General features: G+C 36.2%; 50 protein-coding genes and 3 tRNA genes (1 of these 53 running past the window's edge). 21 read left to right on the top strand and 32 right to left on the bottom strand.

From position 1 onward, the window contains the following. On the bottom strand, positions 1 to 2072 hold the 5' portion of the coding sequence (gene recQ, locus U9K52_RS17305) for a DNA helicase RecQ (RefSeq protein WP_263602928.1). 133 nt of this gene lie to the left of the window's left edge; only the first 2072 of its 2205 coding nucleotides appear in the window; its start codon is at positions 2070 to 2072; its stop codon lies off the left edge, out of view. A 154-nt stretch (positions 2073 to 2226) separates the two neighbouring features. Here recQ and U9K52_RS17300 point away from each other — a divergent pair, with 154 nt between their 5' ends. The 4 genes from U9K52_RS17300 to U9K52_RS17285 all read left to right on the top strand — a co-directional run bounded on the left by U9K52_RS17300 (position 2227) and on the right by U9K52_RS17285 (position 8065). Next, positions 2227 to 3186 carry a KpsF/GutQ family sugar-phosphate isomerase gene (locus U9K52_RS17300; RefSeq protein WP_248393699.1) on the top strand — a complete coding sequence of 320 codons (960 nt, stop codon included), beginning with the start codon at positions 2227 to 2229 and terminating at the stop codon, positions 3184 to 3186. A gap of 70 nt (positions 3187 to 3256) precedes the next feature. Further along, a complete protein-coding gene (tatC, locus tag U9K52_RS17295) occupies positions 3257 to 4081 on the top strand; it encodes a twin-arginine translocase subunit TatC (RefSeq protein ID WP_248393700.1) in 825 nt (274 codons plus the stop codon). A gap of 373 nt (positions 4082 to 4454) precedes the next feature. Then, complete coding sequence (locus U9K52_RS17290) at positions 4455 to 6086, top strand: M1 family metallopeptidase (protein WP_322927526.1); 1632 nt, start codon at positions 4455 to 4457, stop codon at positions 6084 to 6086. 122 nt (positions 6087 to 6208) lie between these two features. Then, the gene (locus U9K52_RS17285; RefSeq protein WP_322927525.1) at positions 6209 to 8065 is read left to right on the top strand and encodes a PDZ domain-containing protein; all 1857 of its coding nucleotides are present in this window, start codon (positions 6209 to 6211) and stop codon (positions 8063 to 8065) included. Between the two features lie 79 nt (positions 8066 to 8144). On the opposite strand, the gene U9K52_RS17280 is transcribed toward U9K52_RS17285, so the two are convergent. From U9K52_RS17280 to pepE, 3 genes are all read right to left on the bottom strand, one after another. Then, positions 8145 to 9299, bottom strand: coding sequence for a HAMP domain-containing sensor histidine kinase (locus tag U9K52_RS17280; RefSeq protein WP_322927524.1), 1155 nt, complete (start codon positions 9297 to 9299; stop codon positions 8145 to 8147). 6 nt (positions 9300 to 9305) lie between these two features. Then, positions 9306 to 10676, bottom strand: a complete 1371-nt coding sequence (gene dacB / locus U9K52_RS17275; protein ID WP_322927523.1) for a D-alanyl-D-alanine carboxypeptidase/D-alanyl-D-alanine-endopeptidase — start codon at positions 10674 to 10676, stop codon at positions 9306 to 9308. Between the two features lie 174 nt (positions 10677 to 10850). Next, a complete protein-coding gene (gene pepE / locus U9K52_RS17270; protein ID WP_322927522.1) occupies positions 10851 to 11543 on the bottom strand; it encodes a dipeptidase PepE in 693 nt (230 codons plus the stop codon). A 200-nt stretch (positions 11544 to 11743) separates the two neighbouring features. On the opposite strand from pepE, the gene U9K52_RS17265 reads away from it, so the two are divergent. Continuing rightward, a complete protein-coding gene (locus U9K52_RS17265; protein ID WP_322927520.1) occupies positions 11744 to 12304 on the top strand; it encodes a hypothetical protein in 561 nt (186 codons plus the stop codon). A gap of 39 nt (positions 12305 to 12343) precedes the next feature. Here the strand turns inward: U9K52_RS17265 and U9K52_RS17260 are convergent, their stop codons facing one another. Continuing rightward, positions 12344 to 12835 carry a YdeI/OmpD-associated family protein gene (locus U9K52_RS17260; RefSeq protein ID WP_322927519.1) on the bottom strand — a complete coding sequence of 164 codons (492 nt, stop codon included), beginning with the start codon at positions 12833 to 12835 and terminating at the stop codon, positions 12344 to 12346. A 378-nt stretch (positions 12836 to 13213) separates the two neighbouring features. On the opposite strand from U9K52_RS17260, the gene fsa reads away from it, so the two are divergent. Beyond that, on the top strand, positions 13214 to 13867 hold the full coding sequence (fsa, locus tag U9K52_RS17255; RefSeq protein WP_248393708.1) for a fructose-6-phosphate aldolase: 654 nt from the start codon (positions 13214 to 13216) through the stop codon (positions 13865 to 13867). A gap of 54 nt (positions 13868 to 13921) precedes the next feature. Here fsa and U9K52_RS17250 read toward each other — a convergent pair whose 3' ends face one another. The 5 genes from U9K52_RS17250 to U9K52_RS17230 form a co-directional block, all read right to left on the bottom strand. Next, complete coding sequence (locus U9K52_RS17250; RefSeq protein WP_322927518.1) at positions 13922 to 14482, bottom strand: sugar O-acetyltransferase; 561 nt, start codon at positions 14480 to 14482, stop codon at positions 13922 to 13924. A gap of 91 nt (positions 14483 to 14573) precedes the next feature. Further along, complete coding sequence (locus tag U9K52_RS17245; protein ID WP_322927517.1) at positions 14574 to 15527, bottom strand: GLPGLI family protein; 954 nt, start codon at positions 15525 to 15527, stop codon at positions 14574 to 14576. A 143-nt stretch (positions 15528 to 15670) separates the two neighbouring features. Further along, positions 15671 to 16576 carry a GLPGLI family protein gene (locus U9K52_RS17240; RefSeq protein WP_312173673.1) on the bottom strand — a complete coding sequence of 302 codons (906 nt, stop codon included), beginning with the start codon at positions 16574 to 16576 and terminating at the stop codon, positions 15671 to 15673. Positions 16577 to 16645: 69 nt separating this feature from the next. Further along, on the bottom strand, positions 16646 to 18496 hold the full coding sequence (locus U9K52_RS17235) for a M56 family metallopeptidase (protein WP_263602917.1): 1851 nt from the start codon (positions 18494 to 18496) through the stop codon (positions 16646 to 16648). Between the two features lie 6 nt (positions 18497 to 18502). Further along, entirely contained in the window at positions 18503 to 18868 is a 366-nt protein-coding gene (locus tag U9K52_RS17230) for a BlaI/MecI/CopY family transcriptional regulator (RefSeq protein ID WP_072885664.1), read from the bottom strand. A gap of 330 nt (positions 18869 to 19198) precedes the next feature. On the opposite strand from U9K52_RS17230, the gene U9K52_RS17225 reads away from it, so the two are divergent. Then, the gene (locus U9K52_RS17225; RefSeq protein WP_263602916.1) at positions 19199 to 19783 is read left to right on the top strand and encodes a hypothetical protein; all 585 of its coding nucleotides are present in this window, start codon (positions 19199 to 19201) and stop codon (positions 19781 to 19783) included. A 114-nt stretch (positions 19784 to 19897) separates the two neighbouring features. Next, entirely contained in the window at positions 19898 to 20104 is a 207-nt protein-coding gene (locus U9K52_RS17220; RefSeq protein WP_263602915.1) for a DUF2945 domain-containing protein, read from the top strand. 34 nt (positions 20105 to 20138) lie between these two features. Here U9K52_RS17220 and U9K52_RS17215 read toward each other — a convergent pair whose 3' ends face one another. The 4 genes from U9K52_RS17215 to U9K52_RS17200 form a co-directional block, all read right to left on the bottom strand. Beyond that, a complete protein-coding gene (locus U9K52_RS17215) occupies positions 20139 to 20549 on the bottom strand; it encodes a hypothetical protein (protein WP_066437456.1) in 411 nt (136 codons plus the stop codon). 115 nt (positions 20550 to 20664) lie between these two features. Further along, a tRNA-Met gene (locus U9K52_RS17210) sits at positions 20665 to 20737 on the bottom strand. A gap of 35 nt (positions 20738 to 20772) precedes the next feature. Then, positions 20773 to 20845, bottom strand: a tRNA-Met gene (locus tag U9K52_RS17205). Positions 20846 to 20884: 39 nt separating this feature from the next. Then, positions 20885 to 20957, bottom strand: a tRNA-Met gene (locus U9K52_RS17200). A gap of 101 nt (positions 20958 to 21058) precedes the next feature. On the opposite strand from U9K52_RS17200, the gene U9K52_RS17195 reads away from it, so the two are divergent. From U9K52_RS17195 to gwsS, 6 genes are all read left to right on the top strand, one after another. Next, positions 21059 to 21670 carry an L-threonylcarbamoyladenylate synthase gene (locus tag U9K52_RS17195; RefSeq protein WP_248393716.1) on the top strand — a complete coding sequence of 204 codons (612 nt, stop codon included), beginning with the start codon at positions 21059 to 21061 and terminating at the stop codon, positions 21668 to 21670. A 69-nt stretch (positions 21671 to 21739) separates the two neighbouring features. Then, positions 21740 to 22498, top strand: coding sequence for a peroxide stress protein YaaA (gene yaaA, locus U9K52_RS17190; RefSeq protein WP_263602914.1), 759 nt, complete (start codon positions 21740 to 21742; stop codon positions 22496 to 22498). Beyond that, positions 22499 to 23350: a peptide chain release factor N(5)-glutamine methyltransferase gene (gene prmC / locus U9K52_RS17185; RefSeq protein ID WP_322927514.1), complete on the top strand. Its 852-nt coding sequence runs from the start codon at positions 22499 to 22501 to the stop codon at positions 23348 to 23350. It abuts the gene before it with no gap. A 695-nt stretch (positions 23351 to 24045) separates the two neighbouring features. Then, on the top strand, positions 24046 to 24930 hold the full coding sequence (locus U9K52_RS17180; RefSeq protein WP_322927513.1) for a hypothetical protein: 885 nt from the start codon (positions 24046 to 24048) through the stop codon (positions 24928 to 24930). Continuing rightward, positions 24927 to 25823 (top strand): grasp-with-spasm system ATP-grasp peptide maturase, encoded by an 897-nt coding sequence (gwsG, locus tag U9K52_RS17175; RefSeq protein WP_322927512.1) that lies wholly within the window; start codon positions 24927 to 24929, stop codon positions 25821 to 25823. The genes U9K52_RS17180 and gwsG overlap by 4 nt, the downstream gene beginning before the upstream one ends. Before the next feature lie 175 nt (positions 25824 to 25998). Next, positions 25999 to 27066, top strand: coding sequence for a grasp-with-spasm system SPASM domain peptide maturase (gene gwsS / locus U9K52_RS17170; protein ID WP_322927510.1), 1068 nt, complete (start codon positions 25999 to 26001; stop codon positions 27064 to 27066). 57 nt (positions 27067 to 27123) lie between these two features. Here the strand turns inward: gwsS and U9K52_RS17165 are convergent, their stop codons facing one another. From U9K52_RS17165 to U9K52_RS17150, 4 genes are read right to left on the bottom strand one after another with little or no spacing between them, the layout of a single operon-like run. Continuing rightward, a complete protein-coding gene (locus tag U9K52_RS17165; RefSeq protein WP_248393720.1) occupies positions 27124 to 27777 on the bottom strand; it encodes a rhomboid family intramembrane serine protease in 654 nt (217 codons plus the stop codon). Between the two features lie 12 nt (positions 27778 to 27789). Continuing rightward, the gene (locus U9K52_RS17160) at positions 27790 to 30372 is read right to left on the bottom strand and encodes a DNA gyrase/topoisomerase IV subunit A (RefSeq protein WP_322927508.1); all 2583 of its coding nucleotides are present in this window, start codon (positions 30370 to 30372) and stop codon (positions 27790 to 27792) included. 3 nt (positions 30373 to 30375) lie between these two features. Continuing rightward, positions 30376 to 30858: a hypothetical protein gene (locus U9K52_RS17155; protein ID WP_248393722.1), complete on the bottom strand. Its 483-nt coding sequence runs from the start codon at positions 30856 to 30858 to the stop codon at positions 30376 to 30378. A gap of 56 nt (positions 30859 to 30914) precedes the next feature. Continuing rightward, entirely contained in the window at positions 30915 to 32780 is a 1866-nt protein-coding gene (locus U9K52_RS17150; protein ID WP_248393723.1) for a DNA topoisomerase IV subunit B, read from the bottom strand. A 480-nt stretch (positions 32781 to 33260) separates the two neighbouring features. Between U9K52_RS17150 and U9K52_RS17145 the strand changes: the two genes are divergently transcribed. From U9K52_RS17145 to U9K52_RS17125, 5 genes are all read left to right on the top strand, one after another. Then, positions 33261 to 34010, top strand: coding sequence for a DUF6261 family protein (locus U9K52_RS17145; protein ID WP_322927506.1), 750 nt, complete (start codon positions 33261 to 33263; stop codon positions 34008 to 34010). A gap of 483 nt (positions 34011 to 34493) precedes the next feature. Continuing rightward, entirely contained in the window at positions 34494 to 34682 is a 189-nt protein-coding gene (locus tag U9K52_RS17140) for a hypothetical protein (RefSeq protein WP_263602905.1), read from the top strand. Positions 34683 to 34804: 122 nt separating this feature from the next. Then, on the top strand, positions 34805 to 35488 hold the full coding sequence (locus tag U9K52_RS17135) for a hypothetical protein (protein WP_263602904.1): 684 nt from the start codon (positions 34805 to 34807) through the stop codon (positions 35486 to 35488). Continuing rightward, on the top strand, positions 35481 to 35900 hold the full coding sequence (locus U9K52_RS17130) for a DUF1573 domain-containing protein (protein WP_263602903.1): 420 nt from the start codon (positions 35481 to 35483) through the stop codon (positions 35898 to 35900). Before U9K52_RS17135 ends, U9K52_RS17130 begins: the two co-directional genes overlap by 8 nt. Positions 35901 to 35990: 90 nt before the next feature. Beyond that, positions 35991 to 37139, top strand: a complete 1149-nt coding sequence (locus U9K52_RS17125; protein ID WP_312173694.1) for a methionine aminotransferase — start codon at positions 35991 to 35993, stop codon at positions 37137 to 37139. A 462-nt stretch (positions 37140 to 37601) separates the two neighbouring features. On the opposite strand, the gene U9K52_RS17120 is transcribed toward U9K52_RS17125, so the two are convergent. The 7 genes from U9K52_RS17120 to U9K52_RS17090 all read right to left on the bottom strand — a co-directional run bounded on the left by U9K52_RS17120 (position 37602) and on the right by U9K52_RS17090 (position 43709). Continuing rightward, positions 37602 to 38366, bottom strand: coding sequence for an SDR family NAD(P)-dependent oxidoreductase (locus tag U9K52_RS17120; RefSeq protein ID WP_263602901.1), 765 nt, complete (start codon positions 38364 to 38366; stop codon positions 37602 to 37604). An 88-nt stretch (positions 38367 to 38454) separates the two neighbouring features. Continuing rightward, complete coding sequence (locus U9K52_RS17115) at positions 38455 to 39402, bottom strand: helix-turn-helix transcriptional regulator (protein WP_322927505.1); 948 nt, start codon at positions 39400 to 39402, stop codon at positions 38455 to 38457. A gap of 45 nt (positions 39403 to 39447) precedes the next feature. Further along, positions 39448 to 40533, bottom strand: coding sequence for a hypothetical protein (locus U9K52_RS17110; protein ID WP_322927503.1), 1086 nt, complete (start codon positions 40531 to 40533; stop codon positions 39448 to 39450). A gap of 83 nt (positions 40534 to 40616) precedes the next feature. Continuing rightward, the gene (ychF, locus tag U9K52_RS17105; RefSeq protein WP_263602898.1) at positions 40617 to 41708 is read right to left on the bottom strand and encodes a redox-regulated ATPase YchF; all 1092 of its coding nucleotides are present in this window, start codon (positions 41706 to 41708) and stop codon (positions 40617 to 40619) included. 205 nt (positions 41709 to 41913) lie between these two features. Further along, positions 41914 to 42465: a ferritin gene (locus U9K52_RS17100; protein WP_248393729.1), complete on the bottom strand. Its 552-nt coding sequence runs from the start codon at positions 42463 to 42465 to the stop codon at positions 41914 to 41916. Between the two features lie 159 nt (positions 42466 to 42624). Beyond that, complete coding sequence (locus tag U9K52_RS17095) at positions 42625 to 42813, bottom strand: hypothetical protein (protein ID WP_248393730.1); 189 nt, start codon at positions 42811 to 42813, stop codon at positions 42625 to 42627. A 122-nt stretch (positions 42814 to 42935) separates the two neighbouring features. Continuing rightward, a complete protein-coding gene (locus U9K52_RS17090; RefSeq protein WP_322927501.1) occupies positions 42936 to 43709 on the bottom strand; it encodes an SDR family oxidoreductase in 774 nt (257 codons plus the stop codon). Positions 43710 to 43823: 114 nt separating this feature from the next. Here U9K52_RS17090 and U9K52_RS17085 point away from each other — a divergent pair, with 114 nt between their 5' ends. Further along, on the top strand, positions 43824 to 44150 hold the full coding sequence (locus tag U9K52_RS17085) for a winged helix-turn-helix transcriptional regulator (RefSeq protein WP_248393732.1): 327 nt from the start codon (positions 43824 to 43826) through the stop codon (positions 44148 to 44150). A gap of 226 nt (positions 44151 to 44376) precedes the next feature. Here the strand turns inward: U9K52_RS17085 and U9K52_RS17080 are convergent, their stop codons facing one another. From U9K52_RS17080 to U9K52_RS17070, 3 genes are all read right to left on the bottom strand, one after another. Further along, positions 44377 to 45969: a glycoside hydrolase family 10 protein gene (locus U9K52_RS17080; RefSeq protein ID WP_322927500.1), complete on the bottom strand. Its 1593-nt coding sequence runs from the start codon at positions 45967 to 45969 to the stop codon at positions 44377 to 44379. Between the two features lie 796 nt (positions 45970 to 46765). Next, positions 46766 to 48571 (bottom strand): translational GTPase TypA, encoded by a 1806-nt coding sequence (typA, locus tag U9K52_RS17075; protein WP_322927499.1) that lies wholly within the window; start codon positions 48569 to 48571, stop codon positions 46766 to 46768. Positions 48572 to 48939: 368 nt separating this feature from the next. After that, positions 48940 to 49197 (bottom strand): DUF1294 domain-containing protein, encoded by a 258-nt coding sequence (locus U9K52_RS17070; protein WP_322927498.1) that lies wholly within the window; start codon positions 49195 to 49197, stop codon positions 48940 to 48942. Positions 49198 to 49259: 62 nt separating this feature from the next. Between U9K52_RS17070 and U9K52_RS17065 the strand changes: the two genes are divergently transcribed. Next, the gene (locus U9K52_RS17065) at positions 49260 to 49616 is read left to right on the top strand and encodes a hypothetical protein (RefSeq protein ID WP_322927497.1); all 357 of its coding nucleotides are present in this window, start codon (positions 49260 to 49262) and stop codon (positions 49614 to 49616) included. Between the two features lie 37 nt (positions 49617 to 49653). Here the strand turns inward: U9K52_RS17065 and U9K52_RS17060 are convergent, their stop codons facing one another. The 4 genes from U9K52_RS17060 to U9K52_RS17045 all read right to left on the bottom strand — a co-directional run bounded on the left by U9K52_RS17060 (position 49654) and on the right by U9K52_RS17045 (position 57511). Then, entirely contained in the window at positions 49654 to 51105 is a 1452-nt protein-coding gene (locus U9K52_RS17060) for a 5-methylcytosine restriction system specificity protein McrC (protein WP_322927496.1), read from the bottom strand. Continuing rightward, complete coding sequence (locus U9K52_RS17055; RefSeq protein ID WP_322927495.1) at positions 51105 to 53546, bottom strand: AAA family ATPase; 2442 nt, start codon at positions 53544 to 53546, stop codon at positions 51105 to 51107. The genes U9K52_RS17060 and U9K52_RS17055 overlap by 1 nt, the downstream gene beginning before the upstream one ends. 78 nt (positions 53547 to 53624) lie before the next feature. After that, on the bottom strand, positions 53625 to 56483 hold the full coding sequence (locus tag U9K52_RS17050) for a type I restriction endonuclease subunit R (RefSeq protein ID WP_322927494.1): 2859 nt from the start codon (positions 56481 to 56483) through the stop codon (positions 53625 to 53627). A 101-nt stretch (positions 56484 to 56584) separates the two neighbouring features. After that, positions 56585 to 57511: a tyrosine-type recombinase/integrase gene (locus tag U9K52_RS17045; protein WP_089757283.1), complete on the bottom strand. Its 927-nt coding sequence runs from the start codon at positions 57509 to 57511 to the stop codon at positions 56585 to 56587. Positions 57512 to 57671: the final 160 nt, after the last annotated feature.

Here is a 57671-nt window from a genome sequence, read left to right as displayed (position 1 = left end):
TCTACAATATCTTCATCAAAATTATCTTCAATATAATAATCAATGTTCAGTTTGGTTCCCTGATAAACGATGCGTTCCATTTCCTTCAGCAATTCGTCCATAGAAAGATTTTTGGCTCTTGCAATGTCTTCAAGATCAATCTTTTTATCAGTACTCTGAATGATAAAAACTTTATGGCTGGATTTATTAGCCACCTGTTTGAGCACCATATCCTGAGTACGTTCGATGTTATTATCCTCTACATATTTACTGATAAAATCCGCAAATTCTTTACCGTATTTTTTAGCTTTTCCTTCACCAACACCGTAGATTTTGGCAATCTCTTCAACTGTTATAGGATATTGCACCGTCATATCTTCCAGACTCGGGTCCATAAAAACTGTGTACGGCGGAATTCCGTGCTTTTTGGCAACTTTTTTCCTTAATTCTTTTAACTGATTGAATAAATTCTGGTCCAATCCTCCGGCAGACTGCATCTGAACCTGATCACTTTCGGCTTTTGTTTGCGTAAGGTCAAACTCCCTGTCTTCGGCGATAAGGAAAGAATGTTCCAGCTTTCCGTCTAAAACCAGTTTACCCTTTTCAGCAATCTTTAAAACACCGTAAGTTTCAATATCTTTCTGTAAAAAATTCTGAACCGTTGCCTGTCTTAAAATTGTTTTCCAGTGATTATCTTTTTCCTCTTTTCCAAAACCGAAATAAGAGCTTTGTTCCAGCTTATAGGATTTTGTAACAGCCGTTTCCTTGCCGGCAATAATGGAAATCAGATCTTTTGCTTTAAACTTCTCACCCGTATCTTTTATCAGCTGCAGGACTCTTTTAAGATCATCTGTAGCATCTTTCAATTTTGGAGGGTTTGAGGAATTATCACACATTTTCGCGCCATCTCCATTTACCGGATCAAAATTTTCGCCGAAATAGTATAAAATATATTGTCTCCTGCTCATGGACGTTTCGGCATAGCCTACTACTTCATTAAGAAGCTGTAACCCGATTTCTCTTTCCGACACCGGTTTCTGAGCCAGGAATTTTTCAAGTTTTTCAATGTCTTTCGGATCGTAAAATGCAAGACAGTAGCCTTCTCCACCGTCACGTCCTGCCCTTCCCGTTTCCTGATAATAGCTTTCCAGCGATTTCGGGAAATCATAATGAATGACAAAACGTACATCCGGTTTATCAATTCCCATCCCGAATGCAATGGTAGCGACAATCACATCAACCTCTTCCATCAGAAACTTGTCCTGATTGGCTACCCGCACTTTCTGATCAAGACCTGCGTGATACGGTAAGGCATTGATACCGTTTACCTGAAGAAGCTGAGCAAACTCTTCCACTTTTCTTCTGCTAAGGCAATAAACGATTCCCGACTTTCCTTTATTCTGATTGATAAATTTTACAATTTCCTTATCTACATTTACTTTCGGACGTACTTCATAATAGAGGTTCGGTCTGTTGAAACTCTCTTTAAAGACCAGAGCATTCGTCATTCCCAGTGTTTTCTGAATGTCATCCTGAACTTTTGGGGTGGCAGTTGCCGTAAGGGCTATTACCGGGACATCGGCAATTTTATCGATAATGGATTTGAGATTTCTGTATTCGGGTCTGAAATCGTGACCCCATTCTGAGATACAGTGAGCCTCATCTATGGCGAAAAATGATATTTTCACTTCCTTCAGAAAATCCAGATAATCTTCCTTGATAAGAGATTCCGGCGCCACATAAAGAAGTTTTGTTTTTCCGTTTTTTATATCGTCAAAAACCTGTTTGGTCTGTGTTTTGTTTAAAGATGAATTCAAAACATGGGCTACTCCGCTATCAGATGAAAGTCCGTTCACGGCATCCACCTGATTTTTCATTAATGCTATCAAAGGTGAAACCACAATGGCTGTACCTTCGGAAATAAGTGCCGGAAGCTGGTAGCATAAGGATTTTCCACCTCCGGTAGGCATTAAAACAAATATATCTTTTCCGTTCAGAAGGTTTTCAATAATTTGTTCCTGCTGCCCTTTAAAAGTAGAAAATCCGAAATATTTTTTCAATTCGCCTGATAAATTGGCTTTTTTTGCGCTCATCTAATTTTATTGCTAAATTTGCATCTAATCCAAAGTTATGAATTTTTCGCTTAAAATAAAAGCGAACGAATTTATAAAAAATTATATTTATAATAAAAATTCTTTTAGAAATAACGCTTTTTTAATTGATTTTTATATGCTTCATATACGTAAAATGGAAAGATCCGACATTATCTCAATAGCGAAAAGCACTTTAGAAATAGAAATTTCAGAACTTGAAAAGCTCCGCCACCGATTAAATGATGATTTTGCCCGTGCTGTGGAGATTGTCCATTCTGCCAAAGGTAAATTAATCGTGGTAGGAATCGGAAAATCTGCCCATGTAGGCAACAAAATCGTTGCAACCCTGAATTCCACGGGAACACCTTCCCAGTTTTTGCACGCTTCAGAAGCCATCCACGGAGATCTTGGAGTGATCCAGAAACAGGATGTGGTGTTGTGCATTTCCAACTCCGGAAATTCTCCGGAAATTGTAAACCTCGTTCCTTATCTTAAAGAATATTCTTCGGCGCTGATCGGGATGACCGGAAATAAAACAAGCAAACTTGCAGAGTTTTCAGAAATTATACTGGACACGCATGTCGATATGGAGGCCTGTCCCAATAAACTGGCCCCGACAAGTTCCACCACTCTACAGATGGCTTTGGGAGACGCTCTGGCCATTGCTTTAATGGAAATGAATGATTTTAAGGCTAATGATTTTGCTAAATTTCATCCCGGCGGAAGCCTAGGGAAAAATCTGATATCGAAAGTGGATGATTTTTTGTCTTCGCAAAAACCGCAGGTAACGGAACATGATACCGTAAAAGACGTTATTATCTCCATCAGTGGTTCCCGTCACGGAATTACTGTTGTTACCAATAACGATGAGATTATCGGAGTAATTACCGACGGAGATTTGAGAAGAATGCTTTTGAAAGGCGATGATATTTCAAAAGTACTGGCCAAAGATATTATGTCTGCCAAGCCGAAAACCATTGAAAGAACAGCTTTGGCAAAAGAAGCCATGAAAATTTTAAAAGAAAACAATATCGGGCAGCTTGTTGTGACGGAAAACGGAAAGTATTTCGGGATTATTGATCTTCACAAGCTGCTGGACGAAGGAATTAATTAAGCTGAAAGATTTAACGTTATATAATACCGAAACTTTTTTCATACATTTGAAACCTTAAAAATAGCATCCTGTGAGTGAAAAAGACATGTCTTTCCTTGGACATATTGGAGAATTAAGAGGTCACCTCATCCGTTCGATTCTTGCCATCATCATTGCGGCAGTCATTATCGGATTTAACATCAACTGGATCATGGATCATATTTTTTTCGGTCCCACCAGAAACGATTTTGCCACCTTTGAAATGGTCAATCACTTCTCAAGAATGATTTTGGGTGAAGACAGCATTCACCTTCCTAAAGATTTCCCGGTACGTGCCAGCAAATTATACCAGCAGTTCAATGTTATGATGGCGGTATCCATATTTGGCGGTATTGTTCTGGCTTTTCCATACATTGTTTGGGAACTGTGGAGGTTTATCAGCCCCGCCCTTCATCCCAATGAAAGAAAAAACTCTATTTTCATCATCAATTCCGTATGGATTTTGTTTATGACGGGAGTATTATGCGGATATTTCCTGATTCTTCCGTTTGCCGTTAATTTCGGAGTTATTTTTAAAATTTCAGATATCATTATTCCGCTTTACGATTTAAGTGATTATACAACTTTATTTTTACAGGTTGTTCTCGGAATGGGAGTTATTTTCCTTTTCCCGATTCTTATTTATTTCCTTACAACCATAGGAATATTAACCCCGGTTTTTATGAAAACATACCGTCGCCACGCGATCGTTCTCATCATGGTGGTAGCAGCAATCATAACGCCGGCAGATGTTTTAAGTATGATGATGGCAGCATTGCCATTGTTATTGCTTTACGAATTCAGTATTGTGATGTGTGCCTATACCTACAAAAAGGTACAGAAAGCGGCAGGTAATCTGCCGGCTGTTAAGAATTAATTTCAAAGACATTAAAACATATTCCCGCGGAGCTTTCTGCGGGATTTTTTTATGAGATTTTTTTAGGAGCTTTTTCGCGCTTTCCGCTGCAATCTTTTTTTCAAAAAGGATTTTCGCTGCAATCACGGCTAGGGTTTTGGGCTTAAGTTTGCAACCGTTCTGAAGTATCTTTATGGAAGGTATTCTTAGATTGTATTGTTTTAGCCACTCCGGCAAAGGAAGAAAATTTCTCTACGCAAACAGTTGATTACAAAATGACACTTATAAAGAATGTAACAAAACTTAATTTTTTCCGTCATATTAACAGATTTGCTATTGAAACAGATGCCAGAATTAATTTATTCTTTATTTTAGTCTCATTAATTTAATTTAGATGAAAAAACTTTCATATACGCTTTTATTTGCTTCAGGATTGGTTTTCGGCCAGTTTTTCGAGACAGGTAAAACTTTTACGAAACAGGACACTTTGAAAGGTTCAGATACGGCATTCAGAAATTTCTGGGATGTAAAGAAGTACGACCTTTCCGTGGAACCGGATTTTGAAGCGAAAAGCATAAAGGGCTATAATAAAATCAGCTTTGAAATCACTAAAGATATTAAAAATCCTACGTTTCAGATAGATCTTCAGCAGCCTATGAAAGCTGATAAAGTGCAAGCAAGCTTTCCCATGGCAGAATATAAACAGGAAGGTGATTTTATCTGGATTAAATCTGATAAAGCATTTAAAAAAGGAGAAAAATATACGGTTGATATTACCTATTCAGGAAATCCGAGAATCGCGAGAAATGCGCCGTGGGACGGAGGATGGATATTTACCAAAGACGAAAAAGGAAATCCGTGGATGAGTGTTGCCGATGAAGGCATTGGAGCATCCATCTGGCTTCCTACCAAAGATATCTGGAGTGATGAACCCGAAAACGGGATTGTTATGAAAATCATTACGCCGAAAGATCTGGTTGGTGTTGGAAACGGAAGGCTCATCAGTAAAAAACCGGAAGGTGATAAAACCGCTTATACATGGGAAGTTAAAAATCCGATCAATGCGTATTCTATTATTCCCAACATCGGAAAATATGTCAATTTTAAAGATACTTTCAAAGGAGAAAAAGGCAAGCTGGATCTTGATTACTGGGTAATCGATTATAATCTTGATAAAGCTAAAAAACAGTTTCAGCAGGTAAAACCGATGCTTTCTGCGTTTGAATACTGGTTTGGTCCGTATCCTTTTTATGAGGATTCTTACAAACTTGTAGAGTCGCCTTATCTCGGTATGGAGCACCAGAGTAATGTAGCCTACGGAAACGGATATACAAACGGATATCTCGGAAATGATCTTTCAGGAACCGGTGTCGGGCTAAACTGGGATTACATCATTATCCACGAAAGCGGCCATGAGTGGTTTGCCAACAATATCACGGCAAAAGATCAGGCAGACATGTGGGTACACGAAGGATTTACCATGTATTCCGAGGTTCTCTTCACAGAAAAGTTTATGGATAAAAAATCTGCAGACCTTTATATGCAGGGAATTCATAAAACCGTAAGCAACGATATTCCGATCATCGGAAAATACGGCGTGCGAAATGAGGGCAGCGGCGATATGTACCCTAAAGGAGCAAGCATGCTGCACACCATTCGCCAGGTAATCAATAATGATGAAAAGTTCAGGGAGATTTTAAGAGGAATCAACAAAGATTTTTATCATCAGACGGTAACCACACAACAAATTGAAAATTATATTTCAAAAAAATCGGGAATTGATTTTTCAAGCGTATTCAACCAATATCTGAGATCTGTAAAAGTTCCTGTTCTTGAATATGAACAAAAAGGAGAAGAGCTGAAGTTCAGGTATACTAATGTGGTTAAAAATTTCAGTTTACCTATAAGTATCGACAGTGATCTTACCATTAATCCTACCGAACAATGGCAAACCATAAAAATGAAGAAAGAAAATCCGGTACAATTCAATAAAAATTATTATATCAGGTATAAAAAAGTACAATAATAAAACACAGCAAAGGACAAATCTTTTAATAAAGAATTTGTCTTTTTTTTATAAAAAATTTAACAGACGCGGTGTAACAAATACAGATTTTCAACAACTATTTAACTATAATTTTAAACTCAATGAAAAAAATAGCACTTAGCTTAGGCGTTTTAACTACGTTTCTGATGAATGCCCAGTCGATTAAAACTACAATCGATCTAGTGAACGTAAAAGACGATAAAGTGGCCGTAACCATGGAATTTCCGAAGATGAAATCCGGAGATGTAAAGTTTCACTTTCCAAAAACGGTACCCGGAACCTATTCTGTAGATGATTACGGAAGATTTGTGGAAGGCATTAAATTTTTAGACAACAAAGGAAAAGAAATTGCATTTACAAAAGTCAATGACAATACCTATGCTCTAAAGAATGCACAGAATCTATCTAAAGTCACCTATCTGGTAAACGATAGTTTCGATGATGAAATGGATACTTCAAAGCACAAGGCTGTTTTTTCGCCATCCGGAACGGACATTGAAGCAGGGAAGATTTACCTCATCAACACCCACGGATTTGTCGGATACATCGACAATATGCAGGATGTTCCTTATCAGCTGGTGATTCAGAAGCCGGCAGATTTTTATGGGACAACGGCTTTGGTAGACCAGGACCAATCGGATGCTACAGATACCTTTACGCTGGCCAATTATGCAAAAGTTACCGATTCACCATTGATGTACACCAAACCTGATTATATTACCTTCAATGCAGGAGGTATGGATCTGGTATTGGGAGTGTACTCACCTTCCGGGAAATATAAAGCTGCAGATTTTAAAGATAATCTTGAAAAAATGGTGGTTGCCCAAAAGAAATTCCTGGGTGATATGAATACCAATAAAAAATACGCGATCATGCTGTATCTTGCGGGTGGAGACGGACCTCAGATCAAAGGATTCGGAGCGCTGGAACATCATGAATCGACCAGTGTTGTGCTTCCTGAAATGATGCCGAAAGAAGCAATCGACAAAACCATTACCGACGTCGTTTCGCATGAGTTTTTTCATACCGTAAATCCATTGAAAACGCATTCTGAAGAAATCCATTACTTTGATTACGCAGATCCGAAAATGTCTCAGCATCTATGGATGTATGAAGGCGGAACGGAATATTTCGCCAACCTTTTCCAGATCCAGGAAGGGCTTATTACCAGAGATGAATTCCTTCAGAGAATGAATGAAAAAATCACCAACTCAAAGAACTACAACGACACCATGCCTTTCACGGTGATGAGTAAAAATGTTCTTCTGGACGAATACAAGGACCAGTACAGAAATGTTTATGAAAAAGGAGCACTTCTTGCCATGTGTCTGGATATCGAGCTCAGAAAACTTTCTAACGGTGAAATGGGATATCGCGATATGATCAGAAAGCTGTCTCAGCGATTCGGTGAAAATAAGCCGTTCAAAGATGATAAACTTATTGATGAACTGGTTGCCGTAACAGGATATCCTCAGGTAAGAGATTTTTATAATAAATATATTGCAGGAAGCCAGCCGACTCCTTATGCACAATACCTTAATATGGTGGGTGTTGAACTGAAGAAGCAGGAAACGCCGCCGATTTTCTGGTTTATTAAAGATCCGAACCAGACAGGATATGACGAAAAAACAAATACTTTCGTGTTTGATGAAAGCTCTGCACTTTCACCTTTTGCAAAAAGCATTGGCTTCAAAATTACCGATAAGATCCTGGCTTTGGATGGGAAAACCATCAACATCCAGAACGTTCAGGATTTCATTAATTATTCCAAAACGATTAAAGAAGGCCAGAATGTAACGGTAACGGTTCTTAGGGACAACGGCGGGAAATCTGAAAAGATTGATCTTAAAGGTAAAGCGGTTCTTGATAAAATGACCATAGAAAATTTACAGTTTAAAGCTAACCCGACATCGGAAGAAAAGAAACTTCAGGATCAGTGGCTTACGGGAAAGAAGTAATATCAGTAAAATCAAATAATTAAAGCGGGGATTTTTTCTCCGCTTTTGTTTTGGATAAATACGGTCAATATTTTTTTCATCATGCTTTTTTAACTGTTATTCTAAAAGTCGTTCCTTTTCCCACTTCAGTCTGTGCAATTTTGATATCGCCTTTATGGTACTCCTGGACCACTCTTCTTGCAAGAGATAAACCTAACCCCCACCCGCGTTTTTTGGTAGAATAGCCGGGTTTAAAAGCATTCAGTGCCTGCTGTTTTGTCATGCCGCTTCCGGTATCCTGAACTTCCACTATAATGTTTTTATTTCTCTCGATTACCGAAATGGAAAGCGAACCTTCCCCTTTCATGGCATCAACAGCATTTTTCACCAGATTTTCAATCACCCAGCTCATCAGGATCTTATTGTGCGGTACGGAAATCGTATAGTTTGGAAGATGCAGCCCGAAATTAATTTTTCTGGAAATCCTTGTTTTCAGATAATCATAATTCTCCTGAATGGTTGCGTTAAAATCCGTATCATTTAATTCGGGAACAGAACCTATTTTGGAAAATCTCTCCGAAATGGTTTTTAATCGTTCAATATCTTTTTCAATTTCATGAATTCCTTCCGATTCGGGATCATCAAGCTTCATGATTTCCATCCAGCCGATCATTGATGATAAAGGAGTTCCGATCTGGTGTGCCGTTTCTTTCGCAAGTCCTGCCCAGAGATAGCCCTCATCCGTTTTCTTAATGGTCCTGAAAAACCAAAATGAAAACAGGAAATAACACAAAATAAAAAAGCCAAGAATGTATGGGGAATACCTAAGATTGTTTAGCAATGGAGAATTGTCATAAAACACGACCTGCTTATCTCCTTTTGCAATTTCAATTTCAATAGGAGGATAGCTCTTGCCCATTTTCTTTGCTAGAGCAACAATTTGACCGGAATTATTTTCAACATCTTTCGGCAGATTCTTATGTTCAATCACATTATCATTTTCATCTAAAATAATAACCGGAATGGTAGTATTTGAGCTGTAAATCTGTAAAAGCAATGCCTGAACTTCTAAATTAGGATTATCCACTTCCTGCTGAAATTTCAATGCACTTACTAAAATGTCAACTCTTTTAATTTCTTCCTTACGGAGAAAATTGATCAGAATGGTGGAGGCGATCACAATGGTCAGAACAACGATCGTCATCAGGACAAAAATGATCCAGTTATTCAGTCTTGCAAATATTGATTTTCTCAAAGCAGATTATTTTAAAACACTCAGGATTTTCTGCAGCTCTGTGCTTCCGCTTCCCTGATAATTATTGATGATAATTGAAAACACATATTTTTTTCCTTCTTTCGAAGTATGAAATCCTGCAAAAGATTTAGTGTCTCTCATGGTTCCGCTTTTCATTTTCATTCCGTTATCCTGAGTCGGGAAACCATCATAATAAGATTCGAACCAGGGCTGTTTTTTAGCATAAATCAGTGCCTGTACTTCGGCTCTTGCGGCTACATAATTCTGTGGGGAAAGTCCGCTTCCATCAGCAAAATTAATCATATTGGGATTAATTCCTTTCGATTTCCAGAATTCTTTCAGGAACGCTACACCGCTTTTAAAATTAGGATTTCCTTTTTTCTCTTTGCCTAAAGTTTTGATTAATGTTTCACCGTAAAGATTGATGCTCTTTCTTAAAAACCAATAGATGATCTTATCCAATGTTGGAGATTCGTAGGTGAAAATCATGTTATTTTTATGAAAAACTGATATTTTTTTCCCTTCAATTTCAAGCTGGGAGTTGGTAACGGTTTTTCCCGAAAGCTCAATTCCTGCCTGCTGCAGCCATTGTTTAATCTCTACACCAAGTTGTAACGGAGGATTGGGTGTAGCTCCTGAGACCGTTACTGTTTTGGAAGGCAATGTTCCGTTTATCAAAGCGACATTAGAATGTGGCGCGGTAAAAATCAGGCTTTGATCTGAGGTTCCGCCTACTTTCACGTCATTGAGCCATTTTACACCCTCCAAAGGATAAGAAAAACTTTTGAATTCATTTCCGTTGATATTGATGTCAAACTGGTTTTCGCGCCAGTTGACTCCCCAGACTCCTGCTCCGTAATAATTCCCGAGATCATCCCACGGCCAGCCTCCGGGAATTGTCTGGTGATCAAAATAAGAATCATCAATAACAAGATCCCCTGAAATTTTTGTGATGCCTGCTTTTTTTATGGCTTCTAAAAGCTGCTGTTTAAAATTTTCCGGTTTATACCCATCATATCTCCAGCTTCCGAGCGTTGGGTCCCCTGTTGAAGTGATAATAAAGTCTCCTTTCAGATTTCCTCCGGAAATATTTCCCGAATAACCAGCCGTCGTTTTATAGGTGTAGTTTTTACCTAATACTTCAAGAGCCGCTGCTGCAGTAAATATTTTTTGAGTAGAAGCTGTAGACAGTCCTTTGTTTCCCTGATAATCATAAATAAAATTTCCGTTTTCGTCCGCAACGTAAAATGATAAGTTTGATGACACGGCACCTGAAGAATTCATCAGATTCTTTGTAGCTTCATCAAGTTTTTGGGATATATCCTGGGCAAAAACAACCTGCACGGATAAAGTAAGGACAGCTAATATTTTTCTCATTCTTTAAGCTTATTTTCAGTCTATATAAAGAAAAATGATGATTACTGATGTACGACAAGTTCACCATGACATCACTATAATTCTTGCTGGTTAATAGCACGCAATAGAAATATCAGCATATACGGTTGAAATATCTTTTCATCAGAAATCAATTCAAATATAATTAAAAATAAATTACAGTTCTGTTCCGGGCTTGATCTCGTACGGTTCTTTATCTTTTTCGAAAATTCTGGTAAGCTCCGTTCCTTCAACGGTAATTTTATTATTTTTCCCTCTGATCCAGTTTCCTTCACGAAGTCCGACCACTTTAAGATCATTCTGTGTAAGAAATTCTTTAATTCGGGTTTCTCTTGTTTCACCGTTGTGTTTAAGTTCCGGATTCGGATCCAGATAATGCGGATTAATATTAAACGGAACGAGCCCCATACAATCAAAGCCTGGAGGATACACAATGGGCATATCGTTGGTGGTTTTCATGTTCCGTCCGCCGATATTGCTTCCGGCACTACAGCCAAGATAAGGTTTTCCGTTTTCAACATTATTTTTCAATATTGACATCAGGTTTTCTTCATGTAAAGTTTTAACCAACAGAAAAGTATTTCCGCCACCTGTGAAGAATCCTTTTGCATTATTCACTGCCGCTATTTTATCGTCAAATTCATGAAGCCCTTTTACTTTAATGTTGATTTTTTCAAAGAAAGAACATGCTTTTTGTGTATAATCCTCATGTGAAATGCCTCCCGGTCTGGCAAAAGGAATAAAAATAATTTCATCAATACCCTGAAAAAGGTTAGTGATTTCCTCTTTTAAATATTCCAGATAGTCTCCGCCAAAAAGTGTAGAAGTTGATGCTAATATGATATTCATCGGTATTAATGTCATTAAAAAGGTTAAAGTGACAAAGATAGTTTATATGTCATGAATCTAAAATTAATATAAAAGACCTAATTAACCCGTTAATTTTTTCAAAAAAAGCTTAAAGGTTCTAAAATATTAACTTTTATGGAATCATTATTGAATTTTATTATATGCAATTGAAAAATATTAGAATTATGAAAATGACTAAAATGAATATCAGAACCCTTCTTTTAGGTTTAATGCTGACAGGAGGTTTAGGTTTTGTGAGCGCACAAACGACTCAGACAGACAGCACGGCAGGTACAGCTAATACAACTGCAGCCACAGCAGCAAGTACTGCTCAGGCGTCTAATCCAACGATTGAAGCACTTAAAAAGCAAATAGAGGCTAATCCGAAGGATACAGAAGCTTTAGCTAAATTAGCAGGAGCATATCAGGAAGCTTCAGATTGGACTAATGCGATAGATACGTGGAAGAAAATATCAGTTCTTTTACCGGATTGGGCTCCATCGTATTACAGTCAGGCTTACGCCTATCAAAATGCGAAAGACGATGTCAATGCCAGATTGGCCTATGAAAAATATATAGCTACCGTAAAGCCTGAAGAGGTGGAACAGAATAAGAAAAACCTGGCATATGCGTACTTTTATGTAGCATTCTCAGAGCAGCAAACTGATCCGGCCAAGGCTAAAGAACATATTGCAAAATCATTGCAGTATGATCCAACCAATCAGGATGCCATCAAGCTGAGCCAAGCTTTAAATTCATAGTTATAATGTAAATCCGGAGAATCTTCTCCGGATTATTTTTTATCGGTTTATTTTCTTTCCGAAAAAATCAGTCTCTCCGTTTAGATACCGGATGATCTTTTCAATATTCCTTTTAACTGCGGTTTCCTTTTTAAGGTTATTGATGTAACGGATCAGTTCCAGCTTTGCGGAAGGAATAAGGTTTTCAAAATTTTGCAGCGCCAGAGGATTTTCATGAATGGTTTTATACAATTCAGGGTGTATGGAAACTGTTCTTTCGGACCTGTCAAACTCAACTGAGACTTCTATCATTTCACCAATTCTTTTCGGTGAATCCTTAAGCATCGTCAGGTTAATATATAACCTCCACTCTCCCAAATATTTCATTAAATTTTGCGTGAACGGCTTACCATTTACCTTTCCTTTTACCGGAATGGGACTTTTGCATTTTCCTGCAGCCTGAAATATCTCATTCAGGATATCCTCAGGCACAAAAACGAAAGGGTTGATCCCAATAATTTCAAGCCTGGCTGTAAATGGATTGTTTTGCATATTTTAAAGATACATTTTTATGGCTGTTTGTTCAGATAATTTCCTGAGTTTTTATTGTGTCTTCAGCCTAGCCTTAATTGAAGCAATTGTTTGAGCTCATTTTTATACTCATGGGTTGCGGCGGCTCCGCCGCCGCAACCCATGAGTATAAAAATAACGAGTGCGGAAAGCAAGAAAAAGCTTCAAAATAAAAAATAATATCGCTTTTCGATGCAATCAAATTGCTCCTTAAAAAATCATAAATACAATTCAACGGAGTCAAAAAGCTACCAATAAAAATATGAATACTTAAATTTCGATATTAATCTGATTAAAACAATTAAAATTTTCCACTCAGAATGGAATGTTTATCTTTGTATTAAATAAATCTGTAAAGACATGAAATTTTTTATTGACACTGCTAATTTAGAGCAAATTAAAGAAGCTAAAGATCTTGGAATTCTTGACGGCGTTACGACCAATCCTTCATTAATGGCAAAAGAGGGAATTCAGGGTGCTGAAGCGATCAGAAATCATTATAAAGCAATTTGCGAAATTGTTGATGGAGATATTTCTGCGGAAGTTCTTTCTACAACATATGAGGAAATGATTAAAGAAGGTGACGAATTGGCAGCCATCCACCCGAATATCGTGGTTAAAATCCCGATGATCAAAGACGGAATCAAAGCATTAAAGTATTTTTCAGATAAAGGTATCAGAACCAACTGTACGCTGATTTTTTCTCCCGGGCAGGCTCTTTTGGCAGCAAAAGCAGGTGCTACCTACGTCTCTCCTTTCCTGGGAAGACTTGACGATATTTCAACAGATGGATTAAATTTAATCCAGGAAATCAGACTGATTTTTGATAACTACATGTATGAGACTGAAATTTTAGCCGCGTCTATCCGTCATGCTATGCATATCATCGATTGTGCGAAGATTGGTGCTGATGTAATCACTTCACCGCTTCCTCCGATTTTGAGCCTTCTTAAGCATCCGCTTACCGATAACGGACTGGCTCAGTTTATTGCAGATTCTCAGAAACTGGCTTAATTTAATTATAATAAAAATCATTAGCGCGGAAACTTTGTTTCCGCGCTAATGATTTTACTGTTCAATATTTCTCACAGGTTTGCAGGGATTTCCTACTGCAACAACATTTTCCGGAATATCTTTAGTGACAACACTTCCTGCGCCGATTACGGCATTTTTTCCAATCGAAACCCCGGGAAGAACTACTACATTTCCACCGAACCAAACATTATCTGCTACCTGTATAGGATCCGCCGTTTCAAGGCCCTCATTGCGTTGTTTTACATCAATGGGATGGCTGGCCGTGTAAAAGCTGCAATTGGGCCCGATAAATACATTATCGCCAAAAGTAACTTTAGCACAATCCAGAATGACAAGATTATGATTGGCATAAAAATTTTCTCCTGCTTCGATATTGTAACCATAGTCGCACCAGAAGTGGGGTTCTATACAGATATTTTTGCCAGTCTTCCCTAATATCTTTTTCAATAATGATATTCTTGCCTCTGAGTCGGAATTTCTGAGCTGGTTATATTGCCCGCAAAGATCTTTCGCAGCAATCCTTTCCTGTATGAGCTCCTGATCATAATTGGCATTGTATAAAAGTCTGTTCGCACATTTCTCTTTTTCTGTCATATCTTGTGATGTATATTGGTTTTAAGTCTAAAGATAGCAAAACAAAAACAGGATGAAAATATTCCATCCTGCTTTTAAAACAATTTATAATTTATTTTACTAAATCCAGCTCAATAGGATTACTATCCTTTTTTTGATTTTCTTTAGCGCTTTTTTCTATCAGTTTATAAACATCATTCATAGTTGTTTCTTCTGCTTGTTTTGTGCCATTACCATTCGTTATAATTTTTGTTGAAATATTTGCATTACTTCCAAAACTATTAAGTAATTGTTTCAAACCAAGTGAAGGGTCTTTATTGTAATCTTCCGAAAGTTTTTTAAACTTTTCTTTTGTTACTTCAATTTCATTTCCATTGATTACAGAAGCTAAATTATCAGGAATATCCTCTTCACGATCACCTCCCTGAACGGCTTTATTTCCCATTAAAGTTATTATATGTGAAACAGTAGCATCTTCTATCTTTATTATAAGACCCGGCAATCCGTAAAATTTGTAAGGTCCGTCCTGAAAAGGAATTTCTGTTGTAAACCATGCAGTCCATTGTCTGCCTCCGAAATTTGTTGTGGCTTTCTGCGTATTGTACTCACCAATTTTTTGTTTATCCGGGAAAATTTTCCAGACTATCTTCTGGTCTTCTAAAACTTTATAAGTATCAATAGAAAGGGCTTCTATAATATATGTTTTATAATCTGGATATTTTTTTATTACTTTATAATCTTTTTTTCCTATAGTGAATAACTTAGTTTCATTCTTATCTATTTTGTAACTTTTATAATTCCCGTATTCTTTTGTTATTTTATCTTTTATTTCATTTTCAAAATCCGAATCAGATATATCCTTTTTCAAAGAATCTACTATTTGGCGATGCTTATCTTTGTAGTAATAAGAACCATTTTTCTTATCTATATCCAGTACCATGAGATCTCTTTTGACATCCGATTTATCATTGATATCCGGAATATATTTATATTCATAAAAAAAGCGGTTGATTTGCGCATTAATGCAGACGCTTAAAAGCATAAAAAGTAAAACATTTTTTTTCATAATTGTGCAATTTTTAAACTTTATCAATGATTTCTAATTCATATCTATTGACAAGGTTCAGATTAAAAATTAATTTATTTAGTTATTTATTTGATTTAAAAAATATTATTGGAATTTTTATTTGATCAAAAATAAGAAAAATCTTAATTACTTACCAGATCCGGTTCAATGGGATTATTGTTTTTTGCAAGAGATTCTTTGGTTCTTTTTTCCATTTCGCGGAATACCTGATTGGGATCTGATATTTCTTTGCCGTCTGCCGTTCTTACCTTAAAACTTACTCTTGTATTATCACCACCATTTCTCATCATCATTTCTCTCATGTTTTTAGAAGGATCATTTACATAATCTTTCCATAATTTTTTATATTGGGATTTCGAAATTTCAAGCTCTTTCCCTCCGATTCCCATAATTTTTACATTACCGGGAACGTCCATTTCTGTTTCTGAAACCGGAGCTGCCATTTTCTTATTTCCTACAAGGGTCATAACATGAGAACCTGTAGTATCTTCAAGTTTTACAATAAGCCCCGGCAGTCCATAAAATTTGTATGGTCCGTCCTGAAAAGGGATATCTGTGCTGAACCATGCAACCCATTCCCTTCCGCCATAGCTGGTGGTCGCTTTTTGGGCATTGTACGCTCCTATTTTCTGTTTTTCGGGAAGTATTTTCCATTCCGGTTTCTGATCTTCCTTTACTTTATACTGATCCATGGAAATCCTTGTGAAAAGATAGGTTTTAAAATCGGGATAGCTTTTTGTCACTTTATATCCAACCATTCCCTGATTGTCCCTTCTGCTGATATTGATATTTCCGCCACCGCTTTTAATCTGCTTCTGCACTTCAGCCATAGAGGTGGAATCGGCTACAAACTTATCTCTGCTGTAATAATTTGAGCCTTTCTGATCAATATCCAACAGCATCATTTCTTTTTTTACATCCTCTTTGTTATTGGAATCAGGTATAAATTTGTATTCGTAGAAAAATCGGTTGACTTGTGCACCGGCTGTAATGCTTATGAACAGGAGAAAAAGACTGATATTTTTCATAGTATATTATTTTTTTAAAAAGCTCTGTCAATATTTATTGTTTTTATTAACAGAGCTGATGGGAACTTTCTATTTTTTTGTTTCGATTCTTACCTCTCCGGTCGTTTTTCCGTCCGTATTACTCTTATTGATATTCACACTTCTGATGGATTCCGGTTTTAGGGCTTCCATCTGTTCTTTTGTGGATTCTTTCCCGTCAATATAAATCTTCAGTTCTTCAATACCTTTTGTATTTTTAAATCCTGAAGTAATAATAGATGTACCGTTGTTACTGAATTTTATATTATCGGCATTGATTTTTAATACCCGATCCCCGGGAACCGTTCTGAAGGTATTGCTATAAATAAAAGGTCTTCTTCCGCCTTCCAACGCTCTTCTTTCTGCTTCCAGTTTTGCCCTTTCACCTTCCAGCTTCGCTCTTTTTTCTTCCAGCCTTGCACGTTCTTTATCAAGCTTAGCTCTTTTTTTGGCAGTTGCAGCAGATTCTTTTGCTTTTTCTGAGGATCTGAAAGCCATATCGGATTCAGGAGTCCATTTCATATCCCCGGTAGTTTTAAATTTATAGACTTTAACTTTCGGGGCATCCGGGGGTGCGGGAACATCAGGAAATTCAATATTCATTTCCGGAATTTCAGGCATGTCAAATTCATATTTAAAATCTTTAACCTCCTTCAATACATCTTTAAATTCTTTGGAGTTAAAATACTCATCAAATTTCATATCTTTTCCATCGATTTTAATGACCATTGCAGAATTAAGAAAATCTTTAGAACTTGCTATTTTTCCGATTTCACCGGATAGTTTTCCGATCTCTTCAAGATTTTTATTGTATTCATTACTTTCCGGCTTAAAATTTTTCAGAGCCTCAGTTCTTTCCTGAATCTTTTTGCTCAGCTCGGCAATTTTCCTGTCATCATCTGATTTTCTGTATACTTTTGGAGTAACTATGGTTTTATTTTCAGATGATTTTGGAGAAATAGTGTCTTTTTTAACAATACTCTTATTTTCTTCTTTGATTTGAGAAACGGCCTTCTCAATCTCCATATTCGTTGCTTTAATTTCCTGGTTTTTAGCATTTACCAGATAAGCAAAAGCTACTGAAAATACAACCGGCAACGCAAAAATTCTACGCGCATACCCGAATTTTGTTTTAGGTTTTTGTAACATTTTTAATCGTTTTTTTAAATTAGAACTTAAAAACGGACTGGTGGCAGGCAACTGGTTTCCGGAAAAGTGGCTTGCTAAAAGCATCTGCGCAAATGCTTTGGTGTCCGATTGTTTTACGGCTTTTTTATCAGCCAGATATTCGTGAATTAAACTAATTTCTTTTTTAATGAGATGAAAGAACGGATTGAACCAGAAGACAGACGTAATAATTTCCATAAAGATTTTATCGAATGAATGTTTCTGTTCGATGTGAACCATTTCGTGTTTCAAAATCTGCTTTCCGACATCTGAATTCAACATAATTGAATTTTTCCAGAAAAGATTTTTAAAGTATGAAAAAGGCGCTTCACTAAGGTTGGTATGGTAAAAGTTGATTCCGTCAAAGCTTTCCTTATGAAACTGACTTTTCAACCGGTGGATTCTGAAAATCCCGTAGATCAATCTTCCTAAAAAATAGAAAGAAACCAGCCCCAAAGCTGAAAAAATAATTCTAAAATAAGTGGAATCATGGGTTGCATTTTTATTGTTAAAATTCTGTACGGTATCTATTAATTTATAGATATCATTACTCACCTCGATAGTAAAATCTTCAACTTTCACTAACGGCAGCAGCAGTGATATGAGCATCGCAGACAAAAGATAAAATCTGTTGTAATGATGAAATGTCCTGTCTTTTAAAGACAATTTATAATACAAAAACATTACACCGGAACATAAAATAACTTTCCCAAAATATAGAAGTACAGTTTCCATAGCCTATCAGTTTTTCTTTTTAAGTTCGTGCAGCAGCATTTCAAGATCTTCCACAGTCATTTCATTCTTTTCTACCAGAAATGAAACGGCGCTTTTATAAGAACCCTTGAAATAATTTTTAACCAGACTTTTTATTGTTTTTCCGGAGTACTGCTCTTTGGATACCAGTGGAAAATACTCATGCTGCCTTCCGTACACATGATAATCAACAAATTCTTTTTCCTTTAAAACTTTAAGAATTGTGGAAACGGTATTTGTATGAGGTTTCGGTTCGGGAAAAAGATCGAGGACATCTTTCAGAAATCCTTTTTCGAGTTTCCATAAATACTGCATTACCTGCTCTTCTGCCTTAGTTAACGTCTGAATTTTCATACATTTTTCATTTATCATTGATTGTGATACGATTCAATTTCAATATCACTAAGAAATTAGTTATACAAATGTAGAAATTTTTCCTGTCCAAACAACTACTTTTTTAGTGATAACAAAGATTATTTCATAATTAACTGAAAATCAATACTATAATTTTTATTAAAATTTGTTAAATTTTTAACTCCTGCAATTTATCAGACAATTAATATTCATTAAAAAGAAAAATTTTCATTTAAATTCTTAAAACTTGTTAAATTTTATTAAATAAAATTAAAATGAATTTGTCTTAACTCAGAAAATATATTTATTTTAGTGCTTTAAAAATTTCTCATGAAAAGATATAATTTGTTATTTGTACTATTACTCCTGATTTTTAATGTGACCAATGCCCAGAAAAAGGGTACTCCAGCAGCAGATTTCAGTGCGATAGGTGAAGCGAAAACCAAGATTGAAAATACAGTTCCTTTAGTTATCAAACATTTAAAAGAGATCAGCGAAAAAGAAAATGACCCTGCAATCCTTACCAACGGAACCAATGCATTAGCAAAGGAATATGGAAAAGTAGAACTGGAATGGCGTCTTTACAGAGGAAACATGAACAACTGTATCCTCAACAATTCTTCAAAAAAAGCTAAAAAATGCATGGAGTATCATAACTCAATGTTCAGAGGCACCCTTATCAATTACAACAACTATATTACAAACCTTACCAGAAAGAATGGTTATCTTGGAGTAGAAGGTGATACAAAATTTGAATTGAATCCTTCTGAAGTAACTACAAAACTAAGCGAATCCTATTTCAATGGAAATGACGCTGCCAACAGAATGAAAGGGAATCAGAAAAAAGAATTTTTAAGTCAGACTACAGCAGACGACAATGCACTTAAGCCTTTTAATCAGCTTACAGTAGAGTAATCAATCTGCTTTTAAACAATATTCCCGCTTCTAAAGGCGGGATTTTTTTTGCCCTTTGTATAAATTAGGGTATGGCATAATAATTAGTACCATTCTAATAATAATACGAAAAAGATGAGCACATTAAAAAAAGGAGATATGGTACGATGGAATTCCAGCAATGGAGAAACTCATGGCGCCATCACAAAAGTCCACACCAAAGATTTTGTATTTATGAACAGGCAACGGAGAGCTTCCGAAGATGAACCGCAGTATGAAGTAATGAGCGAAAAAACAGGAAAATCCGCTGTACATAAAGCATCAGCATTAAAGAAAATGTAAAGGCCACAAATTTGCGGCCTTTACATCTATACTATTATTTTATTTTATCATAAATAAATTTGGTAACAATTGCTCCGAAGAGATAATAGGCAACCGTCATTATTTTTTTCTGATTATTCTCGGCAACCGGTGTATCATCCAGTCCGAGTTTTTCAGGAAGCGCAACTGCGCCAAGTCCCATTAAAACTCCGGAAGCTACATTAAAACCGGTAGTCGCTGTTGCGGCGTAATACATTCCGTTTCCAATAACATCCCCTGCCAATGTTGCAGCATACAGCTGATCATGATTGGTAACTTTTGCGTCTACTTTATCCAATGCTTTGTTTAAAGCTTCTTCTCCCACTTTATTAATCTCGGGAACATTATCGAAATTTTTTCTGATGGCTTCGTGCAGAAGGCTTAGCGCTACGGCACCGCCTAAACCTGCCAGGATTTTTTTATACATACTATTATCATTTAAATGGTGTAATAGTCTATCTGCATAAATTAAGCCATTGGGAAAACAAAAAGTACCATATAAAAATAAAAAGAGTATTGCCTGTTGACAATACTCTCTGTAGTAGCGGGAACCGGACTCGAACCGATGACCTTCGGGTTATGAGCCCGACGAGCTACCTACTGCTCCATCCCGCGGTGTATTTTTTAAAACGCCACCACAGCGTTCTTAGTAGCGGGGACACGACTCGAACGTGCGACCTTCGGGTTATGAGCCCGACGAGCTACCTACTGCTCCACCCCGCGGTATATTTTTTGTAACGTTACCGATAACGTCAATCTTAGTAGCGGGAACCGGACTCGAACCGATGACCTTCGGGTTATGAGCCCGACGAGCTACCTACTGCTCCATCCCGCGATATTGGATTGCAAATATACGACAATTTTTTGAAAATCCTAATTTTTCTTTTAAATAAAGGACTTTCACCAAAACTATTTTAATATTTGTATCTTTGAACTATGGCAAAAATATTGAGAATTTATCCCGAAAACCCTCAGGAAAATCTTATTAATGAGGTTATTAAAACTTTAAATAATGGCGGACTGATCATTTACCCGTCCGATACAGTGTATGCGCTGGGCTGTAATATTTTTGACATTAAAGCCATGGAAAAGCTTGCACAGATTAAAAAAATGAAGCTGGAGAAAGCCCAGTTCTCAATAATTTGTAATGACCTGAGCCATCTTTCAGATTTTACGCGGCCTATTGATACTTCTGTGTTCAGGTTCCTTAAAAGTCATCTTCCCGGTCCGTTTACTTTTATTCTGGATGCCAATAAAAGCCTTCCTTTGGCTTACAAAGGACATAAAACCATTGGTATCCGTGTCCCGGATCATCCGATTCCCCAGCTGATTGTGGAAAAATTAGGACATCCCATTGCATCAACGTCTATAAAAGATGATGACGAAATCATTGAATATTCTACCGACCCGGAACTGATCGCCGAAAAATATGATCATCTGGTAGACATTGTTATTGATTCCGGATACGGGGATAATGTAGCGTCTACGATTGTAGATCTTACTTCCGGAGAACCGGAACTGATCCGACAGGGAAAAGGGATCATTTAAAAACGATTTTAAATTATAAAGTTTAAACAATTTATTATTTACTGATATTCACATATCTGTATTTTAACTATGAAAATACTTACCTCACCTGCCAAATTGATGAATACCGAAAATACTACGGATCTGCTGAAAACAACAGTTCCGAAATTCATTGATGATGCAGCTTACATACAGTCTTATCTCAAAGAAAAATCACCGAAATACCTTTCAGAGTTGATGGAAATTTCAACCAAGCTGGCGGATGAAAACTGGGAAAGGAACCAGAAATGGAAAGCAAAACCTACGGCAAAAGAATCTGCTCCGGCACTCTATGCCTTTACCGGTGAGGTCTACAGGGGTTTAGATTCCAAAACACTGGATAAAAATGCGGTGGATTACCTGCAGAAAAACCACAGGATTCTTTCCGGCTTATACGGGCTGCTGAGGCCTTCGGATAAAGTCATGCTGTATCGTTTGGAAATGGGACGGCCATTTGAATTTGAAAATTATAAAAATCTATACGAATTCTGGAAAGAGAAAATCACAGATCAGCTGAATGCTGAAATGAAAAAGAATGAAATTCTTCTTAATCTGGCCAGCAATGAATATTTTAAAGTGGTTGACCGGAAAAAGCTCAATCATACAGTTATTGATTTTGACTTCTATGAATTAAAGGACGGAAAACCAAAAACCATCGTCGTATATACCAAACATGCCAGAGGAATGGTAGTACGCTTCTGTGCTGAAACCAATGCTAAAACGCTGAATGATGTTAAAGCATTTAATTACGAAGGCTACAGAATCGATGAAGATAAATCAACAGATACCAAACTGGTTTTTACAAGATAAATGACGATTTCAGAATATAAAAAACATTTTAAAACAGAGCTTTCCGGATTGTATACCGATTCCGAAAACGCTTTTTTAAGTTTCATTTTTATTGAAAAAATTACAGGATTTAATTCTTTTTACCAGAGAAGATTCTCAAATCAGGAACTGTTGCTTGATGATGAGAAAAAGCTGTCTGAAGTTCTTTCTGAATTAAAAACAGGCAAGCCTTACCAATATATCCTGGGTGAAACGGAATTTCACGGAATGTCTTTTTTTGTGAATGAACATGTCCTTATTCCCCGGCCGGAAACGGAAGAATTGCTGGAATTGGCTATAAAAAAAATTCATGCCTCAGCATTACCAATTGAAAGCATGAAAATCCTCGACATCGGAACGGGAAGTGGAATTATTCCTCTGGTTTTGAAGAAACACTTTCCTGATGCTAAAGTTTCTTCTGTTGATTATTCTGAAAAAGCTCTGGAAGTGGCAAAAAAGAACGCTGATTTCCATCAACTGAACATCAATTTCATCCATGCCGATTACCTTAATTTTGTCCTGGAAGAACAATTTGATGTGATCATTTCCAATCCGCCCTATATCGGAATTGATGAACAGGACGAAATTGAAGATTCCGTAAAAGGTTTTGAACCGGAAATGGCGCTCTTTTCGCCGACCTCAGACGCCCTGATTTTTTACCGGAAAATTGCTGAAGATGCTCAAAAACAATTAGCAGAGAATGGATTATTATTTCTTGAAATCAATCAAAAATTGGGTCCTGAAACGCTGGAGTTGTACGCCAAAGATTTTGCAGAAGCAGAACTGATAAAAGATTTATCCGGAAATGACCGGTTTATTTTTGGAAGAAAGTAATAAAACCAAATTTAATTGAAATCAAAATACACGATACCGGCACTGCCAGAATTACAGAAGTTATTTCGGAGATAACAATTATTAATTCTTCCCTAGAAGCACTGGATCTTTGAATATTACCGGTCCAAACAAAATAATTTTGACAATTTCTCATATTTTAAGCATAATTAACACATTAAACACATTTATTTTGCAAAAAAATAAAAAAAAATCAAATTTTATTTTTCATTATTAAATTTTTATTTTTAGTTTTAGCGCTTCAATATTGATAACTCACTGAATATTTTTGTTTGTGCACAAAACAACTATATTAAAATTCCCTATGTCAGGGCTTATATGGCATAAAATTTTTAAATAAAAAAATTAACAGAATGAAAAAATTAACAGGAATGAAGAAAAGATTTTCTTAATTAGAAAACAAAAGATTAAAAAGTTTAGATTCGATATTTGGAGGGTCACCAGGTTTTACAAATGATTTTTGGTCACAATCTTTCAATTAGTCAATGGAATTGTTCGGATATTGACACTTATGTAGATTGTTTACACGTTCAACGTCAAGAGTGTTTAACAGATGATTGCGCTGATTCAACTATTATTACAAAATAATAAAAAAATTACTGTCCTATTTTCATAGGACAGTTTTAAAATATATTGTTTCTTCATGATACTCTCAACCATTTCTTTTAACTCTACACATGATTAAAAACCTATTTTTCTTTATTAGTTTACTTATTTTCTTTTCCTGTCAAATAAAAAAACAAAATCATATTAACTATTTAAATAAGGTAAATGATATTGATAATATATATAGACTAAAAAATGATACACTTACAGCAATTGAAAAATATAGAAAATTATTTAAAAAATATCCTCCCCATAATTCCCATCTAATTAATGAGTTTCAAACTTATATTACCCTCTCTGATAAACGTAATGAAAATTTTGGAGGCAAAGAAAGTTTATATAAACTAATTCCATTGATCGCTCCCAATTGGAAGTACAATAAGTATGACAAGTACCTAATCTCAATCTTTAAAAAATATGATATCGATAGTATTGAATTAGAAAATCGTATAACTACCTGGAAAAAAAGTCTTAATAAGAAATTAGTAGATTCATTTTCTATAGCTTTCTTTCGAAATCAGGAATTTCGAACACCTAAATACATTGAAAAATTGCAAACTATTAATGATAAAAAAAATTCGGAATTATTTCTTTGGACATTTAATAATTTTGGCTTTCCATCAGTTAATACAATAGGACTGTGGGGAAATAATGATATTTTTATGCCTATGGGGAATATTTTGAATCATATGGCAGGATTAGATAACAAAAATTACAACTATTTTAAAGAGAAGATTTATGAATATGTGAAACAAGGAGAATGTACTCCAGAAGATTATGCAGAAATGATTGATAAGAGAGCTTTTATTGAGGGTAAAGAATGTGTTTATTGTAATGTCAGCAATTCAAATATCAAAGACAGTTTACAAATCAATAAAAATCGAAGGGATATTGGTCTACCAAGTCTTAAGCACAGCCGAAAAATTAACTCCGATTATTTAAAAAAATTAAAATGATACTTATAATTTCAGAAAATAATGAAAGGACCACAAATGAAGTTATACGTTGGCTTATTTCATTTGGAAAAAAATTTATTCGTGTTCATGAAGATGAGATTTTTACAATTAGAATAAAAGAAAAACGCATATATATTGAAAGTAATAGAAACTGTTTTTTTATTGATGAAATTACACATGTATGGTATAGAAGAGGCGGATTAAAATTTACAAGAAAAAAATATGACAACTTTGCCGTAGATCTTCATATGAATGAACACCAGCACTGGTTAGAAAATTATGTGAGAAATTATCTCGAAAATAAAAGTCATATTAATAAAGAAACTAATTATCATGTTAATAAATTGACTATTTTAAACACTGCAAAAGATATTGGTTTTGACGTTCCTGAATACTTTTTAGCAGAAACTACTGATGATATAGATGTTGATAAATATATAATTAAGCCTATTGCGGGTAATGGTATATTAAAGTTTGAAGAATATTATGGAGTTATGTATACTTCAATGGTTAAGAATAAAGAAAAAGAAGATTTTTATATTACTTTTTTTCAAGAAAATATTGAAAAAGATTTCGAGATAAGATCATTTTATTTAAACGGAAGAATTTGGTCTATGGCAATATTTTCGCAAAATGATAATCAAACAAAAATAGATTATCGCAAATACAATAAGCAAAAGCCTAATAGAAATGTCAGGTATAACCTTCCAAAAAATATTGAGGAAAAAATTAAAGCTTTAATGAATAAACTGGATTTAAATTCCGGTTCTATTGATTTTATTAAGAGTAATAACAATATTTATTTTTTAGAAGTAAATCCTATTGGACAATTTGGAAATGTTTCATTTTATTGTAATTACAATTTAGATTATGAAATTGCAAGAACTTTATGAAAAAAATTATTAACGAAAAAAACTTGCTCCCACTTACATTTAAGTATATTGAATTTTCAAAAAAAATGGTCAAGGTCAAAAGTAAATCTACCTTAACATTTTTTGTTGAATGTGAAAAATTTCAGACAGAATACCTTATTAGAAAAAGACCATATAAATCAATCACAAGACTTTTATGAACTATTTTAATTTATTTAGTAATATTTTTATTACTAAAGGTGTCGGACGAATTCTCATCAACGACTTACAAAGAAACGAAGTAGAATTATTCCCACTAGAGCTTAACAATATAATAGAAGATCTTAATAAAAATTCAATAGAAGATACTATTAATTTATATGATAAAGAATCGCAAGAATTTGTAAAAGAATATATAGCTATACTTCTAGATAAAGAATATGGATTCATTACAAAGGATAACTGGGATAAAAATTTTCCTTCACTATCCTATCAATTTTACACTCCAAATATTATTACTAATGCTTATTTAGAAATTGATAATATAAGTACTTTATCTAAAGTAAATCAATCATTATCAAATTTAGGGACTGAATATATTGTAATTCACTATAACAATGTTTTAACTGTTTCAGATATTAAATTTATTGAACAAATATTTAAAAATTCATCTGTAACATCAATAGAGCTTATTTCTCAGTATAAAGAATTTCACAATGAATTATTTTTTGAAGAAATAGAAGATTTTTGCGAAAGAATTTATAGTTTTTCTTTTTATGACTGCAATAAGATTCCATTTAAAATAAAAGATAAATACAAGTTTACAATATCATTTGTAAAACAAAAAATAAATAAAAATTCTTGTGGAAAAGTAGATTTACAATATTTTAACACTAACCTTCCTAAGGTTTTAGAGGCAATTAACTATAATTCTTGCCTGTATAAAAAAATTGCCATAGATATAAACGGTAATATTAAAAACTGTCCTGCTATGTGTAAAAGTTATGGAAATATTAAAGATACAAGATTAGAAGAAGCTTTACAGCATAAAGATTTCAAAAAATATTGGAGTCTGACAAAAGATAATATTGAAGTCTGTAAAGATTGTGAATTCCGATATATTTGTACAGACTGTAGAGCATTTACAGAACAATCGCATAGTAGTAATGATGGACTGGACATTTCTAAACCTCTGAAATGTGGCTACGATCCACACACTGGCAAATGGCAAGAATGGAGTACCAATCCATTAAAGCAAAGGGCTATTAAGTATTATGGCATTTAAACAAAAAACCAATGAAATTGTTCATTGGTTTTACTTTTTTTATCATTTAATTTTAAACTATCCTATCCTTTTACGTACAAAGATTTCATACGCGAGATAAATCAGCGGGAGCGACATAATCCCCAAATAAAGAGAGTTGGCGATCGCAGCCTGCGGCTGAACAGCAACCGCATACACCAGCCCAAAAAAGGCACCTCCCAAGTGTGCAGCATGGCCAATATTATCATGTTGATTAGGATTCAGCATCATATAAACGGAATAGCTGAAATACACAAGCCCGAATACAAATCCCGGAATACCTATCGGAATAAAAAACATATAAATTTCAAGGTGAGGAATCATGGCGATTGAAGCGAACAAAATTCCCGAAACCCCGCCACTTGCTCCAATTGCAGAATACCAAGGCTGTCTCTGGTATACAAAAAGTGAAAATATATTCCCAAGTAAGATGGATCCCAAATAAATCAGGATAAAGCCAAAATTACCAAATGCCTGCATCACCACCGGCCCGAAAAAGTAAAGCGTCATCATATTAAACAAAAGATGAAAAATATCGGCATGCAGAAATCCTGAAGAAAGCAGGCGAATATATTCTTTTCTGTTGAGGATAGCTCCTACATTGAATTTATATTTTTCGAAATTACTGCTGCCGTTGGGTGCAACGAAGCTTATGATCGCGGTAATTGCTATAATGAGTATTAAAATATTCATATTTTCTTAAATTTAATTATCGGAATTGTCTTCACTTTGGAAAAGATCACCAATCATGCCATCTTCATCCATTCCGGCTGTCGGCTCCGGGTCTTCGTATACTTCAGGTTCTTCCTCTTCAGGTTCCGGAACAGTTATGTTAATGGTCTTTACTTTAAATTTCGTAAACTGGTTTCCGATCGCTTTAATTCCTTTTACCGCAATAAACTCATCAATATTTACGGTTTCGGGCTCTCTCTCCTTGCCTTTATCTTTAGCAAAAATAATTTCGGCAGTAGCGCCGTTGGCAACAATTACGTTTTCAATAAATGATTTCGGATGTTCCGAAGGCATAAAGGTCTGCACATTCGGTGTATTTTCAAATAAGAATCTCTTAATGAAATAAATATCTTTTTCACCATCGAAATAAATACACGTCACCGGTTGGTTCGGTTTCCACTTTTCCAGGACAAGATATTGATCGTCAAAACGGTTTCCGAGGTCAAACGAAACAAGCTTTGCTTCGCCATTCGTATTAATGGTCAGTATTTTATTATCGCCTTTAAAACTTCCCAGCAAAGTACCGCGCCCGTCGGCATTCAGTCTTCGCACGGTATCATCAAACCAGATCTTTCTCGGTGCAAGCGTAGAAACACCTTCTTCTTTTAGGTCTACCTTTTTCACCGAATATTTGGTTACCAGGTTTCCTTTGGAATCCCGGCCTTTGATGGCGAGTTCGGAAAAATCAACATCCATTTTATTCTTCCTGATTCTTGGATTCGGTTTTAAAAGAACAGACACCGTTTCTGCTTCTCCGTTTGGATTGGCGGAGAAATACAGTACTTCCGAACCTTTTTTGTCTGAAGCTAAAGGATAATCCGTATTTCGGGTAACTCCCGTCACAGAGAAGCGCTTCATGTAATACGGACCTTCCCTGCCTTCTCGGTAGATCATATTATACACCGTTCTTTTATCATTTTTCTTCCAGATGGCAACGTGCAGAATATCTTTCCCGATAAATGTTTTTGCTTCCACTTTTACGACTTTCATGCTTCCGTCCTTTCTGAAAGTGATGATATCATCTATATCCGAACAGTCAAACAAATACTGATCTTTTTTGAGCGAAGTTCCGATAAAGCCTTCCTCAAAGTTGGCGTAGAATTTTTCATTAGCCACTGCCACTTTAGTGGCATCAATGGTATCAAAAATCCTGAGCTCTGTCTTTCTCTGGCGGTCTTTTCCGTATTTTTTCTGAATATTGAGGTAATAATCAATAGCATACTGAACAAGGTTATCCAGATGGTGTTTTACCATTTCGATTTTACCTTCAAGTGCCGCAATATTTTCTTTAAATTTATCTAAATCGAATCTTGAGATTCTTTTGATTCTGATTTCCGTTAATCTTAAAATATCTTCTTCTGTAACTGCTCTTAAAAGATGCCCGGTGTGAGGTTTTAATCCTTTATCGATGGTTTTCAGCACATCTTCCCAGGTTTTAACTTCTTCAATGTTGTGATAGATCCTGTTTTCAATGAAAATTCTTTCGAGGGAAGAAAAATGCCAGCTTTCCTGCAACTCATGAAGTTCGATTTCCAGTTCTTTTTTAAGCAATGAAACCGTATGATCAGTATTCATTTTTAAAATATCGGAAACATTCATGAACATTGGTTTATCTCCAACAATCACACATGCATTCGGTGAAATCGTAACCTGACAATCCGTAAATGCATACAAGGCATCAATGGTTTTATCCGGAGAAACATCATTATGAAGATGAATCAGAATTTCTACTTTGTCCGAGGTATTGTCCTCAATTTTTTTAATCTTAATCTTTCCTTTTTCATTGGCTTTGAGAATGGAATCAATAAGATCACTTGTCGTCTTTGAATACGGAAGTTCTGTGATGATCAGCGTATGTTTATCCAGCGGTGATATTTTAGCCCTGGCTCGTACTTTTCCGCCTCTATGTCCGTCATTATATTCAGAAACATCCAGATAACCAGCCGTTAAAAAATCCGGGAACAGTTCAAATTTTTTCCCTTTAAGATAAGCAACGGAAGCACTGATTAATTCATTAAAATTATGGGGAAGAATTTTAGTGGAGAGCCCCACCCCGATTCCTTCCACACCCTGTGCCAGCAGCAACGGGAATTTTACAGGAAGATCAATCGGCTCGTTGTTTCTGCCGTCATATGATTTTGCCCATTCTGTAGTTTTCGGATTAAAAACCACTTCCAGCGCAAAAGGAGTGAGCCGTGCTTCAATATATCTTGCTGCAGCCGCAGAGTCACCGGTATAAATATTCCCCCAATTCCCTTGGGTGTCTATCAGCAGTTCTCTCTGCCCAATTCCCACCATGGCATCCGTAATGGAAGCATCACCATGGGGATGGTACTTCATGGTATTTCCAACAATATTGGCTACTTTATTGTAACGTCCGTCTTCCAGCTCACGCATCGAATGCATGATTCTTCGCTGAACAGGTTTAAAACCATCATAAACCGACGGAATGGCCCGGTCTAAAATTACATAAGAAGCATAATCCAGGAACCAGTCTTTATAAAGCCCGGAAACTTTCTTTAGGCTTTCACCTTCGTGCGGGTGTTCTTCTGTCATTATTTATATATTAGCTCTGTTCTCTTTATTTGTTTTGGTCACTTTATTTAAGGAAAATCTCAAATCTGCAAGTTCTTTTCTTGTAAGATATGAAATCTCGTATTTTAAAAGGGTAGTACCATTGTTTTTACTGGAGATTGAAATGTACAGTCTTTTCACAAAAAACATATTGATAATCTCAAATTTCAGCAGTTTATACTTTGGGAATTCGTCATTCAGAGGTTTTTGCAAAAAAGGAATTACATTTCTGTTCCTGAAATGAAGAGCTTCTCCCTCACTGTCGTATTCAAAAATCTGCCTTCCGCTGAGATAAAACAATACGATTAAAAGCAACGGTACGGCGATCAGCAGCAAACTTTCTTTCCCTAAGACGTTGAATTTGTTCTCTTCCAGAAAGTAGGCGCCGGTACCGGCTGCCAGCAGCATGATCAGCACTGTGTTGATAAAGTTGTATACCGAAGTTTTTTTACGGTTACTAAGTCTCATATTTTTTGTGTTTTTGTGGTTTATCGATTTTATTTTTTCATCTTCAATATTTCAACTCATACTTCTTTTTTATCAATCTCAGGATCTTCTACAACGAGGTTTTCCAAAATAAAAACCTGTCGGTCCGGTGTATTTTTACCCATATAAAATTCAAGCAGCTGATCAATCGTCTGATCTTTTCCCACCACTACGGGCTCCAGACGGATGTCTTTCCCGATAAAATGCTTGAATTCATCCGGGGAAATTTCACCCAGACCTTTAAATCGTGTTATTTCAGGGTTTTTCCCTAATTCATTCAACGCTTTAACTCTTTCCGCTTCAGAATAACAGTACCTTGTTTCTTTTTTATTTCTTACCCTGAATAACGGGGTCTGGAGAATGTAAAGGTGTCCGTTTTTGATAAGATCCGGGAAGAACTGTAAAAAGAATGTGATCATCAGCAGGCGGATGTGCATCCCGTCTACATCGGCATCCGTGGCGATAATCACCTGATTGTACCTCAGGTCTTCCAAGCTTTCTTCAATATTCAGGGCAGCCTGCAGCAGATTGAATTCCTCGTTTTCATACACTACTTTTTTCGTTAATCCGTAGCAATTTAAAGGCTTACCTTTTAATGAAAATACGGCCTGTGTTTCTACATCCCTGGATTTGGTGATGGATCCTGATGCAGAATCCCCTTCTGTAATGAAGATCTGGGTTTCCCCTTTTCTTTCATTCTTCTGATCATTGTAATGCTGTCTGCAATCCCGAAGCTTTTTATTGTGAAGGGAAACTTTTTTAGCCCGTTCTCTGGCCAGCTTCTGAATTCCGGAAAGTTCTTTTCTTTCTCTTTCGGAAATTAAAATTTTTCTTTGAATAGCCTCCGCTACTTCAGGATTTTTATGTAAAAAATTATCGAGTTTACTCTTCAGGAAATCAATTACAAAAGTTCTTACGGTAGGCCCGTTTGGTCCGATATCATTTGAACCCAGTTTTGTTTTGGTCTGAGATTCAAAAACAGGTTCTTCCACATTGATGGAAATTGCCGCTACAATTGATTTTCTGACATCCGAAGCGTCGAAATTTTTATTGAAGAATTCACGGATTGTTTTCACATAAGCTTCACGGAAAGCATTGAGATGCGTCCCTCCCTGCGTAGTGTTCTGCCCGTTAACGAAAGAAAAATACGTTTCCGTCTGGGATTTATCCGTATGCGTGATTGCCACTTCGATATCATTATCTTTCAGATGAACGATAGGATAAAGTGTTTCATTTTCCAGCTCCTCTTCCAGCAAATCTTTAAGTCCGTTTTCGGAATAAAAAGTTTCGCCGTTGAAAAATATTTTAAGCCCGGGATTCAGGTATGCGTAATTCCGGAGCATTCTTTCGATGTATTCTTTTCTGAATTTAAAATTCAGGAAAATATCGCCGTCCGGAATAAAAGAGATCTCGGTTCCGTTTCGGTCTGAGGTATCTTTTTCATCGTAATTTTCGGTGATCATTCCTTTGGAAAACTCAGCCATCTTTAACCTCCCGTCCCGGAATGAGCGGACGCGGAAATATTCGGAAAGTGCATTTACCGCTTTTGTACCTACTCCATTCAGACCAACGGATTTTTTGAAAGCTTTGCTGTCGTACTTACCCCCGGTATTCATTTTAGAAACAGCATCCACTACTTTTCCAAGTGGAATACCCCTTCCGAAATCACGGATGGTAACCTTACCGTCATCTACTTTTATTTCGATTCTTTTACCGGATTTCATCCTGAACTCATCAATGGAGTTGTCCAGTATTTCTTTAAGTAAAATGTATATACCATCATCGGCAGAAGAACCGTCTCCCAGCTTCCCGATGTACATTCCGGGGCGCAAACGGATGTGTTCCTGCCAATCGAGGGTTCTGATATTATCTTCGGAATAGATTGGATTTATTTCTTGTGACATATGTAATTTCAGCAAACATACAAAAATACGAAATTGAAGAAATATATCCGAAGGTTTTACATTATTTTTCACGAATATTTTGCTGAAAATCCACGGTTTTACAAGTACAAACCTGTAATTACTTTATTTCACAAAATAAAAAAATAATAAACCGAATTTAATTAAAACTTTAATCAGGAAATAAGATAATATTGTGGAATTTTCAACTCTGCTTTTGGCAAATTGAAATAAACATCCAAAATAAACTATTGTTATAATGTTTAAATTTTGTAAACTATTTATAGATATAACTTACAAGTAACAATTTGAAGAAAACTATTGAATCTTTTGATTACTTTCCGATATTAGCTTGGTTTATAATACCTTATAATTAATACAAGCTGTAAAAAAACAAAAATATCTCCAGTGAAAGTGAATTTTAAATTTGGTTGCTTATCTAAAATTTTTAAATTTACAATTCAATTTTAAAATAAAACACTTATGATTACAACCGCCAATCTGGAAAAGTACCGCAATGGAGACTTTTTACAATTTGTAAACAATGTATTGGAATTATTACCTCAAACCATTGCCAACCAATTAAATCTGGGCAATCAACGAACAGCCCTGCAAACAGCAGCACAAAATTTCAACAATGCCTATCTGCCTTATACCGGCAGTGATATTACACCAGAAATCCAAGCGCTGGATGCTCAGAGAGACAACGCCGTTATTGGCATCAAAATGATGCTGGAGGCATGGCAGTACCACTTCGATCCTATCATTAAAAACAATGCTTTTGCTCTTTTAGACATTCTCAACCGTTTCGGGGAACGTATTTACAAGCTTCGGTACCAGCTGGAAACGGCAACCATCAACAGCATCCTGGCAGAGTGGGAAGAAAAACACAGCGACAAAATTTCCCAGCTGCAGCTCACTGCCTGGGTAAATGAATTAAAAACTTCCAACCAAAATTTTAATGACAAATATGTTGCCCGAACCGTACAGCTTTCGGAAGTAGAAACATGCGTACTGGCTAATGCCAGAATAATATCTACAGAAGCCTACCGAACGCTGAAACAGCATATAGAAGCCCATGCTTTGCTTACCCCGAGTACAGAATACGATCAGTTAATTGCAAAGCTCAGCAGCCTGGTAAATCAATATAATCTTGCCGTTACCAAATATACCAGCACGGAAGAAAGCGGAGGTGAAGACCAAAACCCAGAATCTCCGCAAACGCCTTCCTAGAGCTACCGCCCAAGGGAAGAAGGTATCGGGAGCAGCCGAAGCCGTTCCGCCGACAAGAGCAGGCTTTCGGAATTCTCCGAAGGTATCCCGCCAAAAGGATAACAGGGTCGGGAAATTCCGAAATGAGCCCGCCTAAAGGAATGGGTCTTCGGAAATCTCCGAAATCAAAACGCCTGCGTGAGCTTCTTTTCTTTTACAAGTAAGTGATTTAAATAATAAGAGACGAAATACTTGAAAATATTTTAAAGATGTTCCGTTTTTATTTTGCGTATTAAAAGGACAGCACAGAAAATTTTAAAAAACCGAACAGACTGATAAAATATTGAAAACGGGCAGGACGAGCCGAAAACCAGCCTTCTTAAATAAGCATGATATATTTTGCTTTTGGAAGAAAAGTTTAAAATCTCTCTGTTGAAGAATTAAACAAAATAAGTAGGTGAAAAAAAATTAAAATTCTTTAAAAACATGAAAAAGCTAGTTATTATGTCAGCTTTTGCACTTATGGCAAGTGCATCTTTAACAAACAATCAAATACAAGCAAGAACAGGTGGCTACATCTGGAAAGATTCCGCAGGATGTTACTACCAGATTGTAACTCATAGTATATTGTGGGGTTTAATCGAATGGGAAGAAGAACCAAGGCTTATTGGTTGCGGACCTGGGTTTGCATAATAGCTGATTCATAACTCTAAAGCTACCTCAAAATAAATTTGAAAATTATTCAAAAAAGAATAATTTTCAGATATAAATACAATATAGCAGTTTTGAGGTAGCTGCTTTTATAATTAAGAATAATGAAAAATATACTACAAGTCTTTCTAATTACGATGAGTTTATTTATTAATGCTCAGCAAGAATTCAAAAAAGATACCTTAACGGAAAAATATACAGATATAGAGACTGTTGTAATCAATGACAAAGATTATGAGAAAATAGATTATGCATATGGGTTAAAACAAGAAATTAACAGTCGATTAGCAATTGGTAACTCTCCTTCTTCCTACGAAATGGGGCTTAGGTTTGAAAATAATTTAAAACAAAAAGGTAGAATAAGTAATGTCGTTTTATTCTTACATAAAACAGATTCCGACTATAAACTTGTTGACTTAGAGATTAATTTTTACAAAATTAATGCTTTAACCGGTGAGCCGGGTGAAAAGTTAAATACTCAACAAATTATCTATACTCCCAAAAACAGAAAAAGAACTAATGTAAAAATTAATGTTGAAAATTACCATATTTCTTTTCCTGAAGAAGGAGTTTTGGTCGCTGTGAAGTGGCTGCATGACGGGGTTAAAGATAAAAACATTGGTCCTTCCGTTAGATTAACAACTTATAATGAAATATTAACCTACACTCGCTACGATGAAAAAATTGGTTGGGGAGCATTTAGTCTTTCAAAAAAATCTGGAGCGTACACTAATGTAATGATGGGATTAGAGGTTTACATTAAAAAAAGAAAAAACACCAGTGAATAAAAAATATCTATATATTATTATTGCCTTTTTAATATTAATAATTTTATGTTTGCTCACCTATAAAACTTCTGAAAAAGTAGTTTTTAACGGAGACAAAGAAAATTTAATACATGATTTTGGTACTTTTGATAAAAATAAAAACGTAATATATGAATATACTTTCAGGTATATTAATTCTAAATATGATAGTTTGAAAGTATATGGAGTAAAAGAAGGTTGTGATTGTACTCAAAGCAATGTAAAAAAAGGGCTTTACTTTAAAAATGATACTGTTTTTATAAAAATTAAATATGATCCTACTAAGTATAATGATAGTGGAGCTACTATTAAAAAGTTTTTTTTAATAACAGATAAAAGCATTTCAAAATTCGATACAATATTACCTTTGACTTTGAAGGGAATTGTTAAATAACTAAATCTTTGACACTATTTAAGTCAAAATACAACTGTATATCCTAATATTAAAAATTTTGAATTAAATTCGGTATTCTAAAAGACTTTCATGATACAACTCCCACTGTCAAAGCTTTCCAACGTAGGAACAACCATATTCAGCCAGATGACACAGCTGGCCAATGAAAATGAAGCCATCAATCTGTCACAGGGATTCCCGGATTTCATGCCGGATCCTGAGCTGTTAAACTATGTTGATCATTTTATCAAAAAAGGATTTAACCAGTATGCGCCGATGGGCGGAATGATCGGTCTAAAGGAAGAAATCGCCAAAAAAATCGAGAATGCCCATCAGGCAGTTTATCATCCGGATCTGGAAATCACGGTTACCGCAGGAGGTACGCAGGCTATTTTTACGGCGATTGCAGGCTTTATAAAAAAAGATGATGAAGTGATTATTTTTGAACCCGCATACGACTGCTACGAACCTACGGTTGAGCTTTTTGGTGGCATTGTAAAACGTTTTGAAATGAAAGCCCCGGATTATGAAATCGACTGGAACACCGTAAAGAATCTGGTTACGGAAAAAACAAGAATGATCATCATCAACAATCCTAACAATCCTGCCGGAAAAATTTTAAAAGAATATGACATTCAGCAACTGATTTCAATTGTTAAAGACACCTCCATTCTTATATTAAGTGACGAAGTATATGAAAATATAATTTTTGACGGGAAACCTCATTTAAGCATCTGCAAATACCCGGAATTGAAAGAAAGAAGTCTGCTGGTGGCTTCTTTCGGAAAACTGTTTCATGTGACCGGCTGGAAAACAGGATATTGCGCCGCTCCGGAAAACCTGATGAATGAATTCAGAAAAGTGCACCAGTTCAATGTTTTCTCTGTTAATACACCGATGCAGCTTGCTTTGGCAGAATACATGAAAAACCCTGATCATTACAAGGGTTTGAGCGCCTTCTTTCAGGAAAAAAGAGATTTTTTAAGACAAGGATTATCGAATACTTCGTTTGAGCTGCTGGATTGTGAAGGAACGTATTTTCAGGCTTTGAAATATGATGCAATATCCGATAAGAGGGATATTGATTTTGCACGGGAGCTTACCATTACTCATAAAGTAGCCAGCGTTCCGTTTTCATCTTTTTATCAAAATAAGCGGAACGAACATGTGATCCGACTATGCTTTGCCAAAAAACAGGAAACGTTGGAAAAAGCAATCGACAATTTGTGTAAAATATAAATAAAAAAGGTGGCTTCGAGAACCTCAGCCACCTTTTTTGTGACTCAGAGAACCTCAGTCACTTTTTTTTGTGATTCCGAAAACCTGAGCCACAAATTTCGAGAATAATAGCCACCGATGAACCTGAGGCTTTTCACATAGAATTGTATTTACACAAGAGTCACAGAAAATTTTTTGATTTGTTGAAAATATTGTAGACCACATCAGAAAAAAAATCAATGATTTTTTAAAAACTTATGTGTTCTAAAATATACGCAAAACTTTATCCCTACATCTAATGTGGCTCATGTGTTTAAAAAGCTTTTGTGACTTTGTGGTTAAAACTTCCACGCGTTGCACGGATTTTCACAGGCGATAGTGTAGTTTCAGGGCCTCTTTTTCTAAATTGGTGATTTTGACAGTATCAATTACCAATTTAAAACCGATGATTTTGAGAACCTCAATCACCCGTTTTAATTATTATTATAAAAACATTCCGCCGGACGCTTCAATTCTCTGGCCATTGATCCATCCAGCATCTTCAGTACAGAGGAAAGCCACCACTCCACCGATATCGTCCGGTAATCCTGCTCTTCCTAAAGCTGTATTGGCTGCAACCATGGCATTAATATGCTCATCATCCCTTGTTCTTCCTCCTCCGAAATCCGTTTCTATCGCTCCCGGTGCCACAACATTTACTTTAATTTTTCTTGGACCCAGCTCTTTAGCCATATACTTTGTCAACATTTCAACGCCCGCTTTGATCGAGCCGTATACAGAAGATCCCGGTAATGCAAATCGAGCCAGGCCTGAAGAAATATTGATGATTCCTCCGTTATCATTCATGTACGGTAAAAATTTCTGGGTCAGGAAAAATACGCCTTTGAAGTGAATATCAACCACATCATCCAGCTGCTCTTCGGTAACATCAGGAATCGGTGCATACAGTGCTGTTCCGGCATTATTGATCAGAAAATCGATATTTCTGCTGCCTGTATTTTCCTCAAGATGATCTCCTACCGTTTTTACAAAAGCGTCAAAGCTTCCTGTATCTTTCGTGTTGAGCTGATAAGCAATGGCCTTTCTTCCCAATGCCTGGATTTCACTTACTACTTTGTCCGCTTCTTCTTTGTTGCTGTTATAAGTGATAATGACATCTAGGCCTTTCTGAGCGATCTTAACTGCTGAATTTCTTCCTAAACCACGGCTTCCGCCTGTAACTAATGCAATTTTTGTTCTTGCTTCCATTATGTTTTATTTTTTTGATGAAACAAAGTTCAGCTATTTCGGGCCTCGACCGTTTGCTTTAATCAAACTGAAATTTGCAAAATTCAAATCACGAACGGAATTCCATAGGTGCCAGTGAAGTTTTCTTTTTAAAGAAGTTGGAAAAATGGGCGATCTCTTCAAAACCCAGAGCATAAGAAATTTCGGAGATATTCCAGCGGGTTTGCCTGAGCATAATTTTCGCTTCCTGCACAATTCTTTCCGCAATGATTTCCGTTGTGGTTTTACCGGTGCTTTCTTTTAATTTTTTGTTTAAATAATTCACATGAACCGCTAACCTGTCGGCGTAATCTTTTGCAGTTTTCAGCTGTAGTCTCTGGTCGGAGGACTCGATGGGAAACTGTCTTTCCAGCAATTCGATAAAGAGGGAAACTACCCTTAGAGAAGCATCATTGGAGGTTGATAATTTTGAGGCAGGCTGCAGTTTCTGTCCGTAATGAATAAGCTCCAGCACGTAATTCCGGATCAGATCATATTTAAAAATATAATCGGAGTCTATTTCTTTTTTCATCTTCCGGTACAGCTGTTCGATTTCGTCTGCCAATTCATCATCAATTTCAAATAAAGGAATATTTCCGGGCTGGAAGATTGGCAGGTCTTCAAGGGTGTTGTATGATTTATCTTTAATAAAGAAATCTTCGGTAAATACACAAAAACTTCCTGACTGGTTATTGTCTTCGGGAATCCAGTGGTAAGGAACTTTCGGAGTTGCAAACAATAAAGCATTGTTTTTTATCTGAATGATTTTATCTGCGTATTCCGCTCTGTTTCTTCCTCTTATCAGGCTTATCTTATAATATTTTCTCCTGTTATAGGGCATTTCGGAAGTAAGCTTCACCTTTTCTATGGTCTGCGCAATATCAAATACATTGAAATGCCCGATTTCTTTATGCAGGCCTTTGGGAAATATACTTTCGATATCCGTTCCCAGCTTGGAAGTCATTTCACGGTAAAAATCGTCCAGTGATGCATAGGAAGTATGTGCTGTTTTTTCCATACCTAAATTTGTATAATTCAAATGTACGAAATATTGAATATAAAATTAAATGTCAATTCCTCCGATCATTTCAAGCTCCCATTTCCCGTTTTTGTATTCTGCAGAATAGTCACGCTCATAACTGCTGCCTGATTTTGAGATATAATATTGATCCGGATTGTTTTTATCTTTCTTTATTTTGGAAATCGTATCGCTTGTGACATCTGTCATCTTCACATAATAGGTTTTCTTATTGTCGTTTTCCGGTATAAATAAAACCCTGTAATCCGTACTGACCTGGTGAAAGTAATCGCAATCATTTTCAAAAACAGTGAATGTGTAATGCATTTTATTTAAATTACCTTCAGTGTCTCCATATTGAGGCATCAATAATTCATAAAGCTTGGTAAACTTATTTTTCGAAGATATGAACATGGGATTAAGGTCATCAAAATCAGAAATCCCGTCTCCATCTGTATCATTGCTTTCAGGGTTCAGACCAAAGCATTTCTCAAAAATATCATTGTAGCCATCATGATCCGTATCTTGTATAAGATCTTTTAAATTTATTCTGAATAAATTACCGTCACGGATCGCTGAATAGTCATCATATCCAGGCAATCCGGGAACCTTCACGATTTTTACGAGACTACCTTCCAATTCAAGAAAACCACCGTTGATAATGGGTTTTTGCTGAATAGTATTAATATAATAATGACTAAAACTCAGACCCAAAAAGTATGCGGAAGCTTTGTTATTTTCAATAGCAAGCAGCCAGAAGCCAAGATTATTTGTTCCTAATGCATACAGTTTGTTTCCGACCTGCTGTTTTTGAGAGAAAGAAAATTGGTCTGAAAAGTAATCTTTAAATACTTTATACTCTTTCTGATGCGCCTTCCATCTTTCCTCCTGAACTTCATCGGATTCATAACGGTGTATTGATTCAATACTATCTTGTTTAAAGGACCGGTATTTTTTAAGATGTATAATTTCAAGATAATCCGGTTTATTCTCCAGGATCTGATCTATGGTAAAGGGCTTTTTTTCCTGATAGAAAGTTAATTTCTCTTTCAAACCGGCAAAGCAACGGTCTTCCACAGTTTCCGAACACGAAAAAAGGAATATAAATGCGAGAAAATATATAAGCTTCATGAATAAAAGTTTCGGACATGAATGCAAAAAACGCTCCCAAAATAGATCGGAAGCGTTTTTCTATAACTAACTTTAATATTTTCTTATACGTTGAATCTGAAGTGCATGATGTCGCCATCTTTCACAATATATTCTTTACCTTCAACAGAAAGTTTTCCGGCTTCTTTTACTTTCGCTTCGGAACCGTACTGCATATAATCATCATATTTAATAACTTCTGCACGGATAAAACCTTTCTCAAAATCGGTGTGGATTACTCCAGCCGCCTGAGGCGCCGTCCATCCCTGCCCAATCGTCCAGGCTCTTACCTCCTTAACTCCTGCCGTAAAATAGGTCTGAAGTTTTAACAGATCATAAGCTTTTCTGATCAGACGGTTAACACCCGGTTCTGTAAGTCCCAATTCTTCAAGGAAAATCTCTCTTTCTTCGTAGGTTTCCAGTTCGTTGATATCTGCTTCAATCTGAGCAGCCAATACCACTACTTCCGCTCCTTCGTTTTTAGCCATTTCCTCAATTTTGCCGATCCATTCGTTTCCGTTTTTAATGGAGTTTTCATCCACATTACAAACATAAAGAACCGGTTTATTGGTCAGCAGCTGAACTTCTCCGATGATTGTTTTAGTAAAATCATCCGTTGAAAATTCTCTGGCGTTTTTACCGTCTTCCAAAAATTTCTGAAGGCTCTGAAGCGTTTCATACGTCAGAATATCTTCTTTCTTTCCGGATTTAATGAATTTCTTAGCTTTTTCAACCGCTTTTCCAACGGTTTCAAGGTCTTTCAACTGAAGCTCGATATCGATAATTTCTTTGTCTCTTAACGGATCTACGGAACCTTCTACGTGTACAATGTTTCCGTTATCAAAACATCTTAATACGTGTATAATGGCTTCACACTCGCGGATATTGGCCAAAAACTGGTTTCCCAGTCCTTCTCCCTTGCTCGCTCCTTTCACCAATCCTGCAATGTCCACGATTTCTACAACCGCCGGCAAAACTCTTTCCGGTTTTACTATTTTTTCCAGCTCAAACAATCTCTGGTCCGGTACGGAAACTGTTCCCAGGTTGGGTTCAATGGTACAGAAAGGATAGTTGGCCGACTGGGCTTTTGCGTTGCTCAGACAGTTAAAAAGAGTTGATTTACCTACATTCGGTAAGCCTACGATTCCACATTTCATAACGTTAGATTCAAATTTAATGTTTAAATTCAAGGTTTAATGTTTAGAGTTAGGCTTAAAGTTTATATAAACATCAAATTAAACCCGAAACTATAATCTTTGAATTATGAGTGTGCAAAGATAGTGATTTTAAAGGGAGTTTCATAATAAAAAAATCTGCCAGCAACCTGACAGATTTTAATGTATTGAATTCACCGGAATTGTTTTATGGATTGTCACCCGTCGCTTCCTGAGCAAGCGGAACATCGTTTGGTGCATTCTCCAGCGTTTTATCTAAAGTAAACAGAGACTCGTCAGTAGCACGGTCGCCACCTGCAATTTTCAGTTTATCCATAAGGTTCATCGCAAGGGTTTCTTCTTCGATCTGTTCCTGAACGAACCACTGCATAAAGTTCCATGTCGCCCAGTCTTTTTCCTCTAATGCCATATCTACCAGTCTGTAAATCGCAGTCGTATTGTCCACTTCGTGTTTGAATACGCCTTCAAAACATGCGGTAAGAGATTCAGGATCGGCTGGTGGAGCAGGTATAGCTTCCACTTTCGGTTTTCCTCCCCTGTTCAGAACGTACTCCATAAATTTGATGGAATGGTTTCTTTCTTCCTGCGCGTGTCTGTAAAGGAAATTGGCAATTCCCTGGTATCCTTTATCATCTGCCCAAATTCCGTAAGATAAAAAAACATGTGATGCATGGATCTCTTTATTCATCTGATCACTAAGCGCTTTTTCCATCGCTTCGGAAAGTCTGTTGGTATTCATAATTCATATTTTTAGTGATTATGAATCAATACGATGCAAAAATGATTCCGAGAAGATTTGATCACCCTATTTTGTTTTTGTGGTATTTATAAAACATTGAATATCTTAATTTTACACAACCAATTTATAGTTATTCTAAACTTCTGTACTCATGGATCGTCAGTTTTTACCAGCAACGCTTTTCAGTCTCCGAAGATTTCTGACTTCGCTGAATTGTCTATTTATGCTTTTTAGGGAGCTTTTTCCTGCTTTCCGTTGCAATCTTTTTGCACCCACCGCTGTCAGGCTTTGCTTGTCGAAACATGCAAAAAGGATTTTCACTACAATCAGGGCTAGGGTGAAAGTCATTAATTTCAATATTTGACTTTTATTATTACAATTCAACTTTACAGAACCACCCCGTCTTCTCCCTGTGGTCGAATCCATCCATCCAAAGGAGGGGAATTTCTTTCCGTCATTTATTTTAAATATCAGATCGTAGGTAAAGCACCGCCATCAACCGAATAATTGACGCCTGTGATGTATTTCGCTTCAGGGGAAACAAGATAAGCGACAAGACTTGCAACTTCATCAGGTTCAGCCATTCTTCCCATCGGAACATTCAGCTTTTCCATGACTGACTGATAAGCTTCTTCCGGCGTAACGGAAGATGACTGCGCCATATTCTGAATGAATTCCAGCATGAGCGGTGTCTCTACCAATCCGGGCGATACTACATTAACACGGATTCCATGGGCGGCTACTTCATTGGCCAATGCTTTACTGTAAGCGTTCAGTGCTGCTTTTGCGGAAGAATATGACATGGTCATTTCCCACACCGGCAGTTTCGCCGCCCCCGTAGAAATGTTTACAATCACTCCGCTTTTTTGTTCGATCATTACCGGCAATAATGCTTTGTTGATCCGTACCACCGACATAAAATTCGTCTGCCAGTCATTATTCCAGTGCTCATCGGAAAGTGTACTGAAACCTCCGCCCGGACTTAAATTGGCTCCCGCATTATTAACGATAATATCTATTCTCCCGTATTTTTCCAGAATCTCCGCAGCAATGATTTTCGCACTTTCAGGCTCAGCAAGATCTGCCTGAATAAAATATTGTCCTTCTTTATTTTCTGCAGGAGCTTTACGGGCTGTTATTACTACCTGAATACCTGAATTGCTTAAACGATCGGCGATCGCTTTGCCAATGCCTTTTGTTCCTCCTGTTACCAGAGCAACCATTTCTTTTAATGAATGATTCATATTTTTTTTGTTTAAATGAGTTGCAAAGTAAATTACAATACTTTACTTTTGCAAGTAGTTACACCAATGTATAGTAATAACAAAAAGTAAAGGATTAAACACAATCAATCAGTTATGGTTAAAAAAAATATAGAACATGCTGAAGAAAAATGTGCGCTTCAGGAAATACTGGGCGTTATTGGCGGAAAATGGTCGATGTCCATCATTTATGCACTGTTCACCGGTAAAAAACGTTTCAGTGAACTGGAAAGGCTTATTCCCAATATCAGTACCCGAATGCTCGTGAAAGAACTGAAGAATATGGAAGCCAACGGAATTGTGGTGAGAGAGGTATTTGCAACGGTTCCCCCAACGGTTGAGTATACTTTAACGACAAAAGGCGAAAAATTAGAACCTATTATTAACGAACTGCATAAATGGGGCGTTGAATATGTGATCTGATTATTGAAAAAGAATCTTTTTTCAACCACAGATTTCTCAGATGGCCACAGATGATCGTGTGTTTTTTTTGTTATTCTGAATAGAGCAAAGCGAAATGATGATTTTTTTTTATTGCCCGCAGATTTCGCAGATGATTGTGTTATAGTTGTCATTCTGAGAGCAGCGAAGAATCTCTACAATAAAAGTTTAAGATTCTTCACTACTATTTTTGAGACAGCTTCAGTACTTATTTAATCTGTTTTGCTGTATAATCACTTTCGTTTCCTAACCGGTCGATAGCTTTTATAGCAACTGCACTTAAGGTTTTTCCGTCTTTAGACTTCGGAATTTCTTTTGAAAGCTGATCAAGCGTCAGGATTTCGGTTTCCCAAATACCGTTGTACTGCGTAAAAAGTACCCATTGGAAAACCTCCTTTATATTTTTTGTACTCCAGCTTACCTGTATAAAACTTCCGTTATCATTAATGAACAGGCTTGGTGTCTGTAAAGGTATCGCTTTCAGCCAAGGTGTCTTCGGAACCAGAGCTTTCTCTTTATAAGGTCCGTTCTTTAGTGCCGGAAGCATGCCCGGATTTTTGGTGAGCCCGGCAATACTCCAATGGATTTCGCCGGCATTATTTCCCAACACCTGTCTTGAAATATTAATCTGATTTTTAATTTCTGCAGGACGGTCAGAAGATCTTATTTCCACGGTATTCAATCCCGGCCAGAGATGACGGTTTAAGGTATTTTCTGATTTCCACCATTGCAATAAAGGTTCAAAAGGCTGCCCTTTTGATTCTACCGGCCAGTACAGCTGGGGCGATAAATAATCTACCCAGCCTTTATTCAGCCATAATTTAGCATCAGCATATAATTCGTCATACTGAGAGGATCCTACAATCCCCTGCGGATAACCCGGTTTCCATATTCCGAACGGGCTGATCCCGAACCGGACATAGTTTTTCTCAGCATGGATTTCCTTATAGATCCTTTCCACAAATTTGTTTACGTTATCCCTTCGCCAATCTGCTCTTGATAATGTCCCTCCGTTTCTGAGATATTCGTTCCAGCTTGCATTATCAGGAAAATCTGCTCCTTTGTTGTAGGTAGCATACGGATAAAAATAATCGTCAAAATGAACAGCATCAATATCATAACGCTTTACAATATCTTTCACTACATTGGAAACGTGGCCCTGGGTTTTCGGATTAGCAGGATCAAACCAGTACATTCCGTTCTTCAATCTGATCACAATGTCCGAAAGTTTATTCACCATTGACAAACTGTTGGGCGTTCCTCCGTTGGAATGATGGGCACGGTAAGGATTCAGCCAAACGTGAAGCTCGAGACCTCTTTTATGGGCTTCTTCAATCCAGAACTGCAGCGGATCATAATTGGGATAAGGCGCCGTTCCGGTCTTACCCGTCAGAAAGTAGGACCAAGGTTCGATATTACTGGTGTACAAAGCATCGCCGGAAGGTCTCACCTGGAAGATCACGGCATTGAAATTATTATCTTTCAGCATATCCAGCATGCTGATCGCCTCTGCCTTCTGCTGATCAACGGAAAGGTTATTTCTTGAAGGCCAGTTGATGTTGGCCACACTGGCAATCCAGGCACCGCGGAATTCTCTTTTAATTTCAGGGAGCACCGTCCTGAAGGTTTCATCGGGCGGAATTACAGCTTCCGGTTTTGGGCCGGCTGGTAGTGAAGTTTTATTTTTAGCGGTATTTTTTGAAGGTGTGGAAGCTTTTACTGCATTATTCTGTGTGGAACAAGCCATGAATGATGTAAAAACTCCTGATAATATGATTAGTTTTAAGTAATTTATTCTCATATCTGCAAAACTACATTAATTTATTTGTTGATTTAAATTACGATAATAAAATTAGTTAAACGCTAAGAACGTAAAGATTTTTTTGAGTAGTAATGTATTTTTAAACGCAAAGTGCGCGAAGAGTTTTTTGAATACTAAGTGTTTTTAAGGGCACAAAGGCGTTCTACTTAGCGAAGAGTGCAGAGAATTTTAGAAAGTAATGTATTTTAATTTCTCCCGCTGATTTCACGGATGGAGCGGATCTTATTCCGTAAACTGTTTAAAGCTTGTAAATATGCTGAGAGCTTTTATTTTATCAGGAGGTTGTCATGCTGTAAGCATCTTGATATCGAAATGTTTTTAACGCAAAGGACGCAAAGAGTTTTTAACTACTAAACGTTTTTAAGGACGCAAAGGCGTTCTACTCAGCGAAGAGGTGAAATGGTACAGAAAGCAAATTAAGTTTTTATTCTCCCGCTGATTTAACTCATGGTGCAGATCTTATTCTGTAAATTGTTTAAGCTTGTGAATATGCTGAGAACTTTTGCTTTATCGGGAGGTTGTCATGCTGGAAGCATCTTGATATCGTAATGTATTTTTAACGCAAAGAGAGCGAAAAGTTTTTTTTAACTACTAAATGTTTTTAAGGGCGCAAAGGCGTTTCACTCAGCGAAGAGCGCAAAGAGATAAAATGCTACAGAAAGAAAGCTAAGTTTTATTCTCCCGCTGATTTAACGGATGGCGCAGATTTTATGTAGGTATTATTTAAACAAAAAAAGCTCCGGAATTCGGAGCTTTGATATTAGTGAAAGTGGGATTAGGCTTTTGCTGATCTTTCCACTTTTTTTCTTTCTTCTTCGGAAAGGAGTTTCTTTCTCATACGGATGAAATTCGGAGTTACCTCGATGGCTTCATCAGCCTGGATGTATTCCATACATTCTTCCAGTGAGAATAAGATTTTCGGAGCAACACCGGTATCTTTATCTTTACCTGCGGCTCTCATGTTGTTCAGCTGTTTTGCTTCAACGATGTTTACCACAAGGTCACCCGGTTTGTTCTGTTCTCCGATAATCATTCCTGCATAGATTTCCTCTCCCGGATCTACGAAGAACTTACCTCTGTCCTGTAGTTTGTTGATGGAATATTCTGTAGCCGGACCTTGTGTTTTACTGATCAGTACCCCGTTGTTTCTTCCCGGAATAGCCCCTTTGAAAGGCTTGTATTCTGTAAAACGGTGTGCCATAATTGCTTCTCCAGCCGTAGCCGTCAACATTTGGGAACGCAATCCGATCAGACCTCTTGAAGGAATTTCGAATTCCATATGCTGCATTTCGCCTTTCGTTTCCATAATGTGAAGATCTCCTTTTCTCTGGGTAGCCAGATCGATTACTCTTGAAGCATACTCTTCAGGAACGTCTACTACCAAAGATTCGTAAGGCTCACAGCTTACTCCGTCGATTTCTCTAAGGATAACCTGTGGCTGACCGATCGTCATTTCGTACCCTTCTCTTCTCATGGTTTCGATCAAAACCGATAAGTGAAGAATCCCTCTACCAAATACAAGGAATGTGTTGGCATCATCTGTCTGCTGTACTCTTAGTGCTAAGTTTTTCTCCAATTCTTTGGTTAATCTTTCTTTCAGGTGGTTAGAAGTAACATATTTACCGTCTTTCCCGAAGAAAGGTGAATTGTTGATAGAGAACGTCATGTTCAGGGTAGGCTCATCGATCGCCGTTCTTTCCAACGGTTCAGGATTTTCCAGGTCCACGAAAGAGTCTCCGATCTGGAAAGCGTCGAAACCTACGACAGCACAGATATCTCCTGCCTGAACTTCAGTTACTTTTTTCTTTCCTAATCCTTCGAAAACGTATAGTTCTTTAACTTTTCCTTTTGCAATTTTACCTTCTGCCTGAGCCAGTCCGATCCACTGGGATTCTTTAAGCTCTCCTCTTGTTACTTTCCCGATAGCAATTCTTCCTAAGAAAGAAGAATAATCCAGGGAAGTAATCTGCATCTGAAGGTTACCTTCGGTTACTTTCGGAGCCGGAACATATTTTAGGATCCCGTCAAGTAATGGCAGGATATCTTCGGTCTGTTCCAGTGAAGTATTGAACCATCCCTGTTTTGAAGATCCGTAGAATGTTGGGAAATCCAACTGTTCTTCGGTAGCATCCAAATTGAAGAACAGATCAAATACCTGATCGTGAACCTCATCCGGACGACAGTTCGGCTTATCTACTTTGTTGATAACCACCAATGGTCTCAATCCTAATTCCAGTGCTTTCTGAAGTACGAATCTGGTCTGTGGCATCGGTCCTTCGAAGGCATCCACCAAAAGGATTACCCCATCTGCCATTTTCAATACTCTTTCTACCTCTCCCCCGAAATCGGCGTGACCCGGTGTATCGATTACATTAATTTTCGTGTCTTTATAAGTAACAGAAATATTCTTGGATAAGATCGTGATTCCTCTTTCTCTTTCAAGGTCGTTGTTATCCATAATTAACTCCCCACTCTCCTGATTTTCCCTGAAAATATTGGTAGCGTGGATGATCTTGTCAACCAATGTGGTCTTCCCGTGGTCAACGTGTGCGATGATCGCAATATTTCTAATGTTTTGCATAAAAGATTTTTACGGGTGCAAAAGTAGTGATTTTTAATGAAATACTTGCTAATAAGTTGTGTTAATTAACAAATTCATAATGAGGGTGTTTTGTAAATTTATATAATAGTGTTTAAAGATTAACTTTTATAATGCTGATTTTTAACATTAAGATTTTATAAGGAGTTTAAAAATATCTTTGATATTTAATAAGCCGGGAGCTCTTGTTTATACTGCCTAATTAATTTTTACCGCAAAAGAAATAAAGATTTTGATAAAGTTATTCAACAGGTAAAAGAATACAACAGTTTAACATCTTTGATTTTTTTCTTTAAGAACTCTTTATTTGAATAGTCCAACATTTGGTTACGTCGAAGCTTGGTTTATGGTTATGCATTTAAAAAGATAAAATAGATAAACAGAGCCTGCAACAGTACTATTAATACGAACTTTAGTAGAAATGATCTTTTTGAAATTTTATGCCTGAAAACGAGCATTCCCAGTAAAGCTCCTACCGTTCCGCCTAAGAAAGTCAGGGACAACAAGGTGGACTCCGGGATTCGCCGCTGGTGCTTCACCGCTTTTCTTTTATCGATTCCGAAGATGATGAACGTGATAATGCTGATGACGGCTATTCCATAAAACATGCTGCAAATCTAAGACAAAAAAATGAGCCTGATTTTTTACCTTTGCATTCTAAATATAATCTATGACGATACAGGATCTCGCAGGAAGTTATGCCATTCAGGGCGGCAACCAGGAGGAAGCAGGCAGCAGTTCCTACCAGGGAATCCTGACCTTATCCCTCGACGAAAACAACCGCATCATCGCCGAATGGCTCATCGGCGACCACGAACAGCACGGCACCGGCTTTTACAAAGACGGCATTTTAGTCATCAACTTCCGCTACGAAGGTGACGACCAAAAGATCTATAAAGGCATTGCCGTTTACCGTTGGATCAACAAAGATGTGCTCGATGGCTTCTGGTCTGAGAAGCATGGGGATCCGAGGTTTCTGGGGACTGAGTATTGTGTGAAGATTTTTGGGGATGGGGTGGTGAATTGATGGGTCATTGCGAGCGGAGCGAAGCAATCTCTGACATCTATATTAATTCATTATACTCTATCACCGGTAAATTTATCCCTATTTTATAAACTTTGTGGTAAGCTTTAATTTCATCCCATTGTAATGAATTTAAATTCAAATTATTCTCAGAAATACTACCAATTGGTTTTGGATAAATAATCAGACATTCTATTTCTTCATTTAATTGAGGGGTTTGATTTTTTACTTTTTTTAATCTTGCATACCCTGCAACCTGCCTTATATCATTATGAACCTGACTGTAATTATAATGCAGTTTATATTTAGCATCTACAACAATTTTTTTATCAACAGTACAAATCAAAAAGTCCAAAGCATTGCCATGGGTTGAAAACTGATAATTGAAATCTTTTGCCTGGAGTTCAGGATTATGTTTCGACAATTGGGCATAGACGTACAACTCAAACATTTTCGGCATATCAATCCAAAACGGAGGAGTAGAAATTTTTTCTTCAGTCGTTTTAGTAATATTATAAGAAAATCTTTTTAGGATTTGCTGTCCGATGGTTATAGCTTTTTTGTATTCCTTGAAAAAAGGATTATGCTTATAATTCTTAATCTCCTGGACATTGATCTCATATCCAATATGCTCAAACGAAGGGCGAATATAATTGATCAGCCAAAAAATTTCATTATCTTCCTTAAAATAGATCTTATTGTTCTCTAAGTAACTGGTACAGAATACAAATACTTTATTCAAAAAACGATTTTCCAGTGAATCTTCTCCGAAAACCTGATATTCGCAGACGGTGTTCGTCAACCTGTTTTTAAAAACATTCTGTTTAATCTGTTGCCCAACTAAAATTTTACCTTTAACCCTGTTTCTAAGATTTTCCTGTTTTTTATAATATGATTTTTTTAATCCTTTCCTTACAATGTCTTTTAATAAATTAAGGAATCTAACTACCAGAAAAGGGGTCAGTAAATCCTGTCTTTGAGTTATTTCAATTTCTTTATCTTCCCAATCTACAAACAGTAAATTTCTCGTATGTTTTGATACTTCGGGATGAGACATAATCTGCATGAGCATTCCGATGACATCAACTTCCTTTTCTCCTGAAGAATGTTTAATTTCGTCTTTAGCCTTTGTATTGAGCTTATTTATTTCGTCTTCAGAAATATTTTCATTGTCGATATCAGAAACATATTCAAAAGATTCTACAACCTTGTCGTTAAGCTTTGGCTCTACCTGAATAAAGCGACTTTTATCATTAGTGAGCCAATCAATTCCTACGAAATAATCGGAAATAATCTTAATCTCGTTTTCGGTAATAGTATGTCTGTAACAAGGATAATCTTTTCCTCTTTCTTTTTTAAAAATACGAGGAATGATCCCCAGTTTTTCTTCTGATGTGTGTAAGAGGTAATTTCCTCGTTTAGCAATCAAAAGATTGTTATCACTGGTGATTTTTAATTTAGAAACAATATGTTCTTTAAGGAAAATGCCCATTACAAAGATTTTATATAATCCTTAATTGGTTTTTCTTCATATATACCAATTAAAATCCCATCTCTCACATATTCTAATAAAATAGGCTTCACTTCATAATCCATTTTCATTTTGAATAACTCATTTCTTTTTACCTCATCTATGGCATCCTCTTTCTTTACAATAAAATAACTGTGACCGATCTGTACAGCATCAATTTCAAACTCCTTACTTACATTGATTTTATTGAACAGTGCAGAAATTTTAGTAAAATCATTTGTGTTAAAATAGATTTCATCATTATCCTGTAGTTTCTCAGGCATAACATCCACAAACGCAAACCTTCTTCTAATGGCGTAATCAATATGTCCTACACTGCGGTCTGCGGTGTTCATGGTTCCGATGATGTAGAGATTGGGTGGAAGGATAAGTTTATTTTTCGTTAATGAATCATCCACCGAATACATACTTTCAACTTCTTCGCCACGGTATTCCAATGCATAAATTAATTCGCCAAGAACCGAGGATAAGTTGGCACGGTTGATCTCGTCAATGATAAGAATGTATGGTTTTTTCTCTATTCTTTCAGTCTCATTTGTGACACTGTACTGCAAATTATTTTCATCAAGATACTTTTTAAACTTTTCTACCAGGTTTTGATAAAGATAGTACATTCCGCTTCTTGCAGATTTAGACAACAATTCATTGTCTCTGATCTTACTTGTCATTTCAGATAAATACAACCCTATATAACCATTAATAATATCTGAATCTTTAACTAGTACCGAATCGTTTTCGTTACTGTAACGATTCACTCTCAGGGAATCATCTTCAACAAAAGTGATCTTAGGTTTTGTTCCTTCTTTAATCAACACCTCATTATCGGTCTCAATTTCTTTTTGTATGCTTTCTTTAAACTTAATATACTGCGTATTTACCCAGTTTTCTTTTGAAATCTGTTCCGGGATTTTCTTTGAATCTAAATAATTTTTAAACGCTGCATCAGCAAACTCTCCTAAAATTTTATTGTCATTCTTATATTCAATTTTATCACCTTTTGATTCTGCCACAATTCCTCGTACAAAGTCTTCATAGGTGTAGCTTGGATGAAACTGAATGATTTTAAATTGTTCGTTGTTTTTTAAGTCATCAGTAGACTTTAATCCTAACATTTCCTTTGCAATTAACTTTGCTTCTCTGGTTTTCCCAGTTCCCGGAGGACCTTGTAAGATGATTTGTCTTTTGTATCGGAGCAAATTTACAATATGCTCATTTTCATATTTTGTTGAATTGTTATTCATCATTGAAAGTAAATATTCATAATATTTTTTGCCATCATCTAACCCGGAGTCGTATCCTGTAATATCAGTTAGCGTTTTTACAACCATGTGTTGATCTATATTCCATTCTCCTTTCTTTTTCCACTCAACTTTTCTGACATGTTTATAATCCTCTCTGTCAGCATCATAATAGTAATCTGAGCCAACTTCTCCAAATCCCACCAGTTGTTTTCTTCCCTTTTTAACAATAATGATATCACCTATACTCATTGAATTGATAAATTCATCATTTGCAATGGTAGCATTAAACTTATTTACATTCCCTCCGTAGGCATCGTACAAAGCTTTGTTAATTTCATCTCCATTTGAATAACTGTTTAGATCCTGAAGTTCATCCCATCCCAAAGCCATAATTCCGAGATCATAAAATTCATCCCATTTGTATGCAGATTCTCCTGGAGAATAAAGCCAGTATCTTTTTTTGGAAGTATGATTGTAAGTAACCGAACAATACATAAAATCTTGGATCAGCAAATGCAAAGATTCATCTGTATAAAGATTATTCTCAGTATTGTTTTGCCGATATTGCTGAATGAATGGATCAGAAATTATTATTTCTTTAATCTGATTGAGAATTTCAAGATAGATAATATAATTATGGTTTTGTCCTTTTTTCACAAAGCCCATACCCAACTGTTCTGCAAAAATCTTAACAAAGCTGAATTTAAAAAGCGAGTACTTTGAGGGGTTTTGCAAAAATAAATAAAGCGACATCGACCGGATGTCCTGACTGTGATAATTGAGTTTTTTATCCGGATATTTAGCCTGAAGTAATGTAAGCTGATTATCAAAATATTTTTTGAAATCATTGAGACGTGTAAGCAGGTCTGCCTCTTCATCAAACAGGTTTTCAAAGGCGGCCAATGTTTCATCCGGAAAATCATTGAAAAACCAGGTCGCCATTGTGGTCGGGTAATAGTTAATGCTTGTCCACAGATTATTCCTTCCTTTTACTTCAAAAGCTTCTTTAAACATTGTGATTTTATCATCCACATTCCAATTCCATTTATCTGAAACCTGCTTTAAAACGTTCCATTTATATTTCTCGTCGTATATCGAAGAGTCTTTAAAAAATTCTTCCTTGTATTGATTCCATTTTTTTTGAAAAAGTTCTTGGTTCATAGTTATTAGTAATAGTCAAAAATAGCAATATTGATATCAAAAAATTACGGAAAACCGTAAAGTCATAATTATATTATTTTAACTCGCCACCCCATCAATAAATACATCCACAAAATCCTGCACTTTCTGAATAATTCTTCTTCCGATATTATTGCGTTCAGTAAGCTTTGGCTTTATTTCCAGAAGTTTTAAAGTGTCACTTATTTTAGGAGTTTTGGAAGTAAAAAGAAAATCATCAATAGCATCTCTGAATCTATCTTTATTCAATGATTCTTCGGTAGCGATTTTCTCAAAGGCAGAGTTTTTTTCTTTATTCCAGTATTTTTCAAATTCTTCATTGACGTTGTCTCCGTCAGAAATATGAGGTAGATTTTCTTCGATGAATTTTTCTATGAGTTTTTTTTTGCTTCGCAATTTGGCGTCTCCGGAAAGAATATCTCTGATTTCTTTTTTCTTTTTTTCTAATTTATCTCCTTTCAGATTTGAATCGGCAAGGTTGGCTAAAAGAGATAGTATGTAATTTACATTAATTTCATCACGATGAATCAATTCTAGCTCAAAGTCAACATCATCTAATATACTTGCTTTTCCTTCTCCTCCTTGTGGTTTTGTTTCATTCCAAATATCCAGATACTTGCTTTTATAACCATCAAATTCATATTCGGTCATTTCCAATTTATCAAAATCAAAATCAGCAAATGATTTTAAAACATTCAGAACACGCATCATTTCGCGGAAAGCAGTGATAAATTCAAACTTTTCCTGTTCGGTCTGATAACTGTTGACACTGTCAATTTCAGGGGCAACAATCTTTAAACTGTTCAAAGCTGAATTGAAAAGTTCAATATAATCTTCAATCGGCAGAATGATAATTTCCTGAATCGCTTCTTTGTTGGAAAATAAAGTCACAGCATCGTCGGTTGCAGATTTTAGATTTCTAAAACAGACAATATTTCCTTGTGATTTTTTTTCGCCTAACAATCTGTTGGTACGGGAGAATGCCTGAATCAATCCGTGGTATTTCAGGTTTTTATCAACAAATAAAGTGTTCAATTGCGGACTGTCAAATCCTGTCAGAAACATATTCACTACAATGATTAAGTCAACTTCTTTATTGCGGACTCTTTTAGCAATATCATTATAATAATTGTAGAAACTCTGGCTGTCTTTGGTCGTAAAGTTGGTTCCAAACATTTCATTGTAATGACCAATATATCTTTCTAATATATTTCGGCTATGAGAATCTCCGTATTGTGCCTGCGGTTCTGCAACCATTCCGAATTCGGGTTCATCATAGATTCCATTGGCATCTTTAGACTCTTCATTGGTTCCATAACTGAAAATAGTCGCAATTTTTAAATGATGTTTACCTTCCTCTTTTTTCTTTTGAAAAAGGTCATAATATTTTTGCAAAACATCGATACTGCTTACACAAAACATTGCATTAAAAGTACCATTATGCGTCTTTCTTCCGTATTCTGCAATAAGATAATCTGCAATTTTTTCAAGACGTTTCGGGCTTTCAAGAAGTTCCTGTGTGTCGATTGCTTCAACATCCGTATCAATGTAAGTATTGCTTCCTTCTTTTTCCTTGTATCTTCCAACGTATTCCACCGAAAATTTCAAAACATTATCATCCCGAATGGCATCTGTAATGACATATTTATGCAGACAATCTTCAAACAATCTGTTGGTTGTTGCCGGAGCTCCGTCTATTTTCCCAATTGAATTCACTTCAGAAATCGGAGTTCCCGTAAAGCCAATCATTTGGGCGTTTTTAAAGTACTTTTTAATATTCTGATGTGTATCTCCGAATTGGCTTCTGTGACATTCATCAAAAATAAAAACTACTTTTTTGTCTTTCAGTTTATCAATTTTATTGCCGTGCTTTTCCTTTGTAATGGCAGTATTTAACTTCTGTAAAGTGGTTACAATTAATTTTGTATTGTCTGAAAGTTGTTTAACTAAATGTGCTGTATTTTCAGTGGCATCCACACTTCCTTTTTCAAAAGCATCAAATTCTTTTTGGGTCTGGTAATCCAAATCCTTTCGGTCAACCACAAAAACAACTTTTTCCACTTTGGGAATTTCCTTCAGAATCTGACTGGCTTTAAAGGAAGTCAATGTTTTCCCTGAACCTGTTGTATGCCAGATAAAACCGTTTTTGTCGGTGTTCCTAACTCTGTCAACAATTTTCTCAACCGCATAGTATTGATAAGGTCTTAAAACCATCAGTATCTTATTCGTTTCATTCAGAACAATATACTTGGTAATCATTTTTGCAATGTGGCAAGGCTCTAGAAATGCAGGAGCAAAATGGTCAAGTTGCGTGATGTTATTGTTGTGTTCATCAGACCAGAAGAACGTTTGCTTAAAAGTCTGCTTTGCATTGTTGGAATAATATTTTGTATTGACTCCATTACTGATGATAAACAACTGAACATAATTAAACAATCCACTTCCAGAATTGAAAGACTGATGATGATAACGGTTGATTTGATTGAAAGCCTCTTTCATTTCCAGTCCTCGGCGTTTCAGCTCAATCTGTACCAAAGGTAATCCGTTGATTAAGATGGTTACATCATATCGGTTTTTAAAGTTGCCTTCCTGAGCAATTTGATTCGTTACCTGAAACTGATTCTGACACCAATGGTCCTGGCTGATGAATTCAATCCATTCGGAAGTACCGTCATCTTTAAAAAAATGAAAACGGTCACGTAATGTTTTTGCTTTTTCAAAAACATTTCCTTTGGAAAGATGATTGAGGATTTTTTCAAACTCAGTATCTGAGAATGTTTTTTTATTGTGAATTTCGAGCTGAGTCTTTAGATTTTTAATAAGGTCTGCCTCATTACGTATCGTAACTTTTTTGTGACCTAACTGTTGTAATTGTTCTACTAATTTCTGCTCTAAAATATATTCCGGCTGACTTGACATTCGGCTTGAGTTTTTGGTTAAAAACTTTGTCAGAAGTGTGAGTTCTGACAAAGTGATTGATAGTTTTTCCAAATGTAAGAAATTATCAATGATAACTACAACTATTTTAGCGCTTTAAACATCTGGTCAATTGCTTTTTTCTTCTGTTCAAGATTTGGATGCACATACAGATTCAAAGTCGTACTGATATTCGAATGACCGAGCAAAACACTTACGGTTTTATAATCGCATTTGCTTTCAATACATCTGGTTGCAAAACTGTGTCTCAAACCGTGAAATTTGATATCCGGAATTTCCAGAAAACGCATCAGATTTTTGTAATAACTCCGGTAAGTTCTCGGTTCTGTAGGTTTAGAATCATTGGTCAACACATAAAAAGCAGGATTGACAATTTTCTTAAAAGGTTTTAGCATTCTCAATAGGTCTCTGCTCATCGGAATTTCACGGATAGAGTTTTTCGTTTTAGGCGTGTCAATCAACAATTCTGTTTTTCGTTCTCCATCTTCAATCACATAAATTCTCTGAATGGTTTTTCGGATATTAATAATTCCGTTATCCGTATCGATGTCTTCCCAGGTTAAGGCGCAAATCTCACCAATCCGCATTCCCGAACAAAGACAGATATAAACACCCAGATTTCTAAAGGTGAAATGCTCCTGAATATAGCTCATTACTTTTTTCTGATGCGTTCTGCTTAATACCTCAATCGTATGCGTTTCCCTAACTGTAGGATATTGCACATCAAAATTGATAAACTCAATCCATTTATTCTTTGCCCCAAACTTCAGCACCATTTTCAAAACAATGAGAATATCTTTGATACTTTTCTGACTTAATCCCTGCTCCAGTTTTTGAAATACAAACTTCTGTACATCTTCATCTTCAATCTCGGAATAGTCTTTGAATACAGGTAACAAATGATTTTCCAGTAACAGCACATAAGCCGAAAAAGTTGATTTTTTCACATACAGCTTTTTGTCATTCTTCCATAGTTCAGCGATTTCTGCCAATGTTTTCTTTCTTGTCATAATTTTTTTGATTTTAATGATTTATTATTTAAAATCCTAAAAGTTATGAATTTAACATTAGTGGATAAATTTCTCCTTAATGTGCGGAAAGGAGATAATTATGACTTTCTTTCCTAATAAATTACCAAAACTTAGATTTACAGGGTTTGAAGGGGAATGG

It is taken from the genome of Chryseobacterium sp. MHB01 (assembly GCF_034651565.1).
Lineage (GTDB): Bacteria > Bacteroidota > Bacteroidia > Flavobacteriales > Weeksellaceae > Chryseobacterium > Chryseobacterium nepalense.
Note: the sequence above shows the minus strand (reverse complement) of the source record. Positions and strands in the feature narration are given on the sequence as shown.

Coding starts and splice junctions, on each gene's coding strand:
- U9K52_RS17220 (WP_263602915.1), top strand. CDS start 19,898: ATGAGCACATTAAAAAAAGGAGATATGGTACGATGGAATTCCAGCAAT.
- fsa (WP_248393708.1), top strand. CDS start 13,214: ATGAAATTTTTTATTGACACTGCTAATTTAGAGCAAATTAAAGAAGCT.
- U9K52_RS17100 (WP_248393729.1), bottom strand. CDS start 42,465: ATGAATACCAACAGACTTTCCGAAGCGATGGAAAAAGCGCTTAGTGAT.
- gwsS (WP_322927510.1), top strand. CDS start 25,999: ATGAACTATTTTAATTTATTTAGTAATATTTTTATTACTAAAGGTGTC.
- U9K52_RS17045 (WP_089757283.1), bottom strand. CDS start 57,511: ATGACAAGAAAGAAAACATTGGCAGAAATCGCTGAACTATGGAAGAAT.
- U9K52_RS17120 (WP_263602901.1), bottom strand. CDS start 38,366: ATGGAAGCAAGAACAAAAATTGCATTAGTTACAGGCGGAAGCCGTGGT.
- U9K52_RS17235 (WP_263602917.1), bottom strand. CDS start 18,496: ATGGAAACTGTACTTCTATATTTTGGGAAAGTTATTTTATGTTCCGGT.
- U9K52_RS17215 (WP_066437456.1), bottom strand. CDS start 20,549: ATGTATAAAAAAATCCTGGCAGGTTTAGGCGGTGCCGTAGCGCTAAGC.
- U9K52_RS17155 (WP_248393722.1), bottom strand. CDS start 30,858: ATGAGACTTAGTAACCGTAAAAAAACTTCGGTATACAACTTTATCAAC.
- U9K52_RS17165 (WP_248393720.1), bottom strand. CDS start 27,777: ATGAATATTTTAATACTCATTATAGCAATTACCGCGATCATAAGCTTC.
- U9K52_RS17115 (WP_322927505.1), bottom strand. CDS start 39,402: ATGGAAAAAACAGCACATACTTCCTATGCATCACTGGACGATTTTTAC.
- U9K52_RS17195 (WP_248393716.1), top strand. CDS start 21,059: ATGGCAAAAATATTGAGAATTTATCCCGAAAACCCTCAGGAAAATCTT.
- U9K52_RS17245 (WP_322927517.1), bottom strand. CDS start 15,527: ATGAAAAAAAATGTTTTACTTTTTATGCTTTTAAGCGTCTGCATTAAT.
- U9K52_RS17055 (WP_322927495.1), bottom strand. CDS start 53,546: ATGAACCAAGAACTTTTTCAAAAAAAATGGAATCAATACAAGGAAGAA.
- U9K52_RS17160 (WP_322927508.1), bottom strand. CDS start 30,372: ATGACAGAAGAACACCCGCACGAAGGTGAAAGCCTAAAGAAAGTTTCC.
- U9K52_RS17140 (WP_263602905.1), top strand. CDS start 34,494: ATGTCAGCTTTTGCACTTATGGCAAGTGCATCTTTAACAAACAATCAA.
- U9K52_RS17145 (WP_322927506.1), top strand. CDS start 33,261: ATGATTACAACCGCCAATCTGGAAAAGTACCGCAATGGAGACTTTTTA.
- U9K52_RS17285 (WP_322927525.1), top strand. CDS start 6,209: ATGAAAAAAATAGCACTTAGCTTAGGCGTTTTAACTACGTTTCTGATG.
- U9K52_RS17265 (WP_322927520.1), top strand. CDS start 11,744: ATGAATATCAGAACCCTTCTTTTAGGTTTAATGCTGACAGGAGGTTTA.
- gwsG (WP_322927512.1), top strand. CDS start 24,927: ATGATACTTATAATTTCAGAAAATAATGAAAGGACCACAAATGAAGTT.
- U9K52_RS17085 (WP_248393732.1), top strand. CDS start 43,824: ATGGTTAAAAAAAATATAGAACATGCTGAAGAAAAATGTGCGCTTCAG.
- U9K52_RS17125 (WP_312173694.1), top strand. CDS start 35,991: ATGATACAACTCCCACTGTCAAAGCTTTCCAACGTAGGAACAACCATA.
- U9K52_RS17250 (WP_322927518.1), bottom strand. CDS start 14,482: ATGACAGAAAAAGAGAAATGTGCGAACAGACTTTTATACAATGCCAAT.
- U9K52_RS17050 (WP_322927494.1), bottom strand. CDS start 56,483: ATGTCAAGTCAGCCGGAATATATTTTAGAGCAGAAATTAGTAGAACAA.
- U9K52_RS17065 (WP_322927497.1), top strand. CDS start 49,260: ATGACGATACAGGATCTCGCAGGAAGTTATGCCATTCAGGGCGGCAAC.
- U9K52_RS17225 (WP_263602916.1), top strand. CDS start 19,199: ATGAAAAGATATAATTTGTTATTTGTACTATTACTCCTGATTTTTAAT.
- U9K52_RS17090 (WP_322927501.1), bottom strand. CDS start 43,709: ATGAATCATTCATTAAAAGAAATGGTTGCTCTGGTAACAGGAGGAACA.
- U9K52_RS17260 (WP_322927519.1), bottom strand. CDS start 12,835: ATGCAAAACAATCCATTTACAGCCAGGCTTGAAATTATTGGGATCAAC.
- U9K52_RS17060 (WP_322927496.1), bottom strand. CDS start 51,105: ATGGGCATTTTCCTTAAAGAACATATTGTTTCTAAATTAAAAATCACC.
- U9K52_RS17180 (WP_322927513.1), top strand. CDS start 24,046: ATGATTAAAAACCTATTTTTCTTTATTAGTTTACTTATTTTCTTTTCC.
- prmC (WP_322927514.1), top strand. CDS start 22,499: ATGACGATTTCAGAATATAAAAAACATTTTAAAACAGAGCTTTCCGGA.
- ychF (WP_263602898.1), bottom strand. CDS start 41,708: ATGAAATGTGGAATCGTAGGCTTACCGAATGTAGGTAAATCAACTCTT.
- U9K52_RS17095 (WP_248393730.1), bottom strand. CDS start 42,813: ATGACTTTCACCCTAGCCCTGATTGTAGTGAAAATCCTTTTTGCATGT.
- U9K52_RS17135 (WP_263602904.1), top strand. CDS start 34,805: ATGAAAAATATACTACAAGTCTTTCTAATTACGATGAGTTTATTTATT.
- U9K52_RS17080 (WP_322927500.1), bottom strand. CDS start 45,969: ATGAGAATAAATTACTTAAAACTAATCATATTATCAGGAGTTTTTACA.
- U9K52_RS17110 (WP_322927503.1), bottom strand. CDS start 40,533: ATGAAGCTTATATATTTTCTCGCATTTATATTCCTTTTTTCGTGTTCG.
- U9K52_RS17150 (WP_248393723.1), bottom strand. CDS start 32,780: ATGTCACAAGAAATAAATCCAATCTATTCCGAAGATAATATCAGAACC.
- yaaA (WP_263602914.1), top strand. CDS start 21,740: ATGAAAATACTTACCTCACCTGCCAAATTGATGAATACCGAAAATACT.
- U9K52_RS17070 (WP_322927498.1), bottom strand. CDS start 49,197: ATGTTTTATGGAATAGCCGTCATCAGCATTATCACGTTCATCATCTTC.
- typA (WP_322927499.1), bottom strand. CDS start 48,571: ATGCAAAACATTAGAAATATTGCGATCATCGCACACGTTGACCACGGG.
- U9K52_RS17240 (WP_312173673.1), bottom strand. CDS start 16,576: ATGAAAAATATCAGTCTTTTTCTCCTGTTCATAAGCATTACAGCCGGT.
- pepE (WP_322927522.1), bottom strand. CDS start 11,543: ATGAATATCATATTAGCATCAACTTCTACACTTTTTGGCGGAGACTAT.
- dacB (WP_322927523.1), bottom strand. CDS start 10,676: ATGAGAAAAATATTAGCTGTCCTTACTTTATCCGTGCAGGTTGTTTTT.
- U9K52_RS17290 (WP_322927526.1), top strand. CDS start 4,455: ATGAAAAAACTTTCATATACGCTTTTATTTGCTTCAGGATTGGTTTTC.
- U9K52_RS17300 (WP_248393699.1), top strand. CDS start 2,227: ATGGAAAGATCCGACATTATCTCAATAGCGAAAAGCACTTTAGAAATA.
- U9K52_RS17230 (WP_072885664.1), bottom strand. CDS start 18,868: ATGAAAATTCAGACGTTAACTAAGGCAGAAGAGCAGGTAATGCAGTAT.